Raw genomic sequence first — 57,671 nt, forward strand, 5'->3', positions numbered from 1 at the left:
GCATTCGGGCACACAAGACGGCAATCACGCATCAGGATCTCCTGGCGCGGAGACCCCATCGCCACCGTCACTATCTTCGCGCCGCTGTCGCGCACGCGTTCAAACAGCGCCTGCCGGTCTTCTGGTTTGAAATACCCATCCTGGCAGCCAACGATATTTACATTCCACTGGCCACGCAGCTTCTGTTCCGTCTGTGCCAGTACATCTGGCTTACCACCGATAAGGAATACGGGCGTGCCTTCAGCCCCTGCACGCGCCATCAGTGCTTCCCACAGGTCTGCACCCGCGACACGAGAGACCTGCGCACCCGGGTATTTTTTACGGACAGAACGTACCACGCTGATACCGTCTGCGTATTTAAACTCTGCGGCTTCTATCAGGCTTTTCACTTCAGCGTTATCTTCTATCGCCAGCATCTTTTCTGCGTTGATGGCCACCAGCGTGCCCGATTTCATCTGCCCTTCAGAGAACAGATAATCCAGCGCGTGTTGCATATCACGCCAGCCAATAAGCTGTATGCCGCGCAGCGCGTAGAGCGGCGCGGAAGTCGTGTCAGTCATAACATCCTTACTCAGACTTGCGAAAGCGTTCTGCTGCCGCGTGGCTCGCGCTTATGCACAAGCCCCGCGCTGTCAAACAACCAGTACAACAGTTTTGCCAGCAGCAGGCAGACGCCGAAAATTACCATGAAGAAAACCACGCGCGACACGAACGAATCCAGACCTTCGCGCGCCAGAACGATCATATTGAAAATGGCCCCAAAACAGAAACTGTGCAATATCGCTGCTTTGTAGCGATTCGTCTCTTCATTGCCGCGCTGATAAAGCCAGTCAAACCACTTAATGATTAACCCGACCACAACCGCGCCCGGCAGGATAAACCATGTGCCACCCATCACCACCAGCGAGCCAATCAGCGTGGGTGAAATCGCCAGCCCGGAGTGGTTGTTGAGTACCTCCCAGGTGAAGTAATTCGCCGTATTCAGCACAATACCTGGGCGGTCCGGCCACAGCCACGTCGGAATAAAGACGTAGAAATCACGCACAATCGGCGCCAGCCCCTGGAAATCAATCTTGTCGTAGTTTTGCAGCAACAGCGCCAGGTTCTCCCACGGCGAGAAGGTGTCGCGCGTGAGATACAGGAAAGTGTAAAACGCTTCATCACCGGACACGTTCATTCCGTAGCGCTTGAGCGCCAGCCAGAACATCCCCACGATACCAAACACCCCTGCCGCCGCCAGCATCCACAGCGAGATCCAACCGCGAATGATGCCGATAAACAGGAAGATGGCGAACGCGATAATGATGTTGGCACGCGTACCACCAACAATCATGTAGGTCAGCACGCCAAACGCGACAGTACTGACCAGGAAAAACAGCCAGGCTTTGCTGTCCTGACGCAGGAAAAAGACCACCAGCATCGCCGGGATGAAGAAGTAGAAGAAGCGCTTAAGTGCCACACCTGAAACTTCTGCGGAAAATATCTGGCTGTAGGACTGCAACTTAAACAGCAGAAAACCGTTATGCATAAAGAAGATGCCCACGCTCACCAGCGCAATGGCCATCAGCATCACCCATGTCAGATGCGTCTCGACCCGGTTCATGGTAAAGAGCGCCCGGCGTGGTGCAGTGTCTTTTGCTGAACGCAGGCGCGTCTTATAAGCGACGTAGTAAACCGCGTAGAAACAGGTTGCCGACAGTAATGCCTGCATCAGGATCTCCGGCGGGGCGACACTTACGTCAAACCGGAAAACCAAAATACTGGTCAGCGGGAAACCAAAGTAAAAGGTCAGCAGGAACAGCAGCGAGAAAAAGACGTTGAAGTTAAAGCGCACGCGCCGGAATTCAAACCAGGTAAGCGTGGCGATAAATAAGGTACTCAGAAGCCAAATCACCAACAAGCCGCTAAATTGCAACTGGCTCATGCATTGTCTCCTGAAGCGATACGCAGTGCACGATGCCACGGCGTGAGGTAATTCGGGCTAAAAAAGTCGATGGCATTTTTATCCACCAGCGCCAGCTGACGCTGCGCTTCACGCACCACATCCACGGTAAGTGTGTCTGTGGTAAACAGCACCGGTAGATGCTGCGCGGCCATATCCTGCCAGAACGGGTTTTCGCGATTAAGCACGCACGGAATACCAGCCTGAATAAGCAGGCACAACGTGCCGATCCCCTGCTGGCGGGCAAAGATAAAATACCCCAGGTCGCACCGTCGCAACAGCGCGAGGTAGTCATCAAATTCCAGCTTATCGCTGAGAATTTGCACGTTCTGCGCACTAAACAGTGCCAAACCCTGCTGACGTACTTCGTCGATATACGCGTGATTATTCGCCGGATAACCCATCGGCACAATGACATTCACCGTATCGCCAAACTGGCGATGGATCGCCTTCAGAGCCGCGACATGTTCGTTACTGCGATCGCCGGAGTTACCCACCAGAATCGTCAGTTTTCCTTCCCGCGCGACATCATTTGCCATGGTGTTCAGCGCCGGGTCCATTCGGGTCGGGAAATAGAGCAGATCCCCGCGCACGTTCGGATGCAGTCGGGCAAAGTAACTGAGATCGCCTCGGGTGGCAAAAACACAGCCCACACGCCCCTGCGCCATCCGCCGCAGCGGATAGAAGAGGCGGAATTTCCAGCCACGGGACACTTCATACAGATCCGCACCCCAGATATGCCAGCTGCACTGGGAAGGTTTAATCCCACCGCTTAACAGCGCCAGCCACAGGCCGGTATTGAACTGCCCGTGGAAAAAGAACCGCTGTTCACGGTTGGCCTTTGCTCTGGCCACGACCGCTTTCGCCAGCGCAGCCTTATCCGGCCAGAAGGTCACGTTTAGCGCCGGGTACGCCGCGCTCAGGCCATTCTCCTGGCCTGCAACCATAAACTCGCGCGCATCCGTACTGCCGGATGCCAGCTCATCATTGAAAAACCGCAGAACGGTCTGGTTATGGTGTGGGATGTCCGATCCCAGAATGTGAATTAGTGCAGTCATGCGCGTTTACGCCAAAGTAAAAATACGCCGCAACAGGCAGCGAAATAAACAATGTAGGTTGCCATATAAGCCTGTGCCGCCCCCAGAGCGCCATGTGCGGGGATGAGCCAGTGTGAGAACGCAGTAAGGAGCGTAAACTGGCTAATCTCCGCCAGGATATACAACCGCAGCGAGGCTTTTGCTATCACCAGATAGCCGAATACGTAAGCACCTACTTTCAATACATCGCCCACCAGCTGCCAGGCAAACAGGTCGCGCATGGCGGCGAACTTCGCTGAGAACAGCAGCCAGATGGCTACATCACGCAACAGCCAGACGGTAAAACTGGCAACCGCAACAGCAGGAAGTACAAAGCGCAGGGAGCGGATTATCTCACGGGTGATCGCTTTTCTTTCGGTCAGGCGCGATAAGGTTGGCAGCAACCAGACGCTAAAGGAAGCCGTTATAAATTGGAGGTAGGCATCAGAAATGCTGCTCACGCCCTGCCAAATCCCCACTTCATCCCAGCTGTAATGCGCGGCCAGCAGGTTTCGCATCATCACGTAAGCCACAGGAATGGTGACCGAGGTGATGAGCGCCATCAGGGTAAATTTACCTAGCTGCCCCGCCAGTGCTTTGTCCCACTGCGGTTTAAGGTAGTGCAGCGGGATAGTCCTCCGACGCATCAGCATGAACGCTGCTGGCACCACAACCAGCGCCGGAACCAGCGCCAGGCCCAACAACGCCCCTTCGTAACCGCCCAGGAGAAAACAAAAGTAGTAGGCTATCACCCCAATGATACTGCCGAGGATCAGCGCCAGCGCGTTTCCGGCGGCGTCACGAAAGCCTTTCATCAGCGCCAGCAGCAGGTTTGCCCAGGCAATCCCCATCTGCACCAGCGCAACCAGCCGCACCAGCCCCTGATAGTCAGCGTGACCAAACAGCCCCTGGCTGATGGGAGCTGAAGCCAGCAGGAACACAACGGCCAGCAGCGTAGAGAACCCCAGCACCATCGCTGATGATGTTCCCACCACTGAACGCAGCTTTTCTGCATCATCATGATGTTGCGCGACAAATTTGGTCACGCCGTTGAAGATCCCGGCACCTGCCAGAACACCCAGCACCGTGACCAGCTGACGGAAATTCCCCGCCAGCCCAACACCTGAAGGGCCAAATGACACGGCCAGAAGCTTGACGACCAGCAACCCGGCGCCAATTTTTACAAGTGTGGACGCGGCGGTCCACACCGATGCTTTTGCCAGAGACATATCAGCCGAAATAACTCAGAAGGGTATTGATCACCGTACGCTGGTTAACCGGCGCGAGGTTGTAGAACAGTGGCAGGCGAAGCAAACGCTCACTTTCCTGCGTGGTGTAACGGTCTTCACCGGCAAACACCCCGAAGGCTTCTCCGGCCGGGCTGGAGTGCAGCGGAATGTAATGGAACACCGCCATAATTTCGGCTTCTTTAAGCCACGCAATCAGCTGGCCGCGATCGTCATTATCGCGCAGCTTGATGTAGAACATATGAGCATTGTGGACGCAATCGGCCGGAATGGTCGGCAGCTCGATACGTCCGGCTTTTGCCAGCGGCTCCAGCGCATCGTAGTAGGTTTGCCACAGCGTCAGACGCTGCTGGTTAATGCGCTCTGCAGCTTCCAGCTGCGCCCACAGGTATGCCGCCTGTAGGTCCGCCATCAGGTAGCTGGAACCAATATCGCGCCAGGTGTATTTATCCACCTGACCACGGAAGAACTGGCTACGGTTGGTGCCTTTTTCGCGGATCACCTCAGCACGCTCGACAAGCGCGCGGTCGTTAATCAGCGTCGCGCCGCCTTCACCGCCAGCGGTGTAGTTCTTGGTTTCGTGGAAGCTAAAACAGCCGATATGGCCAATCGTCCCGAGCGCACGGCCTTTGTAGGTGGACATCACACCCTGAGCGGCATCTTCCACCACGAACAGGTTATGCTTTTTGGCAATCGCCATGATGGTGTCCATTTCACAGGCCACACCCGCATAGTGAACCGGGACAATCGCCCGCGTTTTATCGGTGATCGCCGCTTCAATCAGCGTTTCGTCAATGTTCATGGTATCCGGGCGGATATCCACAAACACGATTTTGGCTCCGCGCAGCACAAACGCGTTCGCCGTGGAAACAAAGGTGTAGCTCGGCATGATCACTTCGTCGCCAGGCTGGATATCCAGCAGCAGCGCGGCCATTTCCAGCGAAGCGGTACAGGATGGGGTCAGCAGGACTTTAGCACTGCGAAAACGCTGTTCCATCCACTGCTGGCAGCGACGGGTAAAACCGCCATCGCCGCAAAGTTTGCCGCTGCCCATAGCAGACTGCATATAGTCGAGTTCGGTTCCCACAACGGGAGGCGCGTTAAATGGAATCATCTTGTCACCTGTATAACCAGTAAGCGGTTGCGTCGACGTTGGCGCCACTCGCGATATAACGTTTAAGCGCGGCGGTGTTGCCCATCTGGGTCGCCACCCGCAAAGTCGAAAGTTGATGTTGCTGCGCCCAGTGCAGCGCCGCCTGCATGAGTTTGTCGCCCATGCCCCGCCCGGCTAATAAGCCGATGCGCGCGTCATGATCACTGAGCTTACGTAGCGAGACAAATCCCTGAATCTGCCCATCGGGCGCGCGAAACACCAGGCAAACATGGTCAAACGTGCCCTTTACCGCATTCTCTATCCACTGGGCATAAAAACGGCCACTGTCCTCGGGAGCATACCAGGGAGCGCGAAAGCGGCTCTGGGCAAAGGCCTGCGCTGCCATCTGACGCAGCACCGGGATATCCTCTGCCGTTGCGGTTTCGGCGCCAGCCGGGTCGTATTGAGCCACGGCGATAGAGAGATCAACCTCACCCTCTACCAGTTGAAATCCGTGCTGCTGAAGAGCATCCAGCAGGTCGCTGCGTCCCGCCGGAATTTTGGCCTGCACACGCTGCCACGCAGCAAAGTCTGCTGCTGCAAGCCCAGGCGCATCATCGCGCAGGCGCACTATTGCTGAAGGCAGGCCGAAGAAGGTACTTTCCCACTGGAGGGACTCAAGCACCCCGTTGAGGTCACTCAACGCCACACGCCTTTCGTATCAACAATATATTGCTGACGTACGGCATCACCTGAGATGGCTTTAAACGCTTTGTGATCCACCAGTAATACCAGCACATCCGCTGTTGCCAGCGCGTCATCTAACGCCGTAAGCGTGCAATGGCCCGCCAGTTTTGCCGGAAGCTCATGAATGTTCGGCTCAACTACCAGCGTTTCACCGCTGTGCCATTCGGCGATCATCTCAGCAATTTCCATTGCCGGGCTTTCGCGCAGATCGTCGATGTTTGGTTTGAATGCCAGACCAAAGCAGGCGATTTTCAGCTCATTGGCCCGTTTGCCGCTGTCTGCCAGGCAATCGGCTACCGTGGCTTTAACCTGGTTTAACACCCAGTGTGGTTTGCTGTCGTTCACTTCACGGGCGGTACGGATCAGACGCGCCTGTGCCGGGTTTTGTGCCACGATGAACCACGGGTCGACGGCGATACAGTGCCCGCCCACGCCAGGACCTGGCTGAAGAATGTTCACACGCGGATGGCGATTAGCCAGGCTAATCAGTTCCCAGACATTAATCCCCTGTTCGGCACAAATCAGCGACAGTTCATTAGCAAACGCGATGTTGACGTCGCGGAAGCTGTTTTCCGTCAGCTTGCACATTTCAGCGGTGCGGGAGTTCGTCACCACACATTCGCCTTCGAGGAAAATCTTGTACAAAGCGCTGGCGCGTTCAGAGCAGACCGGTGTCATCCCGCCAATCACGCGGTCGTTTTTAATCAGCTCAACCATCACCTGCCCTGGCAGCACACGCTCCGGGCAGTAGGCGATGTTGATGTCAGCCTGTTCGCCCGCCTGCTGCGGGAAGCTTAAATCCGGGCGGGCTTCTGCCAGCCACTGTGCCATCTGTTCCGTAGCACCTACCGGAGAAGTCGACTCCAGGATCACCAGCGCGCCTTTTTTCAGCACCGGGGCAATGGATTTTGCTGCCGCCTCGACGTAAACCATGTCAGGCTCATGCTCGCCTTTAAAAGGTGTGGGAACGGCAATCAGGAAGGCATCAGCCTCCACCGGCGTGGTGCTGGCTTTCAGGAATCCGCCCTCAACGGCGGCCTTAACCACGCGGTCGAGATCCGGCTCCACGATATGAATTTCGCCACGGTTAATGGTTTCCACCGCGCGGGCGTTGATGTCCACGCCTACAACCTGTTTTTGACGAGAGGCAAAGGCCGCCGCAGTGGGCAGCCCAATGTAGCCAAGACCAATGACAGAGATGGTAGTAAAACTCATAGCGATACCCGATTGTGTTTAAGTGCGTGCAAAATACGACCACAAGCCTGCCCATCGCCATACGGGTTATGGGCCCGGCTCATCGCCTGATACTCTTCATCGTCGTGCAGCAAGCGCGTGACTTGCTCGACGATATGACGGCTGTCCGTGCCCACCAGACGTACCGTGCCGGCTTTTACCGCTTCGGGGCGTTCTGTGGTTTCACGCATCACCAGCACCGGCTTACCAAGCGAAGGCGCTTCTTCCTGAATACCGCCGGAATCCGTCAGGATCAGCCAGGCATGGTTCATCAGCCAGACAAACGGCATGTAATCCTGCGGCTCGATCAGGAACACGTTCTCAACGTGGCCCAGAATACGGTTCACCGGCTCGCTGACGTTAGGATTGAGGTGCACCGGATAAACAATCTGTACGTCTTTGTTTTCTGCGGCGATCTCGGCCAGCGCATGACAAATTTGTTCAAAACCCCGGCCGAAGCTTTCGCGACGGTGGCCGGTGACCAGAATGGTCTTTTTATCGTTGCTCAGGAACGGATAGCGCGCAGTCAGCTCGCTTTGCAGGCTATCATTCGTCAGCACGCGATCGCGTACCCAAATCAGCGCATCAATGACGGTATTTCCGGTGACGAAAATTTTCTTATCCGCGATATTTTCGCGCAGCAAATTCTGACGGGAGTTTTCCGTTGGCGCGAAGTGATACATCGCCAGGTGTCCGGTCAGCGTGCGGTTGGCTTCTTCCGGCCACGGTGAGTAGAGATTACCGGTACGCAGCCCTGCTTCAACATGGCCGACGGGAATACGCTGATAAAACGCAGCCAGACTCGTCGCAACAGTCGTTGTGGTGTCGCCATGCACCAGCACGACATCAGGCTTAAACGACTCCAGAATAGGTTTCAGCCCTTCCAGAATACGGCAGGTAATCTCCGTCAGCCCTTGCCCCGGTTTCATGATATTCAGATCGTAATCCGGGACGATGGAAAAGAGCGTTAACACCTGATCGAGCATCTCCCGGTGCTGGGCAGTGACACACACTCTCGCTTCAAAATCAGGATCCCTGGCCAGCGCATGAACCAGAGGTGCCATCTTAATGGCCTCCGGCCGGGTGCCAAATACGGTTAGTACTTTCACATCGATTCTCTTCGATTAGCCGATGAAGGCAGTTAGCCTTCATCGTAGATGGCCTTCTTAATTTTTGCGGCGACGTGATAACGCCACACCCGCGCCAGTCAGAGCGCCAACAATTCCCCACATAATCATCAGGAACGCGCGACGCGGACTATCGCGTTTTACAGGTTCTTCAGGCGTACGCAAATAACGATAGGTCTGAAAACGTGGGTCCAGAGTCGGACCAACATTCAGGGTGTTCAGCATCGCGCGATTTTGATCGTAGTCGAGGTCAAAATCAGGCCCGACAGCCTGCTGGTTTTCCAGACGCGCCTGCAACATTGGGCGTCCAAGCAGGAACATTTCTGAATCAGGCAGTTCATCAGCCGGAACGTCAGTTTCGCTGCGCGAGATATTGCGTTGTTCCGCAATCTTCAGCGCCTGCTCAATATTGTGTACCCGACGGGCAAAGATAGCTTTTGCCACTTCTTCCTGACGTTTCACCTGCGCTTTCATCTGGATGGTACGCGCGGCCCATGCGCCTTTGAGCTCATCATTCAGATGGCTTGCCGCGCGCTGGCTGGCAAAGGCCACATACTGACGCAGCAAGTTATTGGCATCCGGCGCCGTTTCGGCCACCAGCTTCACGTTGTCGTTCAGGTTGCGCAGCGCATCCCCTGGCGTGAACTGGATGTTGTTAATCATGTCGTCCAGCAGCCCGGCATCGACTTTACTGTTGCCGACCATGCGTTGCTTGTAATAATCGGTCTGGGACCAGAAATCACGGCGGGTATCCCAGGACGCCAGTTGCATCACGAATTCTTTATAGGCCTCATCCATCACTGAGGCCTGGTCTGGCGTGGCCAGATTCGCTTTGATATCCAGATTACGCAGGAACTGCTGCTGCGAGTAGAACCCGCCGAGCATGTTGACCGTTGGTCTGTCCGTAATGGCGGTTGCGCTCCACTCCTGTTTTGCAAAGAAGGTATACGCGAGCGCGATTAACGCGAACCCCAACGCAACACCTGCAATCCACAGTTTGCCCGCCCATAAAACGCGAAACAAGCCACGTATATCCAGCTCATTCTCGGTCATCTCTGATTTAGCTCCCGCCAACGGTTGAGTCATCACGATCCCAGTTCATTTAGTTAAAGTTGGATTATTGCCACTATTTCGACGCATCCTGCGCTTTATACGCTTAATGAAACGCGCGACTTTCCATGCGCGTTTAATGCAGTAGCCATACAGAGAAAACGCTAGCAAGAACAATACCAACATCACCCATTCAGGGATAAAGTGGGCATATTCCGACGCAACACCAATCCCCGCAAGAATAGCAGCCGCCAGGGTTATCAGCACAAATGCCTGACGGGAAGTGAAGCCTGCTCGCATGATCAAATGATGAATATGCTGGCGGTCGGCTGAAAAAGGACTCATCCCTTTTCGCAGACGGCGATACATAATCGCCACCATATCCATCAACGGAATGGCGATTATCCACAGCGCCGTCACCGGGCTAATGGGGTGAACTTTACCCTGCGTGGTTTCCAGTAGAATCCAGATGATGGTGAAGCCAATCAACGTGCTGCCCGCATCGCCCATAAAGACTTTATAGCGACGGCCCAGAACGCCGAGGTTGAGCAAAATATACGGCAGGATGGCGGCAATCATGGCGAAACACCACATGGCGAGGCTGTACTGGCCATCAAACCACAAAATAATGCCGACAGCTGCGAAGGAGACGGAGGAAAGCCCGCCCAGCAGGCCATCAATGCCATCCACCATATTGAAGGCGTTAATCGCCACCCAGACGGCGAATAGCGTCAGGAAATAGCCGAACGGCCCCAGAACCATCTCCCAGGGCCCGAAAATATAACCGAGACTGCTCAGGTGAAGTTTGGCCGCCACCATCATGGCAATACCGACGGCGGCCTGAACGAAGGCACGGATTTTCACGCTAATGTCATAGCGATCGTCGAGCGCACCCACCACAACCAGAACGGTGGCGCAGATCAGGTAGAGCCTGGCATGAGGAATATAGTAATCAGCAATCGCGAAGGTGAAGCAGATACCGGCAAATACGGAAATACCACCGACCAGCGGGATCATACCTTGATGGCGTTTACGGAAGTTGGGTTTATCCACTAACCCCAGATATTTTGCCACCTTGCGCGCAAGAAACAAAAAGCAGGTGGTAAACAAAAAAATACTGGTTAGCTCAGTAAACGTATCGAGTAGGTTCACAATGGATGTTCTCAACAAATGTCAGTCAAGGAAGTATAACCATGAAGGCGCCGGGCCTGAAGGCATAAAGCAAACCTCTTGCAACTCCATTTGTTTATTATTCAATCTATTAATGTTTTTGCTGTGCGAATAATCCTATTGTCGCACCGACAGGTCAAAATTGGGAGTCCGCGGTAATAGCGTATAGGCCATAAACGAAAAACGCCACGTAAAAACGTGGCGTTTGCTGGCTTTATTTGCGTTACGAGCGCTTCATCATGTCGAAGAAATCGTCGTTTGTTTTGGTCATCGCCAGTTTGTTAATGAGGAATTCCATTGCGTCGATTTCGCCCATTGGGTGAATGATTTTGCGCAGAATCCACATTTTTTGCAGCTCTTCCTGGGTGGTGAGCAGCTCTTCCTTACGCGTACCGGAACGGTTGTAGTCGATAGCAGGGAAGACACGTTTTTCAGCAATCTTACGGGAGAGGTGCAGTTCCATGTTACCTGTACCTTTAAACTCTTCGTAGATAACCTCATCCATCTTGGAACCGGTGTCGATAAGCGCGGTTGCAATGATGGTCAGACTGCCGCCCTCTTCTACGTTACGCGCAGCACCGAAGAAACGCTTCGGACGGTGCAGGGCGTTCGCATCCACACCACCGGTCAACACTTTACCGGAAGCCGGAACCACGGTGTTGTAGGCACGTGCCAGACGGGTGATGGAGTCGAGCAGGATAATAACGTCTTTCTTGTGTTCAACCAGACGTTTGGCCTTCTCGATAACCATTTCAGCAACCTGAACATGGCGAGATGCAGGTTCGTCGAAGGTAGAAGCAACCACTTCACCTTTCACCAGACGCTGCATCTCGGTCACTTCTTCAGGACGTTCGTCGATAAGCAGTACCATCAGCACACAGTCTGGGTGGTTGTAAGCAATGCTCTGCGCGATGTTTTGCAGCAGCATGGTTTTACCCGCTTTTGGCGGTGCCACAATCAGACCACGTTGACCACGACCAATCGGAGAAGCCAGATCCAGAACGCGAGCGGTTAAGTCTTCGGTAGAACCGTTACCACGCTCCATGCGCAGGCGAGAGTTCGCGTGCAGCGGCGTTAAGTTTTCAAACAGGATCTTATTGCGCGAGTTTTCTGGTTTGTCGTAGTTAACTTCGTTAACTTTCAACAGCGCAAAGTAGCGTTCACCCTCTTTAGGAGGACGAATCTTACCTGAAATGGTGTCACCAGTGCGGAGGTTGAAACGGCGGATTTGGCTAGGGGATACGTAGATGTCGTCAGGACCGGCGAGGTAGGAGCTATCTGCTGAACGGAGGAAACCAAATCCGTCCTGCAATATCTCCAACACACCGTCGCCAAAGATATCTTCGCCACTCTTAGCGTGCTGCTTCAGGATGGCGAAAATGATGTCCTGCTTGCGCATACGAGCCTGGTTTTCCAGCCCCATATTTTCGCCGAGAGTGATCAGCTCAGAAACCGGCGTATTCTTTAATTCGGTAAGATTCATAATGGTGTGGGTTCTTAAACTCGGGGTGATTCTCGAACTTAATGTTGTGAATGGTATGGCAGGGTCATCCATGCCTGTTTAGCGGCCATCACCTCATGTCTGTTCGCTGTCTGGTCACAGGGAAAGAACGCAGAACTGAAACGACAAGACGGATTGAGTGACAAGCCCGGAATTTAGCAACTTCACGCACTGTGGATATCAACAACGGGAAGTTTCGGGTAAAGCAAGATTCAAACAACAAGATATGTTTAAAACGAAGTCATAGCTAACTTAGCACGACTAAAGCCGGGCGTCCAGAGATCCACATCATTTAGGCGCTCTGGACGCTCAACCGAGAAACCTTACGCCAGGTTAGCGTCCAGGAACTCTTTCAGTTGACCTTTGGACAGTGCGCCCACTTTGGTCGCCGCCACTTCACCGCCTTTGAACAGCAGCAGGGTCGGAATGCCACGGATGCCGTATTTTGGCGCGGTGCCCGGGTTCTGGTCGATGTTCAGCTTGGCAACGGTCAGTTTGCCCTGATATTCGTCAGCGATCTCATCCAGAATCGGGGCGATCATTTTGCAAGGACCACACCATTCAGCCCAGAAATCGACGAGGATCAGCCCGTCAGCTTTAAGTACGTCCGTGTCAAAACTGTCGTCAGTCAGGTGAATAATTTTATCGCTCATATATAACTCCACAGGAATAAGCCTGGTGCGTTGGTTTCGCATCAATCAACGACGTGTTGATGTAGCATTAACCAACTAAAGGTTGACTTTATTTCACCGGATACGCTTTCGTAAAGCAATAGTAAGCTGATATTCTACCACACTATGAGCAAAACACATTTAACAGAACAGAAGTTTTCCGACTTCGCCCTGCACCCAAAAGTGATCGAAGCCCTTGAAAATAAAGGGTTTCATAACTGCACGCCCATTCAGGCCCTCGCACTGCCGCTGACGCTGGCAGGCCGCGATGTTGCAGGGCAGGCGCAAACCGGTACTGGCAAAACGATGGCGTTTTTAACGTCAACGTTTCATTATTTACTTTCTCATCCAGCGATTGCTGACCGCAAAGTTAACCAGCCGCGCGCGCTAATTATGGCTCCGACGCGAGAACTGGCGGTACAGATCCATGCAGACGCTGAACCGCTGGCTCAGGCAACGGGCCTGAAGCTCGGCCTGGCCTATGGCGGCGACGGTTACGATAAACAGCTGAAGGTGCTGGAAAGCGGCGTGGATATCCTGATTGGGACCACTGGCCGTCTTATCGACTACGCGAAACAAAACCACATCAACCTCGGCGCGATTCAGGTTGTGGTGCTGGATGAAGCCGACCGTATGTACGATCTGGGCTTCATTAAAGATATCCGCTGGCTGTTCCGTCGGATGCCTGTGGCAAACCAGCGTCTGAACATGCTGTTCTCCGCTACCCTCTCTTATCGCGTTCGTGAACTGGCGTTTGAACAGATGAACAACGCCGAATATGTAGAAGTGGAACCCGAGCAGAAAACAGGCCATCGCATTAAAGAAGAGCTCTTCTATCCATCCAATGAAGAGAAAATGCGCCTGCTGCAAACGCTTATCGAAGAAGAGTGGCCAGATCGCGCCATTATCTTTGCGAACACCAAGCACCGCTGCGAAGACATCTGGGGTCATCTGGCCGCTGATGGACACCGTGTTGGCTTGCTGACGGGCGATGTGGCGCAGAAAAAACGCCTGCGTATTCTTGAAGAATTCACCCGTGGCGACCTGGATATTCTGGTTGCAACCGACGTCGCTGCACGCGGCCTGCATATTCCAGCCGTAACGCACGTCTTCAACTACGACCTGCCGGATGACTGTGAAGATTACGTACACCGTATCGGCCGTACCGGTCGTGCTGGTGCAAGTGGTCATTCCATCAGCCTTGCGTGTGAAGAGTATGCGCTGAATCTTCCAGCCATTGAGACTTACATCGGTCACTCTATTCCGCAGAGCAAATACAATCCGGAAGCGCTGTTAAACGAACTGCCGCCACCGAAGCGCCTTACCCGCGCCCGTACCGGCAATGGTCCGCGTCGTTCCGGCGCACCGCGTAATCGTCGTCGTTCAGGTTAAGAAAATATGCTCAGTTCCACCTCGCTTTATGCGGCAATTGATCTCGGTTCCAATAGTTTTCATATGCTGGTTGTGCGCGAGGTGGCGGGAAGTATACAAACGCTGACGCGTATTAAGCGCAAGGTCCGCCTGGCGGCGGGCCTGAGCAGCGATAATCACCTTTCCCCTGAAGCCATGGAACGTGGCTGGCAATGTTTGCGTCTTTTTGCCGAACGTCTGCAAGATATCCCACATAATCAAATCCGCGTGGTCGCGACAGCCACTCTGCGTCTGGCGGTTAACGCCGTTGATTTCATTGCCAAAGCGCAGGAAATCCTCGGCTGTCCGGTGCAGGTCATCAGTGGTGAAGAAGAAGCGCGATTGATTTATCAGGGCGTTGCGCACACAACCGGTGGCGACGATCGCCGCCTGGTGGTGGATATCGGTGGTGCCAGTACCGAACTCGTTACCGGCACCGGGGCGCAAGCCACCTCGCTGTTCAGCCTGTCGATGGGCTGTGTCACCTGGCTTGAGCGCTATTTTACCGACCGTAATCTTGGCAAAGAGAACTTCGACGAGGCCGAAAATGCCGCGCGCGACGTGCTGCGTCCGGTGATGGATGAATTGCGCTATCACGGCTGGAAAGTCTGCGTTGGCGCGTCGGGAACCGTGCAGGCGTTGCAGGAAATCATGATGGCGCAGGGGATGGACGAGCGGATCACGCTTGCCAAACTCCAGCAACTGAAACAGCGCGCCATTCAGTGTGGCCGTCTGGAAGAGCTGGAAATTGAAGGCCTGACTCTGGAACGTGCGCTGGTTTTCCCAAGCGGGCTTGCCATTCTGATCGCCATTTTCACCGAACTGAACATCCAGTGCATGACCCTTGCCGGTGGTGCGCTACGTGAAGGTCTGGTTTACGGGATGCTGCATCTGTCGGTTGATCAAGACATTCGCAGCCGCACGCTGCGTAACGTTCAGCGCCGCTTTATGGTTGATACCGATCAGGCGCAGCGCGTTGCGCAACTGGCATCGCTCTTTGCCGATCAAGTCGGCGAGGACTGGTGCCTTGAGCCACTCAGTCGTGATCTTCTGCTGAGCGCGTGTGCGCTGCACGAAGTGGGTTTGAGCATCGATTTCAAACAAGCGCCTGCCCATGCAGCCTATCTGGTACGCAATCTTGATTTGCCGGGTTATACGCCTGCGCAGAAAAAGCTGCTGGCCACCCTGCTGCTGAACCAGACCAGCGCGGTCGATCTCTCTTCTCTGCATCAACAAAATGCCGTACCACCACGGGTTGCCGAGCATCTTTGTCGGTTGCTGCGCCTGGCCATTCTGTTTGCCTGCCGCCGCCGCGACGATCTGTTACCGGCCATCACGCTGGTTGCAGAAAATGAAAAGCTCACGCTGACGCTGCCGGAAAACTGGCTGGATGATCATCCGCTTGGCGCGGAGATGATCGAACAGGAATGCCAGTGGCAGAGTTATGTGCACTGGCAACTGGATATTAAGTAAGACAATGCCGGGCGTCGCTGCGCTTACCCGGCTTGCACTGCTTATCCCTTCTCTTTGGCTTTCGCCAGCATGGCGCGAATGTTCGCCACGTTAGCCTGCCCTTTGTGCATCCGCTCTTCCGGGGTAATCGCTTTACGCTCCTGTTCCCAGATGAGGTCGTCTTGCGGTAATTCCAGCAAGAATCGGCTCGGCTCCGGACGCACCAGCTCGCCATACTGCCGGCGCTCTTTGCACAGCGTAAAGATCAGCTCTTTCTGCGCACGGGTAATGCCCACATAGGCCAGTCGACGTTCTTCATCGACATTATCTTCATCGATACTGCTCTGATGCGGCAGCAGCCCCTCTTCCATGCCAACCAGATAGACATACGGGAACTCTAGCCCTTTAGAAGCATGCAGCGTCATCAGCTGCGCCTGGTCAGCCTCTTCTTCGCTCTCGCCGCGTTCCATCATATCGCGCAGCGTAAAACGCGTGACGACCTGCGTCAGGGTCATTGGCTCGTCAATTTCTGAGCCTTCCAGCATTTCAGTCATCCAGCTAAACAACTGGTTGACGTTTTTCATGCGCATTTCTGCCGCTTTTGGGCTGGCAGAGGTTTCGTACAGCCAGGATTCGTAATCGACGCCGTGGATCAGGTCACGCACGGCCGCCACAGGCTCGCGCTCTGCCAGGCGCTGCACCTCGCCAAGCCAGTGGGTGAAACGGGTTAAGGAATCATATCCGCGCCCGGTCAGCGTGTGACTCAGCCCCATATCGAAGCTGGCGGTAAACAGGCTTTTGTTGCGTGTCATCGCCCATTCACCCAGTTTTTGCAACGTGGCCGGACCGATTTCACGCTTCGGTGTATTGACGATACGCAGGAAAGCGCTGTCATCATCCGGGTTGGTGAGCACACGCAAATATGCCAGAAGATCTTTGATTTCAGGGCGCGAAAAGAACGACGTACCGCCCGAAATTTTGTACGGAATGCGGTTTTGCATCAGCATCTTTTCAAAGACGCGGGACTGGTGGTTACCGCGATACAGGATAGCGTAGTCCTTGTATTCGGTTTTATTGACGAAGTGATGCGCGATCAGTTCGCCGGTCACACGTTCCGCTTCGTGCTCCTCATTATTCGCGCTAAGCACTTTCAGCTCAGTCCCGTAGCCCAGCTCAGAGAACAGGCGTTTTTCAAACACGTGCGGGTTATTGGCGATCAGGATATTCGCCGCTTTCAGGATGCGCCCGGACGAGCGGTAGTTTTGCTCGAGCTTGATAACCTGGAGCGCCGGAAAATCTTTGCTTAACAGCACCAGGTTTTGTGGACGCGCACCACGCCAGGAGTAGATCGACTGATCGTCATCCCCCACAACGGTGAAACGCGCACGTTGCCCCACCAGCAACTTCACCAGTTCGTACTGGCTGGTGTTGGTGTCCTGATACTCATCTACCAGAAGGTAGCGGATCTTGTTCTGCCAGCGCTCACGCACCTCTTCATTACGCTGAAGCAGCAGCGTTGGCAGCAAAATAAGATCGTCGAAATCCAGCACGTTGCACGCTTTCATGTGCGCGTCGTACAGGCTGTAGCAGTGAGCGAAGATCCTGTCCCGTTCACCTTTCGCACTCGCTGCCGCCTGAGCAGGTGTCATCAGATCGTTTTTCCAGTTGGAGATCGTCGAGATCAGCTGTTGCAGCAGAACTTTGTCATCTTCGATCAGCCCTTCGGTCAGCTCTTTAAGCAGCGCCACCTGGTCGGTGTCATCGAAAAGCGAGAAGTTAGACTTCATGCCCAGCGCAGCATATTCACGTTTGATGATATCCAGCCCCAGGGTATGGAAGGTAGAGATCATCAGCCCGCGCGCCTCTTTGCGCCCCAGCGTCTGGCCAACACGCTCTTTCATCTCGCGTGCTGCTTTGTTGGTAAACGTCACCGCCGCAATGTGGCGCGCCTGATACCCGCATCCGCGGATCAGGTGGGCGATTTTGTTGGTGATCACGCGGGTTTTACCGGAACCAGCCCCTGCCAGCACCAGGCATGGTCCAGTAACGAATTCGACCGCTTGTTGTTGTCCAGGGTTTAAACGCATGGGATATTGCTCAATCTTCGAACGGGGTGTGGATTGTAGCAGAAAGCCGGGCGCAGATTTACCGGCTAATGATAAAGTGAAGAAAACGCGATTAACCCTGAGAACAGAACCATGGTAAAGACCGCAGCAGCCCTGCACATTCTGGTAAAAGAAGAAAAGCTGGCGCAGGAGATCCTCGCCAAACTGGAACGTGGCATTAGCTTTGATCATCTGGCGAAGCGCTACTCTAAATGCCCGTCCGGGCGTAATGGCGGTGATTTAGGTGAATTTAAACAGGGGGCGATGGTGGGGCCATTCGATCAGGCGGTGTTTAGTTGCCCGCTTCTGAAGCCTTTCGGTCCGGTGAAAACCAAATTTGGCTACCATATCATTAAGGTGCTGTATCGCCGCTGACGCGTGCTATATTGCGCCCCAATTTATCTCAACCCATTTAAGGCACGATCATGGCAAAGACAGCAGCAGCACTGCATATTCTGGTGAAAGAAGAGAAACTGGCTCTGGATCTTCTGGAGCAGATTAAGAACGGTGCCGACTTCGGTAAACTGGCGAAGAAGCACTCTATTTGTCCATCAGGCAAACGCGGCGGCGACCTGGGCGAGTTCCGTCAGGGCCAGATGGTTCCGGCGTTTGATAAAGTGGTGTTCTCTTGCCCGGTGCTGGAGCCAACCGGCCCACTGCATACCCAGTTCGGTTACCACGTTATCAAGGTGCTGTACCGCAAATAAAAAAGCCGGGTGGCGGCTGCGCCTTACCCGGCCTACATCTTACGGTTTTGTAGGTCGGGTAAGCAAAGCGCCACCCGACAATCTAATTAACCCGCTACAGCAATACGCTTCATGTCGGTCATATAGCCACGCAGTTTCTGGCCAATTTTCTCGATTTCGTGGCTGCGGATAGCGTCGTTCACGTCACGCAATTGCGCATTATCTACCGCGCCTTCAGCAATCGCTTTGCCCAGGTCACCCGCTTGCAGGGTGGTCATGAACTCTTTCAGCAGCGGTACACATGCGTAAGAGAACAGGTAGTTACCGTACTCTGCGGTATCAGAGATAACCACGTTCATTTCGTACAGACGCTTACGGGCGATGGTGTTCGCTATCAGCGGCAGCTCGTGCAGTGATTCGTAGTAAGCAGACTCTTCGATGATGCCGGAATCCACCATGGTTTCGAACGCCAGCTCAACGCCTGCTTTCACCATGGCAATCATCAGTACGCCTTTATCGAAGTACTCCTGCTCGCTGATTTTGCCGTCAAACTGTGCAGCCGTTTCGAACGCAGTTTTACCGGTCTCTTCACGCCAGGTCAGCAGGTTTTTATCATCATTAGCCCAGTCAGCCATCATTCCGGAGGAGAACTCGCCGGAGATGATGTCGTCCATGTGTTTCTGGAACAGCGGAGCCATGATGGTTTTCAGCTGCTCGGACAGCGCAAATGCACGCAGTTTCGCCGGGTTGGACAGACGATCCATCATCAGCGTGATACCACCCTGTTTCAGGGCTTCGGTGATGGTTTCCCAGCCGAACTGAATCAGTTTTTCTGCATATGCCGGGTCAGTACCTTCTTCCACCAGCTTGTCGAAGCACAGCAGAGAGCCGGCCTGCAACATGCCGCACAGAATAGTCTGCTCACCCATCAGGTCAGATTTCACTTCTGCAACGAAGGAAGATTCCAGAACGCCCGCACGATGGCCACCGGTTGCGGCTGCCCATGCTTTCGCAATCGCCATGCCTTCACCTTTTGGATCGTTTTCCGGGTGAACAGCAATCAGGGTTGGTACGCCGAAGCCACGTTTGTACTCTTCACGGACTTCAGTACCAGGGCACTTCGGAGCAACCATCACAACGGTGATGTCTTTACGGATCTGCTCGCCCACTTCAACGATGTTAAAGCCGTGGGAGTAACCCAGCGCTGCGCCGTCTTTCATCAGCGGCTGCACGGAACGCACAACGTCAGAGTGCTGTTTGTCTGGAGTCAGGTTAACAACCAGGTCTGCCTGTGGGATCAGCTCTTCGTAGGTGCCTACTTTGAAGCCGTTTTCGGTCGCTTTACGCCAGGAAGCGCGCTTCTCAGCAATCGCTTCTTTACGCAGTGCGTAAGAGATATCCAGACCGGAGTCGCGCATGTTCAGACCCTGGTTCAGGCCCTGTGCGCCACAGCCGACGATGACCACTTTCTTGCCCTGAAGGTAGCTTGCGCCATCAGCAAATTCATCGCGCGCCATGAAGCGGCATTTGCCCAGCTGTGCCAGCTGCTGGCGCAGATTCAGTGTGTTGAAGTAGTTAGCCATGGTGATACCTCGTGATGTTGTACTGTCTTATTGTTCGGTTCGCATATGCGAGAATGAACTTACTATATGACAGGAAATTTATTGCGGAAATTGATATATTCACAACGTCACGTTGCAATTTCTGCAATGTAAAAAGAGGGAGTGGAATCAATGGATTTACGCGATCTGAAAATGTTCCTGCATCTGGCGGAAAGCCGTCACTTCGGGCGCAGTGCGCGCGCCATGCACGTCAGCCCCTCCACGCTTTCTCGCCAGATCCAGCGCCTTGAGGAAGACCTCGGCCAGCCGCTTTTTGTGCGTGACAATCGCACCGTGACGCTCACGGAAGCAGGGGAAGAGCTACGCGTCTTTGCCCAGCAAACGCTGTTGCAGTACCAGCAACTACGCCACACCATCGACCAGCAAGGGCCGTCACTGTCCGGCGAACTCCATATTTTTTGTTCCGTGACGGCGGCCTATAGCCACCTGCCGCCGATCCTCGACAGATTCCGCGCAGAGCACCCGTCGGTCGAAATCAAGCTCTCGACCGGTGATGCCGCCGATGCCATGGAAAAAGTGGTGACGGGAGAAGCAGATCTCGCCATTGCCGGGAAACCGGAAATGTTGCCTGGCGCCGTCGCGTTCTCAATGCTGGAAAATCTGGCGGTGGTACTGATTGCCCCTGCGCTGCCCTGCCCGGTGCGAAATCAGGTGTCGGTAGAAAAGCCAGACTGGTCAACGGTGCCGTTTATCATGGCCGATCAGGGCCCAGTGCGCCGCCGCATTGAGCTGTGGTTCCGCCGTCAGAAAATCAGCAACCCGTCGATTTACGCTACAGTAGGTGGCCACGAGGCGATGGTGTCGATGGTGGCGCTGGGTTGCGGCGTGGCGTTGCTGCCGGAAGTGGTGCTGGAAAACAGCCCGGAGCCGGTGCGTAATCGCGTGATGATTCTGGAGCGCAGCGACGAAAAAACACCGTTTGAGCTTGGCGTGTGCGCACAAAAAAAGCGGCTGCATGAGCCGCTTATTGATGCGTTCTGGAACATATTGCCGAACCACTAACCCGCGAGGAAGAACCTGAACGCCGGGTTATGGGTTTCGTCATGACAGTCGTAACCCAGTTCGTTCAGCCGCGTTTCGAAATCAGGCTCGTGCTCGCCCAGTTCGAATGCCGCCAGCACTCGACCGTAGTCCGTACCGTGGCTGCGGTAGTGGAACAGAGAGATGTTCCAGTGCGTACCCAGCGTATGCAGGAACTTGAGCAACGCCCCTGGTGATTCCGGGAACTCGAAGCTGTACAGACGTTCCTGAAGCGGCTTCGACGGACGCCCGCCCACCATGTAGCGAACGTGCAGCTTCGCCATTTCATCGTCGGAAAGATCCACCACGCTGTAGCCACCTTCGTGCAGCAGGTTGAGGATCTCTTTACGTTCTTCCAGACCGCGACTCAGGCGCACGCCAACAAAAATGCAGGCATCTTTGGCGTTAGCAAAACGGTAGTTAAATTCCGTCACTGAGCGGCCGCCAAGCAGCTGGCAGAACTTCAGGAAACTGCCCTTCTCTTCCGGGATGGTCACCGCCAGCAGGGCTTCGCGCTGTTCACCCAGCTCGCAGCGCTCGGAAACATAGCGCAGACCGTGGAAGTTAACGTTGGCACCGGAAAGCACATGCGCCAGACGTTCGCCGCGAATGTTGTGCTGCGCGACGTATTTTTTCATCCCTGCCAGCGCCAGTGCGCCAGAAGGTTCCGCAACCGCACGAACATCCTCGAACAAGTCTTTCATCGCCGCGCAGATAGCATCGCTATCAACGGTGATGATATCGTCGAGATACTCCTGGCACAGGCGGAAGGTTTCATCGCCAATGCGTTTAACGGCCACGCCTTCGGCAAACAACCCGACGCGCGGCAGGTCCACCGGATGACCCGCATCCAGCGCTGCTTTCAGACAGGCTGAGTCTTCCGCTTCAACGGCAATCACTTTGATTTGCGGCATCAGCTGTTTGATCAGCACCGCCACACCCGCCGCTAACCCGCCACCGCCAACTGGCACAAATACGCGGTCAAGATGGGCATCCTGTTGCAGCAGTTCCAGCGCCAACGTGCCTTGTCCGGCAATTACCATTGGATGATCAAATGGCGGCACCCAGGTGAAACCCTGCTGTTGCGCCAGTTCAATGGCTTTGGCTTTCGCTTCGTCAAAGTTTGCGCCGTGAAGCAGCACTTCGCCGCCAAAACCACGCACCGCATCCACTTTGATATCTGCCGTGGCAACCGGCATCACAATCAGCGCTTTCAGCCCCAGGCGGGCAGAGGAGAACGCCACACCCTGAGCATGGTTGCCCGCAGAGGCCGTGATCACGCCGCGCGCTTTTTGCTCGTCGCTCAACCCAGCCATCATCGCGTAAGCACCGCGCAGTTTAAAGCTGTGTACTGGCTGGCGGTCTTCGCGTTTCACCAGAATTACGTTGTCGAGGCGCGAAGAGAGCTTTTCCATTTTTTGCAGTGGAGTGACCTGCACTGCTTCATAGACCGGCGCACGTAGCACCGCCCTAAGATATTCCGCCCCCTCAGGGGCGGCGGATAAGGGTTGTGATTCGGCCATCATTAGCCCCCAAGTTTCGATTTATCGCGCACCGCGCCTTTATCTGCACTGGTGGCAAGGCTTGCGTAAGCACGCAGAGCGAAGGAGACTTCACGCTGACGGTCTTTCGGTGTCCAGGCTTTGTCGCCGCGAGCTTCTTGTGCTTCACGGCGCGCTGCAATTTCCTGGTCGCTCAGTTTCAGCTGAATACCGCGATTTGGGATGTCGATTTCGATCAGGTCGCCATCTTCGATGATGGCGATATTGCCGCCACTCGCCGCTTCAGGGGAAACGTGGCCGATAGACAAGCCGGACGTACCGCCAGAGAAACGACCATCGGTGATCAGCGCACAGGCTTTACCGAGACCCATAGATTTCAGGAACGTGGTTGGGTAGAGCATCTCCTGCATCCCCGGCCCGCCTTTCGGACCTTCGTAGCGGATCACCACCACATCACCTTCCACGACTTTGCCGCTCAGAATCGCGTCCACCGCCTCGTCCTGGCTTTCATACACTTTGGCCGGACCGGTGAATTTCAGGATGCTGTCGTCCACGCCCGCAGTTTTTACGATACAGCCATTTTCAGCGAAGTTACCGTACAGCACGGCCAGACCGCCGTCTTTGCTGTACGCGTGCTCAAGCGATCGGATGCATCCTTCGGCACGATCGTCATCCAGGGTGTCCCAACGGCAATCCTGCGAGAATGCCTGGGTGGTACGAATACCGGCCGGACCCGCGCGGAACATGTTTTTCACCGCTTCGTCTTTCGTCAGCATTACGTCATATCTGTCCAGCGATTCTGGCAGCGTCAGACCCAGTACGTTTTTCACTTCACGGTTCATCAGCCCGGCGCGATCGAGCTCGCCGAGAATACCGAGCACGCCACCGGCGCGGTGCACGTCTTCCATGTGGTACTTCTGGGTACTCGGCGCCACTTTACACAGCTGCGGCACTTTGCGAGACAGCTTGTCGATATCGCTCATAGTGAAGTCGATTTCAGCTTCCTGTGCGGCCGCCAGCAGGTGCAGAACGGTGTTGGTGGAACCGCCCATGGCGATATCCAGAGTCATGGCGTTCTCGAACGCGGCTTTACTGGCGATGTTGCGCGGCAGCGCGCTGGCATCGTCCTGCTCGTAGTAGCGTTTGGTCAGCTCGACAATGCGTTTACCGGCGTTGAGGAACAGCTGTTTACGATCGGCGTGGGTCGCCAGCAGCGAGCCATTACCCGGCTGGGACAGGCCCAGCGCTTCGGTCAGGCAGTTCATGGAGTTTGCGGTAAACATGCCAGAACAGGAGCCACAGGTTGGGCACGCGGAGCGTTCAACCTGATCGCTTTGCTCATCAGAGACTTTCGGGTCAGCGCCCTGAATCATCGCATCAACCAGGTCAAGCTTGATGATTTTGTCGGAAAGCTTGGTTTTACCCGCTTCCATTGGGCCACCGGAAACGAAGATCACCGGAATATTCAGACGCAGGGAAGCCATAAGCATCCCCGGGGTGATTTTGTCGCAGTTGGAGATACAGACCATCGCATCGGCACAGTGGGCGTTCACCATATACTCGACCGAGTCGGCGATCAGCTCGCGCGACGGCAGTGAATAAAGCATCCCCCCGTGGCCCATTGCGATACCATCGTCAACAGCAATGGTGTTGAACTCTTTCGCCACACCGCCAGAGGCTTCGATTTGCTCGGCAACCAGTTTACCCAGATCGCGCAGGTGCACGTGGCCCGGTACAAACTGAGTAAAGGAGTTAACCACGGCGATAATTGGCTTGCCGAAATCGGCGTCGGTCATCCCGGTGGCGCGCCAGAGCGCACGGGCCCCCGCCATATTACGACCGTGGGTGGTGGTGGCGGAACGATACTTAGGCATGCTTTATTTACTCCCGTCTGACTATTAAATGGGACGGTGCGCGCCGTCCCATATTTATACTTAGTTGTTAACTTGATCCAACCAGCCGTATTTATCTTCCGTTTCACCGGTGAAGAGGCCAAAGAAAGCCTGCTGAATACGTTTAGTTACCGGGCCACAGCGGCCTTCACCTACCTGAATACCGTCAACACTGCGAACTGGTGTGATCTCAGCGGCGGTACCGGACATGAATACTTCGTCGGCCAGATACAGGGATTCACGAGACAAGACCTGCTCGCGCACTTCGATACCCAGATCTTTTGCCAGTTTGATAATGGCATCACGGGTGATACCCGGCAGCGCGGAAGAAGTGAACGGCGGAGTGAACAGGATACCGTCTTTCACTTCAAACAAGTTTTCGCCTGCGCCTTCAGAGATATAGCCATTCACATCCAGCGCGATCCCTTCCTGATAACCATGACGACGTGCTTCGCTGCCAACCAGCAGAGAGGAAAGGTAGTTACCGCCCGCTTTTGCAGCAGTCGGGATGGTGTTTGGTGCCACGCGGTTCCAGGAAGAAACCATTGCGTCGATCCCCTGTTCCAGTGCTTCAGCACCCAGGTAGGCACCCCACGGGAACGCAGCAATGATCACATCAGTGGTATAGCCTGCTGGCGGGTTAACACCCATGCCCACATCGCCAACAAACACTAACGGACGAATATACGCGCTGGTCAGGTTATTCTTACGAATCACCTCGCGGCAGGCTTCCATCAGTTCATCAACGCTTTGTGAGACAGGAAAACGATAAATTTTGGCTGAGTCATGCAGACGCTGCATGTGTTCGCGATGGCGGAACACCACTGGCCCTTTGTGAGAATCGTAGCAACGGATGCCTTCGAACACGGACGTACCGTAGTGCAGCGCGTGGGACATCACGTGGACTTTCGCGTCCTCCCAACGAACCATCTCACCATTGAACCAAATGTAATCAGCTTTTTTCGTCGTCATTTTTTTTCTTCCTGTCACGCTTAAGCGCGGATTTGTTGTGATGTGGTTGTGCTCTGGCAGATGGCAACATGGGCAACGTCTACCAGCTTTGTTAACTGACTAAACAGTAAGTCGACCGACCGCGCGCTGGCAACGGTTAATTCGATACTGATGTTCCGTGCGTCTGTGGCCGTCTCCATATTCATAGAGCAAATTTGAAAACCACGATGACGGACTACACGCAAAACACGTTCTAAGGTTTCTGGGTTGAAGCGAGCCTGCACGGCGACCTGATGTTGCATCATGATAATTTCTCCAGCATTTGTGAATTACTGGCACCTGGTGGTACCAACGGCCAGACATTCTCAAGCTCGTCGATTGAGACATGAAGCAGGTAAGGCCCTTCGCTTGACAGCATAGTGTCGAGTGCCGCTTCAACCTGGTCTTTACGGGTGATGTGCTGGCCTGGGATACCAAAGGCACTGGCCAGCATGAGGAAATCGGGGTTATCGGTCAGCGTCGTTTCGCTGTAACGCTCCTGGAAGAACAACTGTTGCCACTGGCGAACCATGCCTAAGCGCTGGTTATCGAGCAATACGATTTTCAGCGGTAACTGCTTACGCTTAACGGTGCCCAGCTCCTGAACATTCATCATGAAAGAGCCGTCACCGGAGATACAGATGACGGTATCGTGCGGACGGGCAACCTGTGCGCCTACCGCCGCAGGCAGGCCAAAGCCCATCGTGCCTAACCCGCTAGAAGTGATGAAGTTTTCCGGGCGAGTGTAGGTCATGTGCTGCGCAGACCACATCTGATGCTGGCCGACGTCGGTGGTGACCACGCTGTCTGCCGGTTTACGATCGGACAACTGTTTCAGCAACAGCGGCGCGTAGATGGCGTCACCCGGATGGTCGTAACGCCAGGCGTGCTCAACACGCATATCTGCCGTGTGTTGACGCCATTCATTGATGTTCAGCAGCTGCTGTAATGCAGGCAACAACACATTGAGATCGCCCTGAAGGGCCACGTGCACCTGACGCAGCTTATTCATTTCCGCAGGGTCGATATCCATGTGGATCACTTTCGCATTCGGCGCGAAGGTATTCAGTTTGCCGGTTACGCGGTCATCAAAACGGGCGCCTACGGCAATCAGCAAGTCGCATTCCTGAACCGCCAGGTTGGCGGCTTTGGTGCCGTGCATACCCAACATACCCAGATAGAATGGGTAATCTGCCTCTACCGCACCCAGGCCTTTCAGCGTGCAGGTGGCTGGCATTTGGGTGGCGGCGATAAAGCTTCGCAAGGCAGGTACGGCCTGCGCCATGCCCACACCACCACCGACATACAGCATCGGCTTTTGCGCTTCCGCTATCATCTGACGCGCCGCGTCCACTTCGGAATGTGGGAAAGCATCGTCGTTTTCCACGGTGGAGAAATGCGGCTCCAGCTCACCCAGGGCAACCTGGATATCTTTTGGGATATCAACCAGAACCGGGCCAGGGCGGCCAGAGTTGGCAACATAAAATGCATCCGCCATTACGCGCGGCAGCTCTTCCAGAGACTGAACGAGGAAACTGTGCTTTGTGCAGGCCAGTGACAGGCCCAGTACGTCCACTTCCTGGAAAGCATCGGTACCAATGAACGGGGAGGCCACCTGCCCGGTGATGGCGACAACAGGAACGGAATCAAGCAGTGCGTCGGCCAGGCCTGTGATCAGGTTGGTTGCCCCCGGGCCTGATGTTGCCATGCAGACGCCAGTTTTACCCGTAGCACGCGCATAGCCAATGGCCGCCATTGCAGCGCCCTGCTCGTGTCGGCACAACAGGTGTTCCACGCCGCCGTCATACAATGCATCGTAAATCGGCATAATTGCGCCCCCCGGATAACCGAAGACTGTTTCGACTCCCTGTGCGCGCAACGCATGTACTACCCACTGTGCACCATTCATAGTTAGTTCCCCGTCATAAATCGGGAGAAACAGAATTTTATGCTAATAGTCATTCTCTGCTCCTCGTTTAAGTTTTTTAGTCATAAAAAAACCCCCGGACCTTTCGGTGCGGGGGTCTTAGTTCGTTAAGGCTTGATTTCTATGCCTTTCCTCGTCCAAGTGCAGCCCCGCACGGTGGGATAATAATCACCACCACGCTAATCACGACCAGGCTAATCACTCGTAGAAGGGCTGTCATTTTCAGTTCTTTTTGCATCTTGTTCGAAGGAATACCTAAAGAGTTATCACAGATTCCGAATTAAACACAAGATTTATTTATGACGCATTTGTTTAGCACGCGAATGATTTTCCTAAAAATCTTTGTTTTATATGAAAAAAAATAGAAAATGAATTTTTTTCATTTTTTTTCGTTTACATCAGCGGTCAAACGGGGGGGTTATCCCTCTTTGCGGCGCCGATTCCATCCTGATGCAATAATTACACTTTGCCGCTAAAAGTGATGAATGCGTATCGTAAAGTCGCAAACATGCGGTCAAAAGCAAGAATAAAAACTGGCATAGTTGCCCGACAAGGAGGGTTTATATGTCACTGTCGGTTGTTTATACACGAGCCGCTATTGGTGTGAAGGCACCACTGATTTCTGTTGAAGTACATCTGAGTAATGGCCTGCCAGGGCTTACTCTCGTTGGTCTACCCGAAACCACAGTAAAAGAGGCCAGGGATCGGGTACGTAGCGCTATCATCAATAGCGGTTATACCTTCCCTGCCAGGAAAATCACCATCAACCTGGCACCTGCTGACCTTCCAAAAGAGGGAGGACGATATGATTTACCCATCGCTATTGCGCTTCTCGCCGCTTCTGAGCAGCTGAATACCACCAGGCTAAGTTCGTATGAGTTCATCGGAGAACTCGCTCTTACAGGCTCATTAAGAGGCGTTCCTGGCGCAATTTCAGGTGCCCTGGAAGCTATAAGCGCAGGCCGACAAATCATTGTGGCCAATGAAAATTCTCCTGAAGTGAGCCTGATTGCAGAAAAAGGGTGTCTGATAGCCGGCCATCTACAGGAGGTTTGTGCGTACCTGGAGGGGCGGCATGAGCTTGCCGAACCACGGGAGGCCGAAGATATCCAGCCGGACAACCGGGACGATCTCAGCGACATTATTGGCCAGGAACAGGGAAAGCGAGCCCTGGAGATTACCGCCGCAGGTGGGCATAACCTCTTATTGATTGGCCCACCAGGAACAGGCAAAACAATGCTGGCAAGCCGCCTGAATGGCTTACTGCCGCCATTAAACAATCGCGAGGCACTTGAAAGCGCCGCCATATTTAGCCTCGTTAGCTCAACATCACTGCAAAAGCAGTGGCGGCAACGACCCTTTCGCTCACCGCACCACAGTGCTTCTTTGACAGCAATGGTGGGTGGGGGCTCTATCCCGGGGCCTGGCGAAATCTCGCTGGCGCACAATGGCATCCTGTTTCTTGATGAATTACCTGAATTTGAACGGCGGGTTCTGGACGCCTTGCGTGAACCAATTGAGTCGGGACAGATTCACATCTCCCGGACGCGCGCCAAAATCAGTTACCCTGCGCGGTTCCAGCTGGTCGCTGCGATGAACCCCAGCCCAACAGGGCACTACCAGGGGAACCATAACCGGTGTACGCCCGAGCAGACGCTCCGCTATCTTGGAAAACTATCAGGTCCTTTCCTCGACCGGTTCGACTTATCTCTGGAGATCCCTCTCCCACCTCCCGGGCTACTCAGCAAGAACAACGGACAGGGAACAACTTCAGCGGAAGTGCGCGAAAGAGTCATCACTGCCCAGCAGAAGCAATATGCCCGTCAGTGCAAACTCAATGCCTATCTTGATAATGCGGAAATTCGGCAATTCTGCCATCTGTCGTCGGAGGATGCGCTTTGGCTTGAGGACACCCTGGTACGGTTTGGGCTTTCGATTCGTGCCTGGCAGCGCTTATTGAAAGTCGCCAGGACGATCGCTGATGTTGAAGGGTGTACTGAAATCCAGAGGCAGCATCTGCAAGAAGCATTGAGTTATCGTGCAATAGACCGTTTGCTACTGCATCTGCAAAAAATGCTGGCGTAAAAAAAGGGGCCATAGCCCCTTTTCTTGTCACATTAGTCGTCAGACTCGGTGTAATCTTCAGCACCTTCCATCTGAGGCTTACCGCCAGACAGTGTGTGGAAACGCTTAGGACGCTTGATACGCGCCATATATTTCACCCATACACGTTCTACTTCTGATACCGGCTCACGCTCGCCACGGCAAACGGCAACAAACTGTTTTTCGTCTTCCGTTTCTGGTTCACGTTTCCCCAGATCCAACTCGTTAAAGGCATAACCATGGCGCTCAAGCAGTTGTGCCTCTTTAATGGTGAAGTCACCATGGCGAGAGAACCCGCGCGGATAATTTTTATTGTCGAAAAAACGATTCGTCGTCGTAAAGCTTTCCGCCATCCTACACGCTCCTAATTCTTTGGCCGAGCTATTTATGGCGCGGAGTATTAGTTACGCTTGACAGAGTGTAAAACAAAACATTTAAATCATAACGACAAATAATTTTGCGGAGAAAGATGTGGATACGGAATTGCTAAAAACTTTCCTCGAAGTGAGCAGAACGCGTCACTTTGGGCGAGCAGCGGAAGCCCTTTACCTGACGCAGTCAGCGGTCAGTTTTCGTATTCGCCAGTTGGAGAATCAGCTGGGTGTGAATCTTTTTACGCGCCATCGCAACAATATCCGTTTGACGCCTGCCGGTGAAAAACTATTGCCCTATGCAGAAACGCTGATGAATACCTGGCAAGCAGCACGCAAGGAGGTTGCGCATACATCACGGCATAACGAATTCTCTATTGGGGCCAGCGCATCGCTATGGGAATGTATGCTCAGTCAATGGCTTACACAGCTATACCGTTCACATAACCACCTACAGTTTGAAGCAAGAATTGCGCAACGTCAGTCGCTGGTTAAGCAATTGCATGAACGGCAACTGGATCTCCTGATCACGACAGAAGCCCCCAAAATGGACGAATTTAGCAGCCAGATTATTGGGCAATTTAGCCTTGCACTGTATGCCTCTGAACCCTCAATGATGAAGGCTGACCTTAACTATTTACGCCTGGAATGGGGGCCGGATTTTCAACAACATGAGTCTGGATTGATCGCAAGTGATGACGTACCTCAGCTCACCACAAGCTCGGCTGAGATCGCCTGTCAGCATCTTTCTTTACTGAAAGGTTGCACCTGGTTACCCACGCGTTGGGCGAACAATAAGCCTGAATTGCATACTGTGGCGGATTCCACAACGCTCTCAAGACCGCTCTATGCCATCTGGTTGCAGAACAGTGACAAACAATCTCAGATAAAAGATCTGTTAAAAATCAACATAATGGAATGATGCATATTTCCTGCATGGATGCAGGTAGCATTTTCAAAGACGTGGTTTTAGCCTTTTTAAGGCAAAAAAAAATCCTTTGCCTAAGCAAAGGATTATATATGGCAGGGGCGGAGAGACTCGAACTCGCGACACCCGGTTTTGGAGACCGGTGCTCTACCAACTGAGCTACGCCCCTAAATTTTCTTACCATTAAGCCTGCTAAGATATAGCAGGCTTAATGTCTTAATAAGTGGCGGAACGGACGGGACTCGAACCCGCGACCCCCTGCGTGACAGGCAGGTATTCTAACCGACTGAACTACCGCTCCACCGAAGACTTTGTAACCACCGGATTAATGCACCGGCTTACTACTTAATTTGATGCCTAGCAGTTCCCTACTCTCACATGGGGAGACCCCACACTACCATCGGCGCTACGGCGTTTCACTTCTGAGTTCGGCATGGGGTCAGGTGGGACCACCGCGCTAAAGCCGCCAGGCAAATTCTGTTAAATCTGTATCAGGCTGAAAATATTCTGTCTCTCAACCGCCGAAACAGCTTCGGCGTTGTAAGGTTAAGCCTCACGGTTCATTAGTATCGGTTAGCTCAACGTATCGCTACGCTTACACACCCGACCTATCAACGTCGTAGTCTTCAACGTTCCTTCAGGACTCTCAAGGAGTCAGGGAGAACTCATCTCGGGGCAAGTTTCGTGCTTAGATGCTTTCAGCACTTATCTTTTCCGCATTTAGCTACCGGGCAATGCCATTGGCATGACAACCCGAACACCAGTGATGCGTCCACTCCGGTCCTCTCGTACTAGGAGCAGCCCCCCTCAATTCTCCAGCGCCCACGGCAGATAGGGACCGAACTGTCTCACGACGTTCTAAACCCAGCTCGCGTACCACTTTAAACGGCGAACAGCCGTACCCTTGGGACCTACTTCAGCCCCAGGATGTGATGAGCCGACATCGAGGTGCCAAACACCGCCGTCGATATGAACTCTTGGGCGGTATCAGCCTGTTATCCCCGGAGTACCTTTTATCCGTTGAGCGATGGCCCTTCCATTCAGAACCACCGGATCACTATGACCTGCTTTCGCACCTGCTCGAGCCGTCACTCTCGCAGTCAAGCTAGCTTATGCCATTGCACTAACCTCCTGATGTCCGACCAGGATTAGCTAACCTTCGTGCTCCTCCGTTACTCTTTGGGAGGAGACCGCCCCAGTCAAACTACCCACCAGACACTGTCCGCAACCCGGATTACGGGTCTACGTTAGAACACCAGCCATTAAAGGGTGGTATTTCAAGGTTGGCTCCACGCAGACTGGCGTCCACGCTTCAAAGCCTCCCACCTATCCTACACATCAAGGACCAGTGTTCAGTGTCAAGCTATAGTAAAGGTTCACGGGGTCTTTCCGTCTTGCCGCGGGTACACTGCATCTTCACAGCGAGTTCAATTTCACTGAGTCTCGGGTGGAGACAGCCTGGCCATCATTACGCCATTCGTGCAGGTCGGAACTTACCCGACAAGGAATTTCGCTACCTTAGGACCGTTATAGTTACGGCCGCCGTTTACCGGGGCTTCGATCAAGAGCTTCGCGTTGCCGCTAACCCCATCAATTAACCTTCCGGCACCGGGCAGGCGTCACACCGTATACGTCCACTTTCGTGTTTGCACAGTGCTGTGTTTTTAATAAACAGTTGCAGCCAGCTGGTATCTTCGACTGATTTCAGCTCCACCCGCAGGGGCTTCACCTACACATCAGCGTGCCTTCTCCCGAAGTTACGGCACCATTTTGCCTAGTTCCTTCACCCGAGTTCTCTCAAGCGCCTTGGTATTCTCTACCTGACCACCTGTGTCGGTTTGGGGTACGATTTGATGTTACCTGATGCTTAGAGGCTTTTCCTGGAAGCAGGGCATTTGTTACTTCAGTACCGTAGTACCTCGTCATCACACCTCAGCGTTAAAAAGAGTCCGGATTTACCTAAACTCTCCGCCTACATGCTTAAACCGGGACAACCGTCGCCCGGCTAACATAGCCTTCTCCGTCCCCCCTTCGCAGTAACACCAAGTACAGGAATATTAACCTGTTTCCCATCGACTACGCCTTTCGGCCTCGCCTTAGGGGTCGACTCACCCTGCCCCGATTAACGTTGGACAGGAACCCTTGGTCTTCCGGCGTGCGGGCTTTTCACCCGCATTATCGTTACTTATGTCAGCATTCGCACTTCTGATACCTCCAGCATCCCTCACAGGACACCTTCAACGGCTTACAGAACGCTCCCCTACCCAACAACGCATAAGCGTCGCTGCCGCAGCTTCGGTGCATGGTTTAGCCCCGTTACATCTTCCGCGCAGGCCGACTCGACCAGTGAGCTATTACGCTTTCTTTAAATGATGGCTGCTTCTAAGCCAACATCCTGGCTGTCTGTGCCTTCCCACATCGTTTCCCACTTAACCATGACTTTGGGACCTTAGCTGGCGGTCTGGGTTGTTTCCCTCTTCACGACGGACGTTAGCACCCGCCGTGTGTCTCCCGTGATAACATTCTTCGGTATTCGTAGTTTGCATCGGGTTGGTAAGCCGGGATGGCCCCCTAGCCGAAACAGTGCTCTACCCCCGAAGATGAGTTCACGAGGCGCTACCTAAATAGCTTTCGGGGAGAACCAGCTATCTCCCGGTTTGATTGGCCTTTCACCCCCAGCCACAAGTCATCCGCTAATTTTTCAACATTAGTCGGTTCGGTCCTCCAGTTAGTGTTACCCAACCTTCAACCTGCCCATGGCTAGATCACCGGGTTTCGGGTCTATACCCTGCAACTTAACGCCCAGTTAAGACTCGGTTTCCCTTCGGCTCCCCTATACGGTTAACCTTGCTACAGAATATAAGTCGCTGACCCATTATACAAAAGGTACGCAGTCACACCACGAAGGTGCTCCCACTGCTTGTACGTACACGGTTTCAGGTTCTTTTTCACTCCCCTCGCCGGGGTTCTTTTCGCCTTTCCCTCACGGTACTGGTTCACTATCGGTCAGTCAGGAGTATTTAGCCTTGGAGGATGGTCCCCCCATATTCAGACAGGATACCACGTGTCCCGCCCTACTCTTCGAGTTCACAACCTGTGTGCTTTCGTGTACGGGGCTATCACCCTGTATCGCCGGACTTTCCAGACCGTTCCACTAACACACAAGCTGATTCAGACTCTGGGCTGCTCCCCGTTCGCTCGCCGCTACTGGGGGAATCTCGGTTGATTTCTTTTCCTCGGGGTACTTAGATGTTTCAGTTCCCCCGGTTCGCTTCGTTAAGCTATGTATTCACTTAACGATAGTGTGTCGGAACACACTGGGTTTCCCCATTCGGAAATCGCCGGGTCAAAGGTTCATATCACCTCGCCGGCGCTTATCGCAGATTAGCACGTCCTTCATCGCCTCTGACTGCCAGGGCATCCACCGTGTACGCTTAGTCGCTTAACCTCACAACCCGAAGATGTTTCTTTCGATTCATCATCAAATTGCGAAAATTTGAGAGACTCGAACACACCACTTAAGGTGTGTCGTTTCAATTTTCAGCTTGATCCAGATTTTTAAAGAGCAAAACTTCGCAGTGAACCTTTTCAGGTACACTCTGAAGTTTTCTTGTTTTCGCAGTAAAGATGGTGGAGCTATGCGGGATCGAACCGCAGACCTCCTGCGTGCAAGGCAGGCGCTCTCCCAGCTGAGCTATAACCCCATCGTATACACTAATCTCTGTACCGCTCATCCTTTAACATAAGGATTTTGGTAGGCCTGAGTGGACTTGAACCACCGACCTCACCCTTATCAGGGGTGCGCTCTAACCACCTGAGCTACAAGCCTGCAGAGATTTTTACTGCTATTTTTCATCAGACAATCTGTGTGAGCACTACAAAGGCAGGTTCTTTAAGGTAAGGAGGTGATCCAACCGCAGGTTCCCCTACGGTTACCTTGTTACGACTTCACCCCAGTCATGAATCACAAAGTGGTAAGCGCCCTCCCGAAGGTTAAGCTACCTACTTCTTTTGCAACCCACTCCCATGGTGTGACGGGCGGTGTGTACAAGGCCCGGGAACGTATTCACCGTAGCATTCTGATCTACGATTACTAGCGATTCCGACTTCATGGAGTCGAGTTGCAGACTCCAATCCGGACTACGACATACTTTATGAGGTCCGCTTGCTCTCGCGAGGTCGCTTCTCTTTGTATATGCCATTGTAGCACGTGTGTAGCCCTACTCGTAAGGGCCATGATGACTTGACGTCATCCCCACCTTCCTCCAGTTTATCACTGGCAGTCTCCTTTGAGTTCCCGGCCGAACCGCTGGCAACAAAGGATAAGGGTTGCGCTCGTTGCGGGACTTAACCCAACATTTCACAACACGAGCTGACGACAGCCATGCAGCACCTGTCTCAGAGTTCCCGAAGGCACCAATCCATCTCTGGAAAGTTCTCTGGATGTCAAGAGTAGGTAAGGTTCTTCGCGTTGCATCGAATTAAACCACATGCTCCACCGCTTGTGCGGGCCCCCGTCAATTCATTTGAGTTTTAACCTTGCGGCCGTACTCCCCAGGCGGTCGACTTAACGCGTTAGCTCCGGAAGCCACTCCTCAAGGGAACAACCTCCAAGTCGACATCGTTTACGGCGTGGACTACCAGGGTATCTAATCCTGTTTGCTCCCCACGCTTTCGCACCTGAGCGTCAGTCTTTGTCCAGGGGGCCGCCTTCGCCACCGGTATTCCTCCAGATCTCTACGCATTTCACCGCTACACCTGGAATTCTACCCCCCTCTACAAGACTCTAGCCTGCCAGTTTCGAATGCAGTTCCCAGGTTGAGCCCGGGGATTTCACATCCGACTTGACAGACCGCCTGCGTGCGCTTTACGCCCAGTAATTCCGATTAACGCTTGCACCCTCCGTATTACCGCGGCTGCTGGCACGGAGTTAGCCGGTGCTTCTTCTGCGAGTAACGTCAATCACCAAGGTTATTAACCTTAATGCCTTCCTCCTCGCTGAAAGTACTTTACAACCCGAAGGCCTTCTTCATACACGCGGCATGGCTGCATCAGGCTTGCGCCCATTGTGCAATATTCCCCACTGCTGCCTCCCGTAGGAGTCTGGACCGTGTCTCAGTTCCAGTGTGGCTGGTCATCCTCTCAGACCAGCTAGGGATCGTCGCCTAGGTGAGCCGTTACCCCACCTACTAGCTAATCCCATCTGGGCACATCTGATGGCAAGAGGCCCGAAGGTCCCCCTCTTTGGTCTTGCGACGTTATGCGGTATTAGCTACCGTTTCCAGTAGTTATCCCCCTCCATCAGGCAGTTTCCCAGACATTACTCACCCGTCCGCCGCTCGTCACCCAGGAGCAAGCTCCCTGTGTTACCGCTCGACTTGCATGTGTTAGGCCTGCCGCCAGCGTTCAATCTGAGCCATGATCAAACTCTTCAATTTAAGTTTGATGCTCGTGAATTAAACTTCGTAATGAATTACGTATGTTCACTCAGAGACTTGGTATTCATTTATCGTCTTGCGACGTTAAGAATCCATGTCACTTTGAGTGCCCACACAGATTGTCTGATAAATTGTTAAAGAGCAGTGCAACGTGGCTTTCAGCTCACCGTTGCGAGGTCCCGTATATTACGTTTTCCTCATTCAGAGTCAAGCGTTTATTTTCGTTTTTCTCTGTTGGCGTTCATCTCTGAACCCCGCTAACCCGGCGGCTTGTAAGCCGTTGTTCCGTGTCAGTGGAGGCGCATTATAGGGAGTTCTCAGACGTTGACAACCCCTCTTTTGAAAAAAACTTTCAACCGTCTCTTTTTTGCTCAAAACCGTGCTACAACGCTAGTTTTTCGAGCGTTTCAAAGCCGTAACGATGTAAAACGGGTAAAAGTTGTTCAGTCTCTTTTGTTATCGCCATACAAAAAGCGATATTGGCATCACTAGATTTTGCATCTGGCGCTTCATGTTCAAGCAGCCAGGCAGTACGACGCGCAATTGCCGCACCGGAATCCACCAGCCGGGTCCCCTCTGGCAGAACCGCCAGAAGCTCTTCCTGTAAAAGAGGGAAATGGGTACATCCCAGAACAACGGTGTCCGGCGGCTCCGGCATCCGCAGCCACGGACGCAAAATGCGGCGCAGCTCTTCCAGTGGAACAGCGTGTCCATGCAACTTCGCTTCCGCCATTTCGACAAGCTCCGCAGATCCGAGCATCGCAATCTGGCATTCATTAGCAAAGCGGTCGATCAGCTCACGCGTATAAGGACGCTTCACCGTACCACGCGTAGCCAGCAACCCGACAATCCCATTCGCCGTCAGACGTGCGGCCGGTTTAATCGCAGGCACAACACCCACAACCGGGAACGGAAACTTTTCGCGTAATGCGGGAAGGGATACCGTACTCGCCGTATTGCAGGCGATAACGGCCAGCGCCAGAGGATAGCGCTTTTGCACGGCAGTCACGATTTCAAGGACACGCTCAACAATGAACTCTTCGCTCTTTTCTCCATAAGGGAAAGCGACGTTATCGAAAGCATAGATGTAATGGAGATTCGGCAGGAGATGCCGAATCTCATCATAGACCGAAAGCCCACCTACGCCGGAATCAAACACCAGCACGGAGGGACGCGGATCAGAAGGTGTAGCTGCCAGACAAGGTGTATTCCCGTCCTGCAGTTTGGTAGCCATAAACTGTCTCGTAATCTTTATCGAACAGGTTGGCTATTTTACCACGAACTGTAAGGTGAGAGGTGACAGGATATGAAACTGCGACATCCCACAAACTTACACCGCCCATTTTGACTTCACGAGACGGGAAACTACTGAAGTCATCGTCATAGCGCGTACCCAAATAGCGATATGCAAGATTCCAGTCAACATCCCAGGTTTGCCAGTCAAGTTGATATTTCACCTGCTGCTTAGAGCGGCGCTTGAGCACTTCATTGGTGTTTGCATTACGTGGATCCACATAATCATATGAGACCTGATGGCTAATCGGGCCGGTATCAAATTGAGCAGTGGCCTCTATCCCCTCAATACGTGCTTTGTTCACGTTGTATGGACGGTTCATCTGATCGTAACCAATCAGATTATCGACATCGTTACGGTAAGCGCTAACACGCCAGTTCACCGGGCCGGTTAAACCTTCAAAGCCGCCTTCCCACTGTTTGCTCTCTTCAGGTTTAAGATCCGGGTTGCCGTACTTCGCACTGTGGATCTGACTCATGGTTGGCGCTTTATAGGCTGTACCGTAGGAGGCAATGAAGCGATATCCTTCGATAAACTCCCAGGCCGCGCTGGTTTGCCAGGTGCTGTGGTTGCCGAAGTTCGAGTTGTCATCATTACGAGCGGCGGCTTCCAGCGTCACGCTATCAAACTGCTGCATACCGGAGAGGAAAACACCCGTATTGTGCTGCTCGTAGCCTTTATCCAGAGATGCCGTTCCCGACTGGGTTTTCTGTTTCTGCCAGTCCAGACCTGCGCCGATATTGCCGTGACCGACGGCCACGTTGTTCATCCACTGAGCGGTATATTGCTTAACATCATCCATGCTGGAAGATGCTGCATAACGGCCTTTGCTCGGATCATAGTTAAGGTCTTTGCTACGACCATAGCCCGCGACCAGCTGAGATTGATAAATCCCCTGGCTATAGCGAAGCCCGGTATCCCAGTTCTGGCTATACAGTTGGCGTGTATCCGGAGTGCCGGTTATAGCCGTGTAATCATCATTGTAGGTATCGTAACCATCGTACGCCGTGCGGTTATCGTAACCAAAGCCACGGAAGAAACCGCTCACGCTGTCGGTGATCTGCTGCTCCACAGAGCCATAGAGTGACTTACTCATAAAGCCGTCACGGTCAGGCTGGCGCGGTGCATCGTTTGCGCCAATATCAAAACCACGGGTATAGGTATAGTTGCCCGCCATTGTAATTTTGGTTTTATCCAGCACCTGCTGGAAAGAGCCATCATAGGTCTGGTAACCCTTAGACCCCACCCCTGCAGAAATTTCTGCCCCCGGTTTGTCGCGCCCGGTGATGATGTTGATTACACCGCCAATCGCGTCGGAGCCATACAGGGCCGAACGTGGGCCACGAATGTATTCAATACGCTGAATCAGGGAAGTAGGGATCTGGCTGAGGTCAGGAACGTTGCTGATCCCTGCATTATTCAGAGGGACACCATCGATCAGCACCAGAACATGGCGGGATTCGGTCCCGCGTATAAAGGTAGAAGAGGTCGCGCCCATACCACCGCTTTGCGCGATATCCACGCCTGGCAGTCGTGACATGATTTCCACCACACTCTTTGCCTGCCAGCGTTCGATATCTTCACGCGTCACCACTGACGTCGGTGCGAGAACGGTATTAACAGGTTGCTCAAAACGGTTTGCAGTCACCACCAACGAGTCTGAGCTATCCTGCGCCCAGCCCGAAAATGCCGTGACGGAAAGCGCCGTCAACAGCGATACTTTTTTAATCATTGTTAAAGCATCCACAATATAAGAAGGATGCCGCAGGCCTCATCTATAGCACGCGATGATGAAACCAAATGCGACGTGTTACCGGCAGGTCTTCGGGCTAGGTGGCGTTTAATGGATGAAGACTTCCCGTTCTCACAGTGTCTACAACTCTCATCCCGCCAGTCTTTACCGCTGCGCGTCAGCTCCAGATTTACACTGGATTCCCTTTTCACTCTCAGGAGACCGGAAACAGAATGCTACAATTAGACACGTATAGATGTCCAGATAGCTATTAGCCATTAAATCTGGACATCCCCTGAACAATGCCTACAATCCCCGCGTAATTCTTTATCACTCAGGACGCATCATGACCCCCGAACACCTCCCGACAGAACAGTACGACGCGCAGCTGGCAGAGAAAGTTGTCCGCCTGCAAAGTATGATGACGCCTTTCAATGCGCCCGTTCCAGAGGTGTTCCGTTCCCCAGTCAGCCATTACCGGATGCGTGCAGAATTTCGCATCTGGCACGATGGGGACGACCTGTACCACATCATTTTCGATCAGCAGACAAAATCCCGTATCCGCGTAGACAGTTTTCCGGCGGCGAGCGAGCTGATTAACCAGCTGATGACCCTCATTATGGATGGCGTGCGCAGCAACCCGGTGCTTCGCAACAAGCTGTTCCAGATTGACTACCTGACCACGCAAAGCAACCAGGCGATTGTCTCCCTGCTGTATCACAAAGCACTGAACGACGAGTGGCGCGAGCAGGCAGAAGCCCTGCGCGATGCCCTGCGCGCGCAGAATATCAATGTTCACCTGATTGGCCGTGCCACCAAAACCAAAATCATGCTGGACCAGGATTACATCGATGAGCGTCTGCCGGTGGCGGGTAAAGAGATGATTTACCGCCAGGTAGAAAACAGCTTCACCCAGCCAAACGCCGCGATGAACGTGCAGATGCTGGAGTGGGCGCTGAAGGCGACAGAAGGGTCAACGGGCGATCTGCTTGAGCTGTACTGTGGTAACGGTAACTTCTCACTGGCGCTGGCGCGTAACTTTGAGCGCGTGCTGGCAACTGAAATCGCTAAGCCGTCGGTCGCTGCCGCCCAGTACAACATCGCCGCTAATCATATCGACAACGTGCAGATCATTCGTATGGCGGCAGAAGAGTTTACGCAGGCGATGAACGGCGTGCGTGAGTTCAATCGATTACAGGGTATCGACCTGAAGAGTTACCAGTGTGAGACGATTTTTGTCGATCCGCCGCGCAGTGGTCTGGACAGCGAAACCGAGAAGATGGTGCAGGCGTACCCGCGTATTTTGTATATCTCCTGCAACCCGGAAACCCTGTGCAAGAATCTGGAAACATTAAGCCAGACGCACAACGTTGAACGTCTGGCTCTGTTCGATCAATTCCCGTATACGCACCACATGGAGTGCGGTGTATTGCTTACCGCGAAGTAATCTGTATGCCGGATGGCGCTGCGCTTATCCGGCCTACAACCCCCAATTCACTTACTCCGGCAGCTCGTGCTTACGGCCACGCATCCGCGAGCCAATCCAGAATACCAGCGCCACAGACAGCACCGCCGGCAGGAAGTTTGAGCCGATATCCGGGTACTCTGCACGTACCACAGTGCTATACAGCAACACGCCTAAAATAAAGCATGCTGCAGCAAGCCCCGGCAACCCCACAGGCATCGTGCGGTTCAGATAGCGTTGATGCAGACAGTACACCGTCAGCACCAGTGCAATTAGCGGGAAAATTGAGAATGGTACGATAGAGCTGAAAACAGCCGAAAACGTGCCATTAATTGATAAGCCAGCGATCAATGCCAGCAACAACGTACCTTTATCCTGACCTGACTGTTTCATTACTCACCCTTCACTCATCGGTTTGATGTGCCAACTTTTCTTGTTCACGGCGATACCAGTAATATGCCCCTTTGGAGATCATCCTGAGTTGCAATACCAGTCGCTCTTCGAGCTGCTTGCGCTGTTCAACGCTCACATCCAGTGCTTCGGCACCCGCACTAAAGACAATGGTCACCATCGCCTCGGCCTGCGCTTCAGTGAATGCACGCGGCATATGGTTTTCGAGTTCAAGATAGTCGGCAAGTTCCGCAATGAAGTGCTGAATTTCACGCGCGACCGCGGCACGAAATGCGGCCGATGTCCCGGAACGTTCACGCAACAGCAGGCGAAATGCGTTGGGGTTATTGCCGATGAACTCCATAAAGGTCGATACGGACGTGCGAATAACACTACCGCCTTTTGCGATACGCTGACGTGCCTGGCGCATCAGCTGGCGCAGCATCAGACCACTTTCGTCGACCATGGTCAGGCCCAGTTCATCCACATCACGGAAATGACGATAGAAGGACGTTGGCGCAATCCCGGCCTCGCGTGCTACTTCACGCAGGCTCAAACTGGCAAAACTTCGCTCAGCACTCAGCTGACTGAATGCGGCTTCCACCAGCGAACGCCGGGTTTTCTCTTTTTGTTGTGCTCTTACGCCCATCACGATAGTTGAATCCTTCCAAAGGCCTGATGGCACTATACCAGAGAATAAAATTAATCTGTTTGCCTGGCTTTGTGAATGATTGTTTACGCGCGGTTTGTGCTCCACTGCCCGAAAAAAGCACAACGATAATTGGGTTACTCTGGCAATGATGTTATGATTCTGTTGCTTTTATGTATAAGAACAGGTAAGCCTTGCCATGCCACACACCTACGATTACGACGCAATAGTTATTGGTTCCGGCCCCGGCGGCGAAGGTGCTGCTATGGGTCTGGTGAAACAGGGAGCCAGAGTAGCGGTCATAGAGCGCTACCATAATGTTGGCGGCGGTTGCACCCACTGGGGCACCATCCCTTCCAAAGCCCTCCGCCATGCCGTTAGCCGTATTATTGAATTTAACCAGAACCCTCTTTACAGCGACCACTCCCGACTTCTTCGTTCTTCCTTTGCCGACATCCTGAATCATGCGGATACCGTCATTAACCAGCAGACACGTATGCGTCAGGGATTTTATGAGCGTAACCACTGCGAAATTTTGCAGGGCAACGCGCATTTTGTCGATGAGCACACCCTGGCACTCGAATGCCATGACGGTTCGGTTGAAACCATCACCGCCGAAAAATTCGTGATTGCCTGCGGCTCGCGCCCGTACCATCCGGCCGATGTCGACTTCTCGCACCCACGTATCTACGACAGCGACTCCATCCTCAGCCTGCACCACGAACCACGCCATGTGATTATCTATGGCGCAGGAGTGATTGGCTGCGAATATGCGTCGATCTTCCGGGGTATGGAGGTCAAAGTTGACCTGATTAACACTCGCGATCGCCTGCTGGCCTTCCTCGACCAGGAGATGTCGGATTCCCTCTCGTATCATTTCTGGAACAGCGGTGTGGTGATTCGCCACAACGAAGAGTACGAGAAAATCGAAGGCTGCGATGACGGTGTGATCATGCATCTGAAATCCGGCAAGAAGCTGAAAGCCGACTGCCTGCTGTATGCCAATGGCCGTACCGGTAATACCGATTCGCTGGCGCTGGAAAACATCGGGCTTGAAACCGACAGCCGTGGCCAGTTGAAGGTCAACAGCATGTACCAGACCGCGCTGCCGCACGTTTACGCGGTGGGTGATGTGATTGGTTATCCAAGCCTCGCGTCAGCGGCCTACGATCAGGGGCGCATCGCGGCTCAGGCGCTGGTGAAAGGCGAAGCTACCGCACATCTGATTGAAGATATTCCGACAGGGATTTACACCATCCCGGAAATTAGCTCCGTCGGGAAAACCGAACAGCAACTGACGTCCATGAAAGTGCCTTACGAGGTGGGTCGTGCACAGTTTAAACATCTGGCGCGCGCGCAAATCGTGGGAATGAGTGTGGGAACGCTGAAGATTTTATTCCATCGCGAGACGAAAGAGATCCTCGGTATTCACTGCTTTGGTGAACGCGCGGCGGAAATCATTCATATCGGCCAGGCGATAATGGAGCAAAAAGGTGGTGGTAACACCATCGAGTACTTCGTTAACACCACCTTTAACTACCCGACCATGGCGGAAGCCTATCGGGTAGCGGCACTAAACGGTCTGAACCGTCTGTTTTAACGCGCCGTCAAAATGGCCATCCATGGAACTACGGATGGCCTCTGCCAGCTGCTCATAGCGGCTGCGCAGTGGCGAGCCCGGGCGATAAACCAGGCCAATGGTACGACGCGGCTCTGGTTTAATGCACGGCAGATAGACCACACCATCACGTTTACGCTCGTGCGGAACAGCCAGCGCAGGCAGCAGCGTGATACCGCTTCCCGCCGCCACCATGTTACGCAGCGTTTCCAGACTGGTTGCGCGGAAATGGGTATCTTCATCCGCACCGGCCTCAAAACAGAAGCCCATCGCCTGATCGCGCAGACAGTGGCCATCTTCCAGCATCAGCAACTTTTCACCGGCCAGATCGGCCATCGGCACGCGATCGCGGTTCGCCCACGGGTGATCTTCATAGATAGCCAGCATCATCGGCTCATCAAACAGCGGCACCTCAATAAAGGCTTCACTCTCTTTGACCAGCGCCAGAATAGCGCAATCGAGCTTACCGCTATCTAACTGCGCCAGCAGCTGATGGGTTTGTGCTTCATGCAGATACATTTCGAGTTTCGGGAATGTCTGGTGCAGCATCGGTATGATCTGCGGTAACAGGTACGGGCCAACGGTTGGGATCAGGCCAATATGCAGTGGGCCCGACATCGCTTCCCCCTGCTGGCTTGCCATTTCCTTGAGCACTTTGACCTCGCGCAGCACGGTGCGCGCCTGATCCACCAGCAGAAGACCTGCCTGGGTGAACAGAACCTTACGACTGGTGCGCTCCAGCAGCATTACGCCCAGCTCATCCTCCAGCTTGCGGATTTGACCGCTCAGCGTGGGCTGGCTCACGTGGCAGGAATCTGCCGCGCGGCGAAAATGACGGTGCTCGGCTAACGCTACCAGGTATTCAAGATCACGAATATTCATTATTCATCCTCCGTCACCACGATAGTTCGTGGCGATAGATAGCATAGCAACGAACGATTATCCCTATCAAGCATTCTGTTGAATAATACACCACATAGACAGGGCGGCACATGTTTGACCCAAAACGACCCCGCCACCGTCTGACGAGTTTCTCTCAAAACTCGAACAACTAAAGCCAACGTGAACTTTTGCGGACCCCGTGGTCCGCATTTTTTTTGCGTAAAAAAGCCCGGCGCTAAGCCAGGCTCTGTTTTTCTCCCTCTCCCTGTGGGAGAGGGCCGGGGTGAGGGCATCAGCCCGCACGGTTCAAACCAACCGGCTCTTCGCATCCGCGATCGCCTGCGCGACCTGCTTAGGCGATACACCGCCTTTCGCCGCACGCTTATCCAGGCAAGACTGCAACGCCAGAATCGGATAAACATCATCCCCGATAACCGCACTGAATTTTTGCAGGTCGGTAAGCGTCAGCTCTTCCAGAGGTTTACCCTGACGAATCGCTTCCACTACCGCTTCACCCACAATATGGTGCGCTTCACGGAACGGAACACCTTTCGCCACCAGATAGTCAGCCAGTTCGGTGGAGTTAGCGTAACCCTGCTGTGCAGCTTCCTGACAACGTGGGCGTTTCACCTGAATACCATCCAGCACCAGTGCGCCCATATGCAGGCAATCCAGCCAGGTGTCGAGCGCGTCGAACAGCCCTTCTTTGTCTTCCTGCATATCTTTGTTATACGCCAGCGGCAGCCCTTTCAGGGTCATCATCATGCCAGTCAGCGCACCCTGCACACGGCCACACTTACCGCGGATAAGCTCCAGCGCATCCGGGTTTTTCTTCTGTGGCATCAGGGAAGAGCCAGAGGTCACACGGTCAGAAAGCTCAACAAAGCCAGCTTCACCGGAGTTGAAGAAGATCAAATCTTCTGCGAAACGCGACAGGTGAACCATCCCGATAGAGGCATTGGACAGCAGCTCCAGCACGTGATCGCGGTCAGACACGCTGTCCAGGCTGTTACGGGTGGCAGAAGCAAAGCCCAGCCAGCCTGCCAGCTGTTCACGGTCGATTTCATACGCTGTACCCGCCAGCGCACCGCTACCCAGCGGACTCACGTCCAGACGCTTCAGGGTATCCTGAAGACGGCTTTCATCACGTGCCAGCATTTCTACATAGGCCAGGCTCCAGTGAGCAAACGTCACCGGCTGGGCACGTTGCAGGTGGGTGTAACCCGGCATAACCGCATCCTGGTTGTTCTGCGCGGTTTCCACCAGTGCAGCCTGTAACTGACGGTTTGCCGCCAGCAGTTCAACTACGGTGTCTTTGCACCACAGCTTCAGATCGGTTGCGACCTGGTCGTTACGGCTACGGCCTGTGTGCAGCTTTTTACCCAGCTGACCGACTTTATCGATAAGCTTACCTTCCACCCAGCTATGGATATCTTCGGCATCGCTTTTCAGGATCTGCTGCGGGTCCAGACGTACCTCTTCCAGCAGGTTGTTCAGCGCTTCTTCCAGCTGCTGTTGCTCATCTGCGGTCAGCACACCTACGGTCACCAGTGCTTTGGACCAGGCCACAGAGCCGACGATATCTTGTTCGGCCAGGCGGTAGTCGAAGCGCAAAGAGTCGTTAAACTGTTTGAACCGTTGATCCGCTGCCTGTGTAAAACGCCCACCCCAAAGTGCCATAACATGCTTCCTTAATATCTTGGAATTTCATTGCCCGGTGGCGCTGCGCTTACCGGGCCTACAAAACAATAAATCGATTACGCCAGAATACGCGTGCCAATCGGCGTGCCGTTAAACAGCGCCGGGAGTTGCTCCGCGTGACGCCAGGAGGCGATATCTACCGGGCGGCCAAGCGTGCGGGCAGCATCCAGCGCTGCGTTCACTTTCACGATCATGCCGTCGGTAATAATGCCCTGCGCAATCAGCTGCTCGGCTTTCGCCGCCGTCATTTCCGCAATACGCTGGCCTTTACCGTCCAGAATACCGCTCACGTCAGAGAGCAGAATCAGGTCAGCACCCAGCGTTGCCGCCAGTGCGGTTGCCGCCTGGTCTGCATTCACGTTCATTAGCTCACCCTCTTCGGTGACACCGATTGAGCTTACCACCGGCAGGAAACCGCCCTCCAGCAGCGTGTTAATCAGCTTAGGCGAACCTGGCTGCGCCAGTCCAACATGTCCGAGCTCTTCGTCGAGCGGGGTCACTTTTACGCTATCGCCATCGCCCAGATAGAGGCCAACAGAGGCGATATGGTGTTTCTTCGCCCATGCCAGCAGCGTTTTGTTCGCCGTACCCGCCAGCGCACCGGTAATGATGCCAATCTGATCGGCAGGCGTTACGCGCAGGCCATTTTTCTTTTTCACTGGCAGGTTGAGCCCTTTCATCAGCTCATCCACCACGCAGCCGCCGCCGTGGACAATCACCAGCGGGCGTTGGTGTGATTCACGATAGTTAACCAGTGCGGTAAAAAGACGCTCCAGCGCTTCTTCGCTGTCCAGCAGTACACCACCGAGCTTGATAATTAATGGGTTCATCATCACACCTTAAATAAGAGACTGCGTTTCAGCGAAGCCAAAACGAATGTTTGCGCACTGCATTGCCTGGGCGGCAGCGCCTTTGAGTAAGTTATCTTCTGCGGCGACCACAATCAGGTGTTCGCCCTGCACGGCAAAGCCGATATCGCAGAACGGCAGACCGACCACATTTTTCAGCGCCGGGACACCTTTTTCATACAGACGCACCAGGGGTTTATCAGCATATGCCTGAGTAAAGACCTCGCCCACCTGTTCTTTGGTCACACCCGGTTTCAGGCGGCAGGTAATGGTTTCGAGGATCCCACGCGGGAAGCTGCCCAGGTGCGGGGTAAAAATCACATCCGCGCCCAGATGGGTGGTGATTTCAGGGTGATGACGGTGATTAAACACGCCGTAAGGCTGGAGGCTCACTTCGCAGAAACTATTGGAAATTGCCGCCTTGCGTCCAGCACCGCTCACGCCACTGGTGGCGTTGATCACCGGCCACTGATTCAGATCCAGCAAACCTGCGTCGATCAAGGGCTTAAGTGAAAGCTGCGCCGCCGTTGGGTAGCAACCCGGCACGGCAATCAAATCTGCTTCTTTCAGTTTGTCCGCGCTCCACTCCGCCAGGCCATATACCGCTTTTTCAAGCAGATCCGGGTGCTGATGGGTGAAACCGTAATATTTCTCGTAGAACGCGCCATCGTTAACGCGAAACGCGCCAGAAAGGTCGAACACCACACAACCGGCCGCCAGGAATTGCGGTACCAGGTCGTGGCTGACTTCGTGCGCTGTGGCTAAAAACACCACGTCGACACCGTCGGTGAACTCGGTGATGTCAGACATCGGCTGCAAAGGCAGATCAACGATGCCCTTAAGTTGTGGATGCAAATCAGAAATTAACTTTCCTGCATCATTGCTTTGCGCTGACACGGTCAAAGCGGTTATGGTCATATGTGGATGGCGATTCACGTAGCTTACAAGCTCTGCGCCCGCATAACCGCTAGCGCCTACAATCAGCGTATTCAACATCGGGTTCCTTTATGCTCAACGTTAATGTATTTTTATTCACATTTATTGCATGAATATTGATACTATCACGACCTAAGGTGTGTCAACAATGAAAATGAACTTACCGCCATTTATCGAGATTTACCGCGCCCTGATCGCCACACCGTCCATCAGTGCAACCGAAGAAGCGCTGGATCAGAGCAATGAGTCTTTAATCAATCTTCTGGCGGGTTGGTTTAGCGATCTTGGGTTTAACGTTGAGGTTCAGCCTGTCCCCGGAACACGTCATAAATTTAACCTGCTGGCCAGTACCGGAACCGGCGCGGGTGGGCTGCTGCTGGCAGGCCATACTGACACCGTTCCGTTTGACGACGGCCGCTGGACGCGCGACCCGTTCACCCTGACCGAACACGACAACAAACTCTACGGTCTGGGCACCGCCGACATGAAAGGTTTCTTCGCTTTTATCCTCGACGCGCTGCGTGACGTGGACGTGACGAAACTGAAAAAACCGCTCTATATCCTGGCGACCGCCGATGAAGAAACCAGCATGGCAGGCGCACGTTATTTCTCTGAAAATACCTCTATTCGCCCGGATTGCGCCATCATCGGCGAACCAACCTCTTTGCAGCCCATTCGTGCGCATAAAGGCCATATTTCTACAGCGGTGCGCGTACTGGGCCAGTCCGGCCACTCCAGCGATCCGGCTCGCGGCGTGAACGCCATTGAGCTGATGCACGATGCCATCGGCCACATCATGCAACTACGTGATTCCCTGAAAGAGCGCTATCACCATGATTCGTTCACCGTGCCTTACCCGACGCTGAACCTCGGTAGCCTGCACGGCGGGGATGCCTCCAACCGTATCTGCGCCTGTTGCGAACTGCATATGGATATCCGCCCGCTGCCAGGTATGACGCTGAGCGACCTGAACGGTTTACTGACAGAAGCCCTGGCACCAGTGAGCGAACGCTGGCCTGGCCGCCTGACAGTTTCCGATCTGCATCCGCCTATTCCGGGCTACGAGTGCCCGCCGGATCACCAGCTGGTCGAAGTGGTGGAAAAACTGCTCGGCGAGAAAACCGACGTGGTGAACTACTGCACCGAAGCGCCGTTTATTCAGACCCTGTGTCCAACACTGGTCCTCGGCCCTGGCTCCATCAACCAGGCCCACCAGCCGGATGAGTACCTGGAAACCCGCTTTATCAAACCAACCCGTGAACTGATTACCCAGGTTGTGCATCACTTCTGCTGGCATTAATGACCTTTCCCCTCTCGAATGAGAGGGGAAAATCTCGCGATCTTCGTCACATTCCCATAAGCATCACTTATCTGACGCGAAGCGAATTAAATTTCGTAAATTGCCCACATTTATTCGTTTGCTGAACCGTTTTCGCAGCAATTGACGACAGGGGTTTTACGTGGCTTTATAAAGGGAGATGACAAAATATTGTCCAAAAGATTTTCGATTGGGCATAAACAAAAATGATGGGGTGACTGGGTTTTTATGAACGAACAATATTCCGCGTTGCGTAGTAATGTCAGTATGCTCGGCAAGGTGCTGGGAGATACCATCAAGGATGCGTTGGGTGAGAACATTCTCGACCGCGTTGAGACAATCCGTAAGCTGTCTAAATCTTCCCGTGCAGGAAACGAGGCCAATCGTCAGGAGCTGCTTACCACCTTGCAGAACCTGTCTAACGATGAGCTGCTGCCTGTTGCACGCGCATTCAGCCAGTTCCTGAACCTGGCGAACACCGCTGAGCAATACCACAGCATTTCGCCAAAAGGCGAAGCGGCCAGCAACCCGGAAGTTATTGCCCGTACACTTCGTAAACTGAAAGACCAGCCAGACCTCAACGAAGCGACCATCAAAAAAGCGGTGGAGTCGCTCTCTCTGGAACTGGTACTGACTGCTCACCCAACCGAGATCACCCGTCGTACGCTTATCCACAAAATGGTGGAAGTGAACAACTGCCTGAAGCAGCTGGATAACAAAGACATCGCCGACTACGAACGTAACCAGCTGATGCGCCGTCTGCGCCAGCTGATTGCCCAGTCCTGGCACACTGACGAAATTCGTAAGAACCGCCCAAGCCCGGTCGATGAGGCCAAATGGGGCTTTGCGGTGGTGGAAAACAGCCTGTGGGAAGGTGTTCCTAACTACCTGCGCGAGCTGAACGAACAGCTGGAAGAAAACCTGGGCTACCGCCTGCCGGTGGATTTTGTGCCGGTGCGCTTCACTTCCTGGATGGGCGGTGACCGTGACGGTAACCCGAACGTGACCGCAGAGATCACCCGCCACGTCCTGCTGTTAAGCCGCTGGAAAGCCACCGACCTGTTCCTGAAAGATATTCAGGTGCTGATCTCTGAGCTGTCGATGGTTGAAGCGACACCAGAACTGCGTGAACTGGCCGGTGAAGAAGGTGCCAGCGAGCCGTATCGCTATCTGATGAAAAAGCTGCGTGGTCAGCTGATGGCAACTCAGGCCTGGCTGGAAGCGCGCCTCAAAGGCCAGCGCCTGCCGAAGCCGGAAGGCCTGCTGAGCCAGAACGAACAGCTCTGGGACCCGCTGTACGCCTGCTATAAATCTCTGCAAGCTTGCGGTATGGGCATCATCGCCAACGGTGAACTGCTCGACACCTTGCGCCGCGTGAAGTGCTTCGGCGTACCGCTGGTGCGTATCGATGTTCGTCAGGAAAGCACCCGCCACACTGAAGCGCTGGGTGAACTAACCCGCTATCTCGGTATTGGCGACTACGAAAGCTGGTCCGAAGCCGACAAACAAGCCTTCCTGATCCGCGAGCTGAATTCCAAACGTCCTCTGTTGCCACGCAACTGGGAACCCAGCAACGAAACCCGCGAAGTGCTCAACACCTGTAAAGCGATCGTTGATGCGCCGAAAGGATCGGTGGCGGCCTATGTGATCTCGATGGCGAAAACCCCGTCCGATGTGCTGGGTGTTCACCTCCTGCTGAAAGAAGCCGGCATCGACTACGCCCTGCCGGTGGCACCGCTATTTGAAACCCTGGATGACCTGAACAACGCCAACGATGTCATGACGCAGCTGCTGAACATCGACTGGTATCGCGGCTTTATTCAGGGCAAACAGATGGTGATGATTGGCTATTCCGACTCCGCAAAAGACGCGGGCGTGATGGCGGCATCCTGGGCTCAGTACCAGGCGCAAGACGCACTGATCAAGACCTGCGAGAAAGCCGGTATCGAACTGACCTTGTTCCACGGTCGTGGTGGTTCCATTGGCCGTGGCGGTGCGCCAGCTCATGCGGCACTGCTTTCTCAACCGCCGGGAAGCCTGAAAGGTGGCCTGCGTGTAACCGAACAGGGCGAGATGATCCGCTTCAAGTACGGTCTGCCGGAAGTGACTATCAGCAGCCTGTCGCTTTACACCAGCGCCATTCTGGAAGCCAACCTGCTTCCACCGCCAGAGCCGAAGGAGTCCTGGTGTCATATCATGGACGAGCTGTCAGATATCTCCTGCGATCTGTACCGCGGCTACGTGCGTGAAAACAAAGACTTCGTGCCTTACTTCCGTTCAGCGACACCTGAGCAGGAGCTGGGTAAACTGCCACTGGGTTCACGCCCGGCCAAACGTCGCCCTACCGGTGGCGTAGAGTCTCTGCGTGCTATCCCGTGGATCTTCGCCTGGACGCAAAACCGCCTGATGCTGCCAGCCTGGCTGGGTGCCGGTGCGGCGCTGCAAAAAGTGGTGGAAGATGGCAAGCAGAGCGAGCTGGAAGCCATGTGTCGCGACTGGCCGTTCTTCTCCACACGCCTTGGGATGCTGGAAATGGTCTTCTCCAAAGCCGACCTGTGGCTGGCGGAATACTACGATCAGCGTCTGGTGAAACCTGAGCTGTGGGCGCTGGGCAAAGAGCTGCGCGAACTGCTGGAAGGCGACATCAAAGTGGTACTGGATATCGCCAACGACTCGCACCTGATGGCAGACCTGCCGTGGATTGCCGAGTCTATCCAGCTGCGTAATATCTACACCGACCCGCTGAACGTACTCCAGGCTGAGCTGCTGCACCGTTCCCGCCAGGCCGAAGAGGAAGGTAAAGAGCCTGATCCTCGCGTTGAGCAGGCGTTGATGGTGACAATTGCAGGCGTTGCGGCAGGGATGCGTAACACCGGCTAATGCTTGATGCCAGGCGGCGCAGCGCCGCCTGGCAAATTTCGGTATCCACACCATGCACCACGATATCACCCAGATCCTGACTAACCTGATTAACGGTGCATTACCGCTGGGTCAGGTGCATTTTTCAACCCAGGCATCCAGTGCACCCGAACTTGCCTTACAGGTCGATTTTCCACGTCTGGAGATTGTTCTTGAAGGGTCTGTTGAAGATTGCGCGGCCTCCGTTCTACAGCCACGTGATGTCCTCTACGTTCCGCCAGGAGGCTGGAATGACCCACACTGGCAAGAACCCGCGACAACGCTGAGCATTCTGTTTGGTAAACAACAACTTGGGTTTAGCCTTTTGCACTGGGACGGCGTGGAAATCCGCAATCTCGCGAAGCAACATGTTGCCCGCCGTGGCCCCCGGATTGGCTCCTTCCTGCTGCAAACACTCCATGAAATGCAAATGCAGCCGAACGAGCAACAAACAGCAAGACTGATTGTGGTTAGCCTGCTGAGTCACTGTATCGACCTGCTGGGCAGTCAGATCCAAACCGCCTCCCGCAGTCAGGCCCTGTTTGAAGCCATTCGCATTTATATTGATGAACATTACGCCGCACCACTCACCCGTGAATCGGTCGCCCAGGCGTTTTACATCTCACCCAATTATCTGTCGCATCTTTTTCAGAAAACAGGTGCAGTGGGCTTTAACGAATACCTGACACACACCCGGCTGGAGCACGCACGTCAGTTGTTGAAAGGGTATGATTTAAAAGTGAAAGAGGTGGCTCACGCCTGCGGCTTTGTCGACAGTAACTACTTCTGCCGGTTATTCCGTAAAAACACGGAGCGCTCGCCGTCAGAATATCGCCGCCAGTACCACAGCCAGCTCACCGGAAAAGCGGCTAGTCCAGAATGACCTGAGTGTACTGCGGTGCTGATAACATTTTACGCACCGCAACCATGACCTTCTGCGGATCGCGCAGAAAAGCGTTAATCCCGCACTTCACATAGCGGGTATGTTCAAAACGTTCGCTTCCCGCCAGTTCAATATCAGTGATGAGTAACACGACATCTGCACGGCGAATATCGTCTTCCGTGAGCGTACTTTCCACGCCCAGAGCGCCCTGAGTCTCAATGTGAACGTTCCATTTTTCCTGCTGACATAACTTTTCCAGTCGTTCTGCGGCCATATAGGTATGTGCCACACCGCTGACACAGGCAGTCACCGCCACCAAATAACGCCCCGTTATCACTGTCATTCCTAACCTCCTACGGTGACCTGGAACCCTTCACGTTCAGCCATTTGACGCATCGATGCAACCTCATCCTCTGTCGGAGGAGTCACCTGCCGCATCCCCCACTCCTGCTCCAGCAGACGGTATTTTGGTTCTCCGTACTGATGGAAAGGTAGCAGGTGCAGTTGCCGTATCCCTGAAGGTATCAGAAACGCGAGCACCCGCGCCATGTTGGTGTCGTTGAGCGTATGGCCTGGAATAAGAGGTACGCGGGGGATTACGTTCACACCCGCTGCCACCAGTTGTAAGAAGTTATCCAGGACTCTGGGCAAATTGATTGCCAGCGAGGCACGTGCCTGATCGGGATCCATCATCTTCAAATCAAACAGCACTTCATCGCACTGTCGGGCCAGAGGCAGTAATCGTGACAAAGGCGCATCACCTGCGGTTTCAATGGCGGTATGTACACCATAGCGACGCAGTCGCTGGAAAAAATGGGTCGCAAAAGAGGCCTGCATCAGAACTTCGCCACCGGAAAGCGTGACCCCACCGCCCGAAGAGCGAAAGAAGACATCGTCCTTCATCACCTCATGTTCAAGCTCATCCAGGGTCACATCCCTGCCGATACGCTCAAACGCACCTGACGGGCACTCATCAGCATCACGCAGACAGGGGGCACAATGCAGACACTTACTTTCCCGGCGTACCGTCTCGATTTTCGGCGAGATTGATTCCGGATTAGCACACCAGGGGCAGCTGTGAGGGCAGCCTTTAAAAAAGACGACCGTGCGGATACCACGTCCGTCATTTAACGAGTAGCGCTGGATGTTGAAAATGCGCGCCATATCGGCGCGCGCTTCAACCACGTTACAACTGATGCGCTGTACGACGGATAATATCATCCTGGATCTCCTTCGACAGCTCAACAAAGAAGGCGCTGTACCCAGCAACGCGTACTACCAGCCCGGCGAAATCCTGCGGGCGTGACTGCGCTTCTCGTAATGTATCCGCATTCACCACGTTGAACTGGACATGCTGTAGTTTTAGCTGGGTAAATGCGCGAAGAAAATCGACCAATTTTTGCAGCCCGGCATCCCCTTCCAGCGTCGCAGGGGTGAACTTCACGTTCAATAGCGTACCATTAGATAACAGATAGTTATCCAGCTTGCTCACCGATTTCAGTACCGCCGTTGGGCCTTGCATATCTTGCCCAAGCATCGGCGAAAGACCGCCATCTGCCAGTTGCTCACCGGCATAGCGGCCATCAGGTGTCGCGCCAACTACGGCTCCCAGTGGCACATGTGCCGATACGGTATAAGATCCCGGCGTGAACTGCCCACCGCGCGGATTCCGGTATTTTTCTACCTCTTTACAGTAGTGGCGCAGCAGTTGAGCGCTGATGTTATCGACATCATCGATATCATTACCGTATTTCTCGAAGCGATTGATCAGGCGGGCACGTACTTTTTCCCCTTCGGAGGTGGCGAAGTTAGCTTTTAACACTGCCAGAAGTTCATCAAAACTTAAGCGTTGCTGTTCAAAGACCAGTCCTTTCAGGGCATGAAGCGAATCGCTTAGATTCGCTATCCCGATCCCCTGAACACCAGAGAAGTTATAGCGCGCCCCCCCCTCAGTAATATCTTTTCCTTTATCCAGACAATCACTTATGAAGGAAGAGAGTAGCGGTACCGGCGCCCAGTCACGATGGCCAATATCACAGATATTGCTTCCCTCAACCATCAGCGCAATGTAGTGATTAATCTTCGCGCGAATGTGCTCAAGCAACCCCTCATAAGTCAGCTCGGTATTTCCCTCATTATCCTGCATGGCAATTTCCATTACTTTCAGCAGGTTAAACATGGCAATATCGTGCAGACCATACGTTTTACCCGGAATCGACAACTCAACGCAGCCGACAACCGCGTAATCACGCGCATCTTCCAGCGACACTCCCCGATTCAAAAAGGCAGGAACAACAACCTCGTCGTTAAAAATCTGCGGAATACCGGTGCCCAGGCGGATTGTCTCGGCGGTTTTGAGCAGAAATGGCCTGTCGATAAGCTCATTCACCCGTACGCCAAGGTTCGGCTGCGGAAGCTGAATGCTCTGGTAGGCATCCAGACACAGGAAAGAAAGTACGTTAACGGCACTTCGCCCGTTTTCGGTCAGCCCGCCCAATAGCGCGGTATAGCCAGTCGGGAAACCAGCGAAATAGCGGGCACTACTGGTCGAACGTAAGAGCACCACGTCATTGCACTTCACCCACAGTGATTCCAGTAGTTCTTTAAGGAATGCAGGCTCTTCACCCTGCGAAAGTGATGCCTGATAAAACGGCAGCATATACTGGTCAAAACGCCCGATTGAGAGGGAACTGGCGTTGGATTCGTACTGTAAAATGACGTTCATGTACCAGAATAGCTGACACGCTTGCCAGAAGGTTTGCGGCTTATGATGTGCGTTATGACGCGAGATTTCGGCAATCTTCAGTAATTCTTCACGCCGGGTGGTTTCACTGAGTTCTGCCGACTCCTCAGCCAGTAATGCATAACGCAAAATATGACGCTGGGACGCTTCAAGAAGGATCAGCGCCGCAGCATAGAAGGTGTTCCTGGTATCGCGGGTGCAGTGGTCACGCATTTCTGCCACCAGTGCATCCAGGCCGTTATTCAACAGGCGCGGGTAATCAATAATGATATGCCCCTGCCCTTTATCCGTCTGGTTAACGCTAAAAATCTGCGTCCCCACCGCGGCTTTAACCTCGTCCGTCATCTGGCTGTTGATAAAATCCTTCATCGACCGCTTTTCCCAGTAGGGATAGAGCAGATCCCGGTAGGTCTGCTTATCTTCATCACTGATGTCGAAGCGGTCCTGTGGCCGGGTAGCAAACTGATCCAGTTCCTGAAGGAGCCAGTAGGGATCCATCTCAGGCGACATAATACCTGCACGCGGTTTGACAGTACGGTTCCCGGCAATCAGTTCCTCATCACGAATCGCGATATTCACGTGGTCAAGAATGTACGCCGTGGCTTTCGCGCGCCTGATAATCGCTGGCTCACCTTCCGTCTGCTGATGGCTGGCAGTGTAGAGCAAAGCACGTTCTAGTGAGATTTCACGCGGGTTGGCAAAGAGTGCGTCTTTCAAACGCTGGGTACGATTCGTCATGAGGGAACTCCTGTAACGGGAAACCAGCCCGCCCCAAAGGGCGGGAGAGCATCAGGCGGTTTGCGCCAGATGGGCATCAATTTTGTTCATGATGGCGTCGGCGCGTTTGACTGCGTCACTGATATTGACGCGAACGATAGTCTTCCCGGCAAAACGCTCTTCAAATTTAATGCCGATATCTTTGGTCAGGATAACCATATCCGCCGCGGCAATATCTTCACTCGTCAGCTCGTTCTCAAGACCAATCGACCCCTGTGTTTCAACCTTCACCTCCCAACCTTTGGCTTTAGCCGCGCTTTCCAGCGCTTCGGCGGCCATGTAGGTATGGGCAACGCCAGACGGACATGCTGTTACTGCGATAATTCGGGCCATGTTCTCTTCCTCATTCAGTTAATTTCGAAATCCAGATCCAGGTCATCCTCTTTTTTCTCGACCTGTTTCGCATTCCTGCGGGCAAGGCTCTTCAGCACGTTGACGCTAATGGCCGTCACCAATGCCCCCACTGCAACCGCTGCGATATAGCCAAACTTGCCTTCCACCACAGGAAGAACGATCAGCCCACCCCATCCGGCATAACACTGTGCCCCCATCACGGCAGCCGTTACCGCACCACACGCAGAGCCCAGCATGATGGAAGGAATAACACGCAAAGGGTCGGCAGCGGCAAACGGAATAGCCCCTTCGGTGACACCCACACAACCCATCACCAGCGCCGCTTTACCCGCTTCACGTTCTTCATCAGTAAAATTTTTACGGTTAATCAGCGTCGCCAGGCCTAAACCCAGTGGTGGAACACAAATACCGACCGCTGCAATCGCCACCACGGTATAGACACCCTGAGCGACGCAAATAAGCATGAAGGCATAAGCCACCTTGTTTATTGGGCCGCCCATATCAAAGGCCAACATGAGTCCGATGATGACGGCCAACACCACGATGCTGCCTTGCTGCATTCCCTGTAGCCATTGCGTTAAGCCCGCCGTTAACGCACCCACAGGTTCGCCCAGCCCCCACATCATGATGCCCGCAGTAATAAAGGTGCCGATGACAGGGATAATGAAAATAGGCATAACGGAGCGCAGGATCTTTGGCACCGGCAGTTTTTTCAGGTACCAGACAACAATCCCACCGAGGAGCCCGGCAATAATGGCCCCGAAGAAACCAGCGCCGAAGCTGTTACCAACCCAGGCCGCTATGGCGCAGGGAGCCAGCGCAGTACGTTCTGCAATGGAATAGCCTATGTAAGCCGCCAGAAAGGGGACCATCAGCGTTA

General features: G+C 53.8%; 47 protein-coding genes, 4 tRNA genes, 3 rRNA genes and 1 riboswitch (2 of these 55 only partly in view). Of the genes, 12 read left to right on the plus strand and 42 right to left on the minus strand.

The window, feature by feature from the left end:
* The 12 genes from wecG to trxA all read right to left on the minus strand — a co-directional run.
* Positions 1-560, minus strand: the 5' portion of a protein-coding gene (gene wecG / locus HV107_RS09245) for a lipopolysaccharide N-acetylmannosaminouronosyltransferase (RefSeq protein WP_182062949.1). Its footprint begins 181 nt before the window's first position; only the first 560 of its 741 coding nucleotides appear in the window; its start codon is at positions 558-560; the stop codon falls past the left edge of the window.
* Between the two features lie 11 nt (positions 561-571).
* Positions 572-1,924 carry an ECA oligosaccharide polymerase gene (gene wzyE / locus HV107_RS09250; protein ID WP_182062950.1) on the minus strand — a complete coding sequence of 451 codons (1,353 nt, stop codon included), beginning with the start codon at positions 1,922-1,924 and terminating at the stop codon, positions 572-574.
* Positions 1,921-3,000 carry a TDP-N-acetylfucosamine:lipid II N-acetylfucosaminyltransferase gene (locus tag HV107_RS09255; RefSeq protein WP_182062951.1) on the minus strand — a complete coding sequence of 360 codons (1,080 nt, stop codon included), beginning with the start codon at positions 2,998-3,000 and terminating at the stop codon, positions 1,921-1,923. Before HV107_RS09255 ends, wzyE begins: the two co-directional genes overlap by 4 nt.
* Positions 2,997-4,247: a lipid III flippase WzxE gene (wzxE, locus tag HV107_RS09260; RefSeq protein WP_182062952.1), complete on the minus strand. Its 1,251-nt coding sequence runs from the start codon at positions 4,245-4,247 to the stop codon at positions 2,997-2,999. The genes HV107_RS09255 and wzxE overlap by 4 nt, the downstream gene beginning before the upstream one ends.
* Position 4,248: 1 nt before the next feature.
* Positions 4,249-5,379: a dTDP-4-amino-4,6-dideoxygalactose transaminase gene (rffA, locus tag HV107_RS09265; RefSeq protein ID WP_182062953.1), complete on the minus strand. Its 1,131-nt coding sequence runs from the start codon at positions 5,377-5,379 to the stop codon at positions 4,249-4,251.
* Between the two features lie 4 nt (positions 5,380-5,383).
* Positions 5,384-6,061 (minus strand): dTDP-4-amino-4,6-dideoxy-D-galactose acyltransferase, encoded by a 678-nt coding sequence (gene rffC, locus HV107_RS09270; protein ID WP_182062954.1) that lies wholly within the window; start codon positions 6,059-6,061, stop codon positions 5,384-5,386.
* On the minus strand, positions 6,058-7,320 hold the full coding sequence (gene wecC, locus HV107_RS09275) for a UDP-N-acetyl-D-mannosamine dehydrogenase (RefSeq protein ID WP_182062955.1): 1,263 nt from the start codon (positions 7,318-7,320) through the stop codon (positions 6,058-6,060). The genes rffC and wecC overlap by 4 nt, the downstream gene beginning before the upstream one ends.
* On the minus strand, positions 7,317-8,447 hold the full coding sequence (wecB, locus tag HV107_RS09280) for a non-hydrolyzing UDP-N-acetylglucosamine 2-epimerase (protein ID WP_182062956.1): 1,131 nt from the start codon (positions 8,445-8,447) through the stop codon (positions 7,317-7,319). The genes wecC and wecB overlap by 4 nt, the downstream gene beginning before the upstream one ends.
* 57 nt (positions 8,448-8,504) lie before the next feature.
* The gene (gene wzzE, locus HV107_RS09285; RefSeq protein ID WP_182062957.1) at positions 8,505-9,551 is read right to left on the minus strand and encodes an ECA polysaccharide chain length modulation protein; all 1,047 of its coding nucleotides are present in this window, start codon (positions 9,549-9,551) and stop codon (positions 8,505-8,507) included.
* Positions 9,552-9,563: 12 nt separating this feature from the next.
* Entirely contained in the window at positions 9,564-10,667 is a 1,104-nt protein-coding gene (gene wecA, locus HV107_RS09290) for a UDP-N-acetylglucosamine--undecaprenyl-phosphate N-acetylglucosaminephosphotransferase (protein WP_014072295.1), read from the minus strand.
* Positions 10,668-10,908: 241 nt separating this feature from the next.
* On the minus strand, positions 10,909-12,168 hold the full coding sequence (rho, locus tag HV107_RS09295) for a transcription termination factor Rho (protein ID WP_001054528.1): 1,260 nt from the start codon (positions 12,166-12,168) through the stop codon (positions 10,909-10,911).
* Between the two features lie 341 nt (positions 12,169-12,509).
* Positions 12,510-12,839, minus strand: coding sequence for a thioredoxin TrxA (trxA, locus tag HV107_RS09300; RefSeq protein WP_014072297.1), 330 nt, complete (start codon positions 12,837-12,839; stop codon positions 12,510-12,512).
* 144 nt (positions 12,840-12,983) lie between these two features.
* Here trxA and rhlB point away from each other — a divergent pair, with 144 nt between their 5' ends.
* The gene (rhlB, locus tag HV107_RS09305) at positions 12,984-14,249 is read left to right on the plus strand and encodes an ATP-dependent RNA helicase RhlB (protein WP_182062958.1); all 1,266 of its coding nucleotides are present in this window, start codon (positions 12,984-12,986) and stop codon (positions 14,247-14,249) included.
* Between the two features lie 6 nt (positions 14,250-14,255).
* The gene (gppA, locus tag HV107_RS09310; protein WP_182062959.1) at positions 14,256-15,740 is read left to right on the plus strand and encodes a guanosine-5'-triphosphate,3'-diphosphate diphosphatase; all 1,485 of its coding nucleotides are present in this window, start codon (positions 14,256-14,258) and stop codon (positions 15,738-15,740) included.
* A gap of 41 nt (positions 15,741-15,781) precedes the next feature.
* On the opposite strand, the gene rep is transcribed toward gppA, so the two are convergent.
* Entirely contained in the window at positions 15,782-17,806 is a 2,025-nt protein-coding gene (gene rep, locus HV107_RS09315; RefSeq protein ID WP_182062960.1) for a DNA helicase Rep, read from the minus strand.
* A gap of 111 nt (positions 17,807-17,917) precedes the next feature.
* Here rep and ppiC (HV107_RS09320) point away from each other — a divergent pair, with 111 nt between their 5' ends.
* The gene (gene ppiC / locus HV107_RS09320) at positions 17,918-18,199 is read left to right on the plus strand and encodes a peptidylprolyl isomerase PpiC (RefSeq protein ID WP_182062961.1); all 282 of its coding nucleotides are present in this window, start codon (positions 17,918-17,920) and stop codon (positions 18,197-18,199) included.
* Between the two features lie 50 nt (positions 18,200-18,249).
* A complete protein-coding gene (gene ppiC, locus HV107_RS09325) occupies positions 18,250-18,531 on the plus strand; it encodes a peptidylprolyl isomerase PpiC (protein WP_008501570.1) in 282 nt (93 codons plus the stop codon).
* A gap of 86 nt (positions 18,532-18,617) precedes the next feature.
* Here the strand turns inward: ppiC (HV107_RS09325) and ilvC are convergent, their stop codons facing one another.
* Entirely contained in the window at positions 18,618-20,093 is a 1,476-nt protein-coding gene (ilvC, locus tag HV107_RS09330) for a ketol-acid reductoisomerase (RefSeq protein WP_182062962.1), read from the minus strand.
* Positions 20,094-20,243: 150 nt separating this feature from the next.
* On the opposite strand from ilvC, the gene ilvY reads away from it, so the two are divergent.
* Complete coding sequence (ilvY, locus tag HV107_RS09335; protein WP_182062963.1) at positions 20,244-21,134, plus strand: HTH-type transcriptional activator IlvY; 891 nt, start codon at positions 20,244-20,246, stop codon at positions 21,132-21,134.
* Here ilvY and ilvA read toward each other — a convergent pair.
* The 7 genes from ilvA to ilvL form a co-directional block, all read right to left on the minus strand.
* Entirely contained in the window at positions 21,131-22,675 is a 1,545-nt protein-coding gene (gene ilvA, locus HV107_RS09340; RefSeq protein ID WP_182063493.1) for a threonine ammonia-lyase, biosynthetic, read from the minus strand. The genes ilvY and ilvA overlap by 4 nt on opposite strands.
* 2 nt (positions 22,676-22,677) lie before the next feature.
* A complete protein-coding gene (gene ilvD, locus HV107_RS09345; RefSeq protein WP_182062964.1) occupies positions 22,678-24,528 on the minus strand; it encodes a dihydroxy-acid dehydratase in 1,851 nt (616 codons plus the stop codon).
* A gap of 60 nt (positions 24,529-24,588) precedes the next feature.
* Positions 24,589-25,518 carry a branched-chain-amino-acid transaminase gene (ilvE, locus tag HV107_RS09350; protein WP_182062965.1) on the minus strand — a complete coding sequence of 310 codons (930 nt, stop codon included), beginning with the start codon at positions 25,516-25,518 and terminating at the stop codon, positions 24,589-24,591.
* A 20-nt stretch (positions 25,519-25,538) separates the two neighbouring features.
* Positions 25,539-25,802 carry an acetolactate synthase 2 small subunit gene (gene ilvM, locus HV107_RS09355; protein WP_182062966.1) on the minus strand — a complete coding sequence of 88 codons (264 nt, stop codon included), beginning with the start codon at positions 25,800-25,802 and terminating at the stop codon, positions 25,539-25,541.
* Entirely contained in the window at positions 25,799-27,445 is a 1,647-nt protein-coding gene (gene ilvG / locus HV107_RS09360; protein WP_182062967.1) for an acetolactate synthase 2 catalytic subunit, read from the minus strand. The genes ilvM and ilvG overlap by 4 nt, the downstream gene beginning before the upstream one ends.
* 2 nt (positions 27,446-27,447) lie before the next feature.
* Positions 27,448-27,498, minus strand: coding sequence for a peptide IlvX (ilvX, locus tag HV107_RS27510; RefSeq protein WP_220458432.1), 51 nt, complete (start codon positions 27,496-27,498; stop codon positions 27,448-27,450).
* An 86-nt stretch (positions 27,499-27,584) separates the two neighbouring features.
* Positions 27,585-27,683: an ilv operon leader peptide gene (gene ilvL / locus HV107_RS09365; RefSeq protein WP_001311244.1), complete on the minus strand. Its 99-nt coding sequence runs from the start codon at positions 27,681-27,683 to the stop codon at positions 27,585-27,587.
* Between the two features lie 344 nt (positions 27,684-28,027).
* Here ilvL and HV107_RS09370 point away from each other — a divergent pair, with 344 nt between their 5' ends.
* Positions 28,028-29,548, plus strand: coding sequence for a YifB family Mg chelatase-like AAA ATPase (locus HV107_RS09370; RefSeq protein ID WP_182062968.1), 1,521 nt, complete (start codon positions 28,028-28,030; stop codon positions 29,546-29,548).
* 32 nt (positions 29,549-29,580) lie between these two features.
* On the opposite strand, the gene HV107_RS09375 is transcribed toward HV107_RS09370, so the two are convergent.
* Entirely contained in the window at positions 29,581-29,919 is a 339-nt protein-coding gene (locus HV107_RS09375; RefSeq protein ID WP_182062969.1) for a DUF413 domain-containing protein, read from the minus strand.
* 118 nt (positions 29,920-30,037) lie between these two features.
* Here HV107_RS09375 and hdfR point away from each other — a divergent pair, with 118 nt between their 5' ends.
* On the plus strand, positions 30,038-30,859 hold the full coding sequence (gene hdfR / locus HV107_RS09380; RefSeq protein ID WP_182062970.1) for an HTH-type transcriptional regulator HdfR: 822 nt from the start codon (positions 30,038-30,040) through the stop codon (positions 30,857-30,859).
* A 99-nt stretch (positions 30,860-30,958) separates the two neighbouring features.
* On the opposite strand, the gene HV107_RS09385 is transcribed toward hdfR, so the two are convergent.
* From HV107_RS09385 to btuB, 9 genes are all read right to left on the minus strand, one after another.
* Positions 30,959-31,034, minus strand: a tRNA-Trp gene (locus HV107_RS09385).
* Positions 31,035-31,089: 55 nt separating this feature from the next.
* Positions 31,090-31,166 (minus strand) — tRNA-Asp (locus HV107_RS09390).
* A gap of 54 nt (positions 31,167-31,220) precedes the next feature.
* Positions 31,221-31,336 (minus strand): 5S ribosomal RNA (gene rrf, locus HV107_RS09395).
* A gap of 71 nt (positions 31,337-31,407) precedes the next feature.
* A 23S ribosomal RNA gene (locus HV107_RS09400) occupies positions 31,408-34,313 on the minus strand.
* 180 nt (positions 34,314-34,493) lie between these two features.
* Positions 34,494-34,569, minus strand: a tRNA-Ala gene (locus HV107_RS09405).
* Positions 34,570-34,617: 48 nt separating this feature from the next.
* A tRNA-Ile gene (locus HV107_RS09410) sits at positions 34,618-34,694 on the minus strand.
* 69 nt (positions 34,695-34,763) lie between these two features.
* Positions 34,764-36,303, minus strand: a 16S ribosomal RNA gene (locus HV107_RS09415).
* Together the 16S, 23S and 5S rRNA genes with 4 tRNA genes alongside form the textbook arrangement of a ribosomal RNA operon.
* Positions 36,304-36,685: 382 nt before the next feature.
* Positions 36,686-37,537: a glutamate racemase gene (gene murI / locus HV107_RS09420; RefSeq protein WP_182062971.1), complete on the minus strand. Its 852-nt coding sequence runs from the start codon at positions 37,535-37,537 to the stop codon at positions 36,686-36,688.
* Positions 37,482-39,329: a TonB-dependent vitamin B12 receptor BtuB gene (btuB, locus tag HV107_RS09425; RefSeq protein ID WP_182062972.1), complete on the minus strand. Its 1,848-nt coding sequence runs from the start codon at positions 39,327-39,329 to the stop codon at positions 37,482-37,484. The genes murI and btuB overlap by 56 nt, the downstream gene beginning before the upstream one ends.
* Before the next feature lie 65 nt (positions 39,330-39,394).
* A riboswitch (cobalamin riboswitch) is annotated at positions 39,395-39,571 on the minus strand.
* Between the two features lie 104 nt (positions 39,572-39,675).
* Between btuB and trmA the strand changes: the two genes are divergently transcribed.
* Complete coding sequence (trmA, locus tag HV107_RS09430; protein WP_166718489.1) at positions 39,676-40,776, plus strand: tRNA (uridine(54)-C5)-methyltransferase TrmA; 1,101 nt, start codon at positions 39,676-39,678, stop codon at positions 40,774-40,776.
* A gap of 51 nt (positions 40,777-40,827) precedes the next feature.
* Here trmA and HV107_RS09435 read toward each other — a convergent pair whose 3' ends face one another.
* Both HV107_RS09435 and fabR read right to left on the minus strand, forming a co-directional pair.
* Positions 40,828-41,187 (minus strand): YijD family membrane protein, encoded by a 360-nt coding sequence (locus tag HV107_RS09435; protein ID WP_014072318.1) that lies wholly within the window; start codon positions 41,185-41,187, stop codon positions 40,828-40,830.
* 10 nt (positions 41,188-41,197) lie between these two features.
* Positions 41,198-41,836, minus strand: coding sequence for an HTH-type transcriptional repressor FabR (gene fabR / locus HV107_RS09440; protein ID WP_014072319.1), 639 nt, complete (start codon positions 41,834-41,836; stop codon positions 41,198-41,200).
* Between the two features lie 196 nt (positions 41,837-42,032).
* Here fabR and sthA point away from each other — a divergent pair, with 196 nt between their 5' ends.
* Positions 42,033-43,433: a Si-specific NAD(P)(+) transhydrogenase gene (gene sthA, locus HV107_RS09445; RefSeq protein ID WP_182062973.1), complete on the plus strand. Its 1,401-nt coding sequence runs from the start codon at positions 42,033-42,035 to the stop codon at positions 43,431-43,433.
* Here the strand turns inward: sthA and oxyR are convergent.
* The 4 genes from oxyR to argC all read right to left on the minus strand — a co-directional run bounded on the left by oxyR (position 43,407) and on the right by argC (position 47,878).
* Positions 43,407-44,333 (minus strand): DNA-binding transcriptional regulator OxyR, encoded by a 927-nt coding sequence (oxyR, locus tag HV107_RS09450; protein WP_182062974.1) that lies wholly within the window; start codon positions 44,331-44,333, stop codon positions 43,407-43,409. The genes sthA and oxyR overlap by 27 nt on opposite strands.
* 306 nt (positions 44,334-44,639) lie before the next feature.
* On the minus strand, positions 44,640-46,013 hold the full coding sequence (gene argH / locus HV107_RS09455; RefSeq protein ID WP_182062975.1) for an argininosuccinate lyase: 1,374 nt from the start codon (positions 46,011-46,013) through the stop codon (positions 44,640-44,642).
* A 77-nt stretch (positions 46,014-46,090) separates the two neighbouring features.
* A complete protein-coding gene (argB, locus tag HV107_RS09460; protein WP_182062976.1) occupies positions 46,091-46,867 on the minus strand; it encodes an acetylglutamate kinase in 777 nt (258 codons plus the stop codon).
* Between the two features lie 6 nt (positions 46,868-46,873).
* Positions 46,874-47,878, minus strand: coding sequence for an N-acetyl-gamma-glutamyl-phosphate reductase (gene argC, locus HV107_RS09465; RefSeq protein ID WP_182062977.1), 1,005 nt, complete (start codon positions 47,876-47,878; stop codon positions 46,874-46,876).
* An 88-nt stretch (positions 47,879-47,966) separates the two neighbouring features.
* Here argC and argE point away from each other — a divergent pair, with 88 nt between their 5' ends.
* The 3 genes from argE (at position 47,967) to HV107_RS09480 (ending at position 52,917) form a co-directional block, all read left to right on the plus strand.
* Positions 47,967-49,118 carry an acetylornithine deacetylase gene (gene argE / locus HV107_RS09470; RefSeq protein WP_182062978.1) on the plus strand — a complete coding sequence of 384 codons (1,152 nt, stop codon included), beginning with the start codon at positions 47,967-47,969 and terminating at the stop codon, positions 49,116-49,118.
* A 246-nt stretch (positions 49,119-49,364) separates the two neighbouring features.
* Positions 49,365-52,016, plus strand: a complete 2,652-nt coding sequence (gene ppc, locus HV107_RS09475; RefSeq protein WP_182062979.1) for a phosphoenolpyruvate carboxylase — start codon at positions 49,365-49,367, stop codon at positions 52,014-52,016.
* Between the two features lie 52 nt (positions 52,017-52,068).
* Positions 52,069-52,917: an AraC family transcriptional regulator gene (locus tag HV107_RS09480; RefSeq protein ID WP_182062980.1), complete on the plus strand. Its 849-nt coding sequence runs from the start codon at positions 52,069-52,071 to the stop codon at positions 52,915-52,917.
* On the opposite strand, the gene HV107_RS09485 is transcribed toward HV107_RS09480, so the two are convergent.
* The 5 genes in view from HV107_RS09485 to HV107_RS09505 are tightly spaced (at most 51 nt apart) and all read right to left on the minus strand, a layout consistent with a single transcriptional unit that may run on beyond the window.
* A complete protein-coding gene (locus HV107_RS09485) occupies positions 52,904-53,260 on the minus strand; it encodes a PTS fructose-like transporter subunit IIB (protein ID WP_182062981.1) in 357 nt (118 codons plus the stop codon). The genes HV107_RS09480 and HV107_RS09485 overlap by 14 nt on opposite strands.
* 2 nt (positions 53,261-53,262) lie before the next feature.
* Complete coding sequence (locus HV107_RS09490; RefSeq protein ID WP_182062982.1) at positions 53,263-54,138, minus strand: [formate-C-acetyltransferase]-activating enzyme; 876 nt, start codon at positions 54,136-54,138, stop codon at positions 53,263-53,265.
* On the minus strand, positions 54,104-56,398 hold the full coding sequence (locus tag HV107_RS09495) for a formate C-acetyltransferase (protein WP_182062983.1): 2,295 nt from the start codon (positions 56,396-56,398) through the stop codon (positions 54,104-54,106). The genes HV107_RS09490 and HV107_RS09495 overlap by 35 nt, the downstream gene beginning before the upstream one ends.
* Before the next feature lie 51 nt (positions 56,399-56,449).
* Positions 56,450-56,770: a PTS fructose-like transporter subunit IIB gene (locus tag HV107_RS09500; protein ID WP_166718497.1), complete on the minus strand. Its 321-nt coding sequence runs from the start codon at positions 56,768-56,770 to the stop codon at positions 56,450-56,452.
* A gap of 14 nt (positions 56,771-56,784) precedes the next feature.
* Positions 56,785-57,671: the 3' portion of a PTS fructose transporter subunit EIIC gene (locus tag HV107_RS09505; protein ID WP_182062984.1), read on the minus strand. The gene runs 193 nt beyond the window's last position; the window shows 887 of its 1,080 coding nt (coding positions 194-1,080); the start codon falls outside the window, past its right edge; its stop codon occupies positions 56,785-56,787.

This window comes from Enterobacter sp. RHBSTW-00175 (genome assembly GCF_013927005.1).
In the GTDB taxonomy this organism is placed as follows: Bacteria; Pseudomonadota; Gammaproteobacteria; order Enterobacterales; family Enterobacteriaceae; genus Enterobacter.

Coding starts and splice junctions, on each gene's coding strand:
- wzyE (WP_182062950.1), bottom strand. CDS start 1,924: ATGAGCCAGTTGCAATTTAGCGGCTTGTTGGTGATTTGGCTTCTGAGT.
- HV107_RS09255 (WP_182062951.1), bottom strand. CDS start 3,000: ATGACTGCACTAATTCACATTCTGGGATCGGACATCCCACACCATAAC.
- wzxE (WP_182062952.1), bottom strand. CDS start 4,247: ATGTCTCTGGCAAAAGCATCGGTGTGGACCGCCGCGTCCACACTTGTA.
- rffA (WP_182062953.1), bottom strand. CDS start 5,379: ATGATTCCATTTAACGCGCCTCCCGTTGTGGGAACCGAACTCGACTAT.
- wecC (WP_182062955.1), bottom strand. CDS start 7,320: ATGAGTTTTACTACCATCTCTGTCATTGGTCTTGGCTACATTGGGCTG.
- wzzE (WP_182062957.1), bottom strand. CDS start 9,551: ATGACTCAACCGTTGGCGGGAGCTAAATCAGAGATGACCGAGAATGAG.
- rho (WP_001054528.1), bottom strand. CDS start 12,168: ATGAATCTTACCGAATTAAAGAATACGCCGGTTTCTGAGCTGATCACT.
- trxA (WP_014072297.1), bottom strand. CDS start 12,839: ATGAGCGATAAAATTATTCACCTGACTGACGACAGTTTTGACACGGAC.
- rhlB (WP_182062958.1), top strand. CDS start 12,984: ATGAGCAAAACACATTTAACAGAACAGAAGTTTTCCGACTTCGCCCTG.
- gppA (WP_182062959.1), top strand. CDS start 14,256: ATGCTCAGTTCCACCTCGCTTTATGCGGCAATTGATCTCGGTTCCAAT.
- rep (WP_182062960.1), bottom strand. CDS start 17,806: ATGCGTTTAAACCCTGGACAACAACAAGCGGTCGAATTCGTTACTGGA.
- ppiC (WP_182062961.1), top strand. CDS start 17,918: ATGGTAAAGACCGCAGCAGCCCTGCACATTCTGGTAAAAGAAGAAAAG.
- ppiC (WP_008501570.1), top strand. CDS start 18,250: ATGGCAAAGACAGCAGCAGCACTGCATATTCTGGTGAAAGAAGAGAAA.
- ilvC (WP_182062962.1), bottom strand. CDS start 20,093: ATGGCTAACTACTTCAACACACTGAATCTGCGCCAGCAGCTGGCACAG.
- ilvY (WP_182062963.1), top strand. CDS start 20,244: ATGGATTTACGCGATCTGAAAATGTTCCTGCATCTGGCGGAAAGCCGT.
- ilvA (WP_182063493.1), bottom strand. CDS start 22,675: ATGGCCGAATCACAACCCTTATCCGCCGCCCCTGAGGGGGCGGAATAT.
- ilvD (WP_182062964.1), bottom strand. CDS start 24,528: ATGCCTAAGTATCGTTCCGCCACCACCACCCACGGTCGTAATATGGCG.
- ilvE (WP_182062965.1), bottom strand. CDS start 25,518: ATGACGACGAAAAAAGCTGATTACATTTGGTTCAATGGTGAGATGGTT.
- ilvM (WP_182062966.1), bottom strand. CDS start 25,802: ATGATGCAACATCAGGTCGCCGTGCAGGCTCGCTTCAACCCAGAAACC.
- ilvG (WP_182062967.1), bottom strand. CDS start 27,445: ATGAATGGTGCACAGTGGGTAGTACATGCGTTGCGCGCACAGGGAGTC.
- ilvL (WP_001311244.1), bottom strand. CDS start 27,683: ATGACAGCCCTTCTACGAGTGATTAGCCTGGTCGTGATTAGCGTGGTG.
- HV107_RS09370 (WP_182062968.1), top strand. CDS start 28,028: ATGTCACTGTCGGTTGTTTATACACGAGCCGCTATTGGTGTGAAGGCA.
- HV107_RS09375 (WP_182062969.1), bottom strand. CDS start 29,919: ATGGCGGAAAGCTTTACGACGACGAATCGTTTTTTCGACAATAAAAAT.
- murI (WP_182062971.1), bottom strand. CDS start 37,537: ATGGCTACCAAACTGCAGGACGGGAATACACCTTGTCTGGCAGCTACA.
- btuB (WP_182062972.1), bottom strand. CDS start 39,329: ATGATTAAAAAAGTATCGCTGTTGACGGCGCTTTCCGTCACGGCATTT.
- trmA (WP_166718489.1), top strand. CDS start 39,676: ATGACCCCCGAACACCTCCCGACAGAACAGTACGACGCGCAGCTGGCA.
- HV107_RS09435 (WP_014072318.1), bottom strand. CDS start 41,187: ATGAAACAGTCAGGTCAGGATAAAGGTACGTTGTTGCTGGCATTGATC.
- sthA (WP_182062973.1), top strand. CDS start 42,033: ATGCCACACACCTACGATTACGACGCAATAGTTATTGGTTCCGGCCCC.
- oxyR (WP_182062974.1), bottom strand. CDS start 44,333: ATGAATATTCGTGATCTTGAATACCTGGTAGCGTTAGCCGAGCACCGT.
- argH (WP_182062975.1), bottom strand. CDS start 46,013: ATGGCACTTTGGGGTGGGCGTTTTACACAGGCAGCGGATCAACGGTTC.
- argB (WP_182062976.1), bottom strand. CDS start 46,867: ATGATGAACCCATTAATTATCAAGCTCGGTGGTGTACTGCTGGACAGC.
- argC (WP_182062977.1), bottom strand. CDS start 47,878: ATGTTGAATACGCTGATTGTAGGCGCTAGCGGTTATGCGGGCGCAGAG.
- argE (WP_182062978.1), top strand. CDS start 47,967: ATGAAAATGAACTTACCGCCATTTATCGAGATTTACCGCGCCCTGATC.
- ppc (WP_182062979.1), top strand. CDS start 49,365: ATGAACGAACAATATTCCGCGTTGCGTAGTAATGTCAGTATGCTCGGC.
- HV107_RS09480 (WP_182062980.1), top strand. CDS start 52,069: ATGCACCACGATATCACCCAGATCCTGACTAACCTGATTAACGGTGCA.
- HV107_RS09485 (WP_182062981.1), bottom strand. CDS start 53,260: ATGACAGTGATAACGGGGCGTTATTTGGTGGCGGTGACTGCCTGTGTC.
- HV107_RS09490 (WP_182062982.1), bottom strand. CDS start 54,138: ATGATATTATCCGTCGTACAGCGCATCAGTTGTAACGTGGTTGAAGCG.
- HV107_RS09495 (WP_182062983.1), bottom strand. CDS start 56,398: ATGACGAATCGTACCCAGCGTTTGAAAGACGCACTCTTTGCCAACCCG.
- HV107_RS09500 (WP_166718497.1), bottom strand. CDS start 56,770: ATGGCCCGAATTATCGCAGTAACAGCATGTCCGTCTGGCGTTGCCCAT.